The organism is Asticcacaulis sp. P2_C5, from assembly GCF_056404555.1.
In genome coordinates this window covers 1-57,671 of the sequence record NZ_JBFUDU010000014.1, presented here as the reverse complement: position 1 = coordinate 57,671, position 57,671 = coordinate 1, and the positions used below count along the sequence as shown (strand labels likewise).

The 57,671-nt window shown below is 59.8% G+C and carries 52 protein-coding genes and 1 tRNA gene (1 of these 53 running past the window's edge); 18 read left to right on the top strand and 35 right to left on the bottom strand.

Annotated elements, in window-relative coordinates:
- From uppS to rplM, 13 genes are all read right to left on the bottom strand, one after another.
- Positions 1-585: the 5' portion of a polyprenyl diphosphate synthase gene (gene uppS, locus AC1DXO_RS21680; RefSeq protein WP_476980278.1), read on the bottom strand. Its footprint begins 189 nt before the window's first position; the window shows 585 of its 774 coding nt (coding positions 1-585); it begins with the start codon at positions 583-585; its stop codon lies off the left edge, out of view.
- 42 nt (positions 586-627) lie between these two features.
- Entirely contained in the window at positions 628-1,185 is a 558-nt protein-coding gene (gene frr / locus AC1DXO_RS21675) for a ribosome recycling factor (RefSeq protein WP_476980277.1), read from the bottom strand.
- Between the two features lie 23 nt (positions 1,186-1,208).
- Complete coding sequence (gene pyrH, locus AC1DXO_RS21670; protein ID WP_476980276.1) at positions 1,209-1,931, bottom strand: UMP kinase; 723 nt, start codon at positions 1,929-1,931, stop codon at positions 1,209-1,211.
- Positions 1,932-2,076: 145 nt separating this feature from the next.
- The gene (tsf, locus tag AC1DXO_RS21665; RefSeq protein ID WP_476980275.1) at positions 2,077-2,979 is read right to left on the bottom strand and encodes a translation elongation factor Ts; all 903 of its coding nucleotides are present in this window, start codon (positions 2,977-2,979) and stop codon (positions 2,077-2,079) included.
- A gap of 144 nt (positions 2,980-3,123) precedes the next feature.
- The gene (gene rpsB / locus AC1DXO_RS21660) at positions 3,124-3,906 is read right to left on the bottom strand and encodes a 30S ribosomal protein S2 (RefSeq protein ID WP_476980274.1); all 783 of its coding nucleotides are present in this window, start codon (positions 3,904-3,906) and stop codon (positions 3,124-3,126) included.
- A gap of 578 nt (positions 3,907-4,484) precedes the next feature.
- Positions 4,485-7,919 carry a DNA polymerase III subunit alpha gene (gene dnaE, locus AC1DXO_RS21655; protein WP_476980273.1) on the bottom strand — a complete coding sequence of 1,145 codons (3,435 nt, stop codon included), beginning with the start codon at positions 7,917-7,919 and terminating at the stop codon, positions 4,485-4,487.
- A gap of 391 nt (positions 7,920-8,310) precedes the next feature.
- Positions 8,311-9,012: an ABC transporter ATP-binding protein gene (locus AC1DXO_RS21650; protein ID WP_476980272.1), complete on the bottom strand. Its 702-nt coding sequence runs from the start codon at positions 9,010-9,012 to the stop codon at positions 8,311-8,313.
- Between the two features lie 10 nt (positions 9,013-9,022).
- Positions 9,023-10,306: a lipoprotein-releasing ABC transporter permease subunit gene (locus tag AC1DXO_RS21645; RefSeq protein ID WP_476980271.1), complete on the bottom strand. Its 1,284-nt coding sequence runs from the start codon at positions 10,304-10,306 to the stop codon at positions 9,023-9,025.
- Between the two features lie 132 nt (positions 10,307-10,438).
- The gene (locus AC1DXO_RS21640; protein ID WP_476980270.1) at positions 10,439-10,696 is read right to left on the bottom strand and encodes a DUF1467 family protein; all 258 of its coding nucleotides are present in this window, start codon (positions 10,694-10,696) and stop codon (positions 10,439-10,441) included.
- Positions 10,693-10,929, bottom strand: coding sequence for a hypothetical protein (locus tag AC1DXO_RS21635; protein ID WP_476980269.1), 237 nt, complete (start codon positions 10,927-10,929; stop codon positions 10,693-10,695). Before AC1DXO_RS21635 ends, AC1DXO_RS21640 begins: the two co-directional genes overlap by 4 nt.
- A 22-nt stretch (positions 10,930-10,951) precedes the next feature.
- Positions 10,952-11,890, bottom strand: coding sequence for an N-acetyl-gamma-glutamyl-phosphate reductase (gene argC, locus AC1DXO_RS21630; RefSeq protein WP_476980268.1), 939 nt, complete (start codon positions 11,888-11,890; stop codon positions 10,952-10,954).
- A gap of 108 nt (positions 11,891-11,998) precedes the next feature.
- Positions 11,999-12,490, bottom strand: a complete 492-nt coding sequence (gene rpsI, locus AC1DXO_RS21625; protein WP_476980267.1) for a 30S ribosomal protein S9 — start codon at positions 12,488-12,490, stop codon at positions 11,999-12,001.
- Between the two features lie 2 nt (positions 12,491-12,492).
- Positions 12,493-12,966: a 50S ribosomal protein L13 gene (gene rplM / locus AC1DXO_RS21620; RefSeq protein ID WP_476980266.1), complete on the bottom strand. Its 474-nt coding sequence runs from the start codon at positions 12,964-12,966 to the stop codon at positions 12,493-12,495.
- 255 nt (positions 12,967-13,221) lie between these two features.
- Between rplM and AC1DXO_RS21615 the strand changes: the two genes are divergently transcribed.
- Positions 13,222-14,640, top strand: coding sequence for an alkaline phosphatase PhoX (locus tag AC1DXO_RS21615; protein WP_476980265.1), 1,419 nt, complete (start codon positions 13,222-13,224; stop codon positions 14,638-14,640).
- On the opposite strand, the gene AC1DXO_RS21610 is transcribed toward AC1DXO_RS21615, so the two are convergent.
- Positions 14,637-15,689, bottom strand: a complete 1,053-nt coding sequence (locus AC1DXO_RS21610) for a COX15/CtaA family protein (RefSeq protein ID WP_476980264.1) — start codon at positions 15,687-15,689, stop codon at positions 14,637-14,639. The two genes, AC1DXO_RS21615 and AC1DXO_RS21610, sit on opposite strands and share 4 nt — an antisense overlap.
- A 185-nt stretch (positions 15,690-15,874) precedes the next feature.
- Between AC1DXO_RS21610 and AC1DXO_RS21605 the strand changes: the two genes are divergently transcribed.
- The 3 genes from AC1DXO_RS21605 to AC1DXO_RS21595 are packed head-to-tail and all read left to right on the top strand — an operon-like array spanning position 15,875 to position 16,993.
- Positions 15,875-16,132, top strand: a complete 258-nt coding sequence (locus tag AC1DXO_RS21605; protein WP_476980263.1) for a transglycosylase — start codon at positions 15,875-15,877, stop codon at positions 16,130-16,132.
- A 1-nt stretch (position 16,133) separates the two neighbouring features.
- On the top strand, positions 16,134-16,397 hold the full coding sequence (locus AC1DXO_RS21600) for a DUF2842 domain-containing protein (protein WP_476980262.1): 264 nt from the start codon (positions 16,134-16,136) through the stop codon (positions 16,395-16,397).
- Positions 16,394-16,993 (top strand): TMEM175 family protein, encoded by a 600-nt coding sequence (locus AC1DXO_RS21595; protein ID WP_476980261.1) that lies wholly within the window; start codon positions 16,394-16,396, stop codon positions 16,991-16,993. The genes AC1DXO_RS21600 and AC1DXO_RS21595 overlap by 4 nt, the downstream gene beginning before the upstream one ends.
- 28 nt (positions 16,994-17,021) lie before the next feature.
- Here the strand turns inward: AC1DXO_RS21595 and AC1DXO_RS21590 are convergent, their stop codons facing one another.
- The 3 genes from AC1DXO_RS21590 to AC1DXO_RS21580 form a co-directional block, all read right to left on the bottom strand.
- On the bottom strand, positions 17,022-17,201 hold the full coding sequence (locus tag AC1DXO_RS21590) for a hypothetical protein (protein ID WP_476980260.1): 180 nt from the start codon (positions 17,199-17,201) through the stop codon (positions 17,022-17,024).
- Positions 17,202-17,297: 96 nt separating this feature from the next.
- Positions 17,298-18,086 carry a glycine-rich domain-containing protein gene (locus tag AC1DXO_RS21585; RefSeq protein ID WP_476980259.1) on the bottom strand — a complete coding sequence of 263 codons (789 nt, stop codon included), beginning with the start codon at positions 18,084-18,086 and terminating at the stop codon, positions 17,298-17,300.
- Between the two features lie 75 nt (positions 18,087-18,161).
- The gene (locus tag AC1DXO_RS21580; RefSeq protein WP_476980258.1) at positions 18,162-18,761 is read right to left on the bottom strand and encodes a hypothetical protein; all 600 of its coding nucleotides are present in this window, start codon (positions 18,759-18,761) and stop codon (positions 18,162-18,164) included.
- A gap of 206 nt (positions 18,762-18,967) precedes the next feature.
- On the opposite strand from AC1DXO_RS21580, the gene AC1DXO_RS21575 reads away from it, so the two are divergent.
- Positions 18,968-19,876, top strand: a complete 909-nt coding sequence (locus AC1DXO_RS21575; protein WP_476980257.1) for a hypothetical protein — start codon at positions 18,968-18,970, stop codon at positions 19,874-19,876.
- A 236-nt stretch (positions 19,877-20,112) separates the two neighbouring features.
- On the opposite strand, the gene AC1DXO_RS21570 is transcribed toward AC1DXO_RS21575, so the two are convergent.
- From AC1DXO_RS21570 to AC1DXO_RS21540, 7 genes are all read right to left on the bottom strand, one after another.
- Positions 20,113-20,189, bottom strand: a tRNA-Pro gene (locus AC1DXO_RS21570).
- Between the two features lie 79 nt (positions 20,190-20,268).
- Positions 20,269-20,799: a MerR family transcriptional regulator gene (locus AC1DXO_RS21565; protein WP_476980256.1), complete on the bottom strand. Its 531-nt coding sequence runs from the start codon at positions 20,797-20,799 to the stop codon at positions 20,269-20,271.
- A 13-nt stretch (positions 20,800-20,812) separates the two neighbouring features.
- Entirely contained in the window at positions 20,813-21,172 is a 360-nt protein-coding gene (locus tag AC1DXO_RS21560; RefSeq protein ID WP_476980255.1) for an integration host factor subunit alpha, read from the bottom strand.
- 123 nt (positions 21,173-21,295) lie between these two features.
- Positions 21,296-22,276 carry a beta-ketoacyl-ACP synthase III gene (locus AC1DXO_RS21555; protein ID WP_476980254.1) on the bottom strand — a complete coding sequence of 327 codons (981 nt, stop codon included), beginning with the start codon at positions 22,274-22,276 and terminating at the stop codon, positions 21,296-21,298.
- Between the two features lie 18 nt (positions 22,277-22,294).
- The gene (plsX, locus tag AC1DXO_RS21550; protein ID WP_476980253.1) at positions 22,295-23,452 is read right to left on the bottom strand and encodes a phosphate acyltransferase PlsX; all 1,158 of its coding nucleotides are present in this window, start codon (positions 23,450-23,452) and stop codon (positions 22,295-22,297) included.
- Between the two features lie 130 nt (positions 23,453-23,582).
- The gene (locus tag AC1DXO_RS21545) at positions 23,583-24,140 is read right to left on the bottom strand and encodes a YceD family protein (RefSeq protein WP_476980252.1); all 558 of its coding nucleotides are present in this window, start codon (positions 24,138-24,140) and stop codon (positions 23,583-23,585) included.
- A gap of 14 nt (positions 24,141-24,154) precedes the next feature.
- Positions 24,155-24,736: a ubiquinol-cytochrome C chaperone family protein gene (locus tag AC1DXO_RS21540; protein WP_476980251.1), complete on the bottom strand. Its 582-nt coding sequence runs from the start codon at positions 24,734-24,736 to the stop codon at positions 24,155-24,157.
- 148 nt (positions 24,737-24,884) lie between these two features.
- Between AC1DXO_RS21540 and AC1DXO_RS21535 the strand changes: the two genes are divergently transcribed.
- Positions 24,885-25,373 carry an outer membrane protein assembly factor BamE gene (locus AC1DXO_RS21535; protein ID WP_476980250.1) on the top strand — a complete coding sequence of 163 codons (489 nt, stop codon included), beginning with the start codon at positions 24,885-24,887 and terminating at the stop codon, positions 25,371-25,373.
- Between the two features lie 481 nt (positions 25,374-25,854).
- Here AC1DXO_RS21535 and AC1DXO_RS21530 read toward each other — a convergent pair whose 3' ends face one another.
- Positions 25,855-28,005 (bottom strand): sodium-translocating pyrophosphatase, encoded by a 2,151-nt coding sequence (locus AC1DXO_RS21530; RefSeq protein ID WP_476980249.1) that lies wholly within the window; start codon positions 28,003-28,005, stop codon positions 25,855-25,857.
- A 459-nt stretch (positions 28,006-28,464) separates the two neighbouring features.
- Positions 28,465-28,881, bottom strand: a complete 417-nt coding sequence (ndk, locus tag AC1DXO_RS21525) for a nucleoside-diphosphate kinase (RefSeq protein ID WP_476980248.1) — start codon at positions 28,879-28,881, stop codon at positions 28,465-28,467.
- 103 nt (positions 28,882-28,984) lie between these two features.
- Between ndk and AC1DXO_RS21520 the strand changes: the two genes are divergently transcribed.
- Entirely contained in the window at positions 28,985-30,889 is a 1,905-nt protein-coding gene (locus tag AC1DXO_RS21520; protein WP_476980247.1) for an ABC-F family ATP-binding cassette domain-containing protein, read from the top strand.
- Positions 30,890-31,044: 155 nt separating this feature from the next.
- Here the strand turns inward: AC1DXO_RS21520 and AC1DXO_RS21515 are convergent, their stop codons facing one another.
- The gene (locus AC1DXO_RS21515) at positions 31,045-31,659 is read right to left on the bottom strand and encodes a hypothetical protein (protein ID WP_476980246.1); all 615 of its coding nucleotides are present in this window, start codon (positions 31,657-31,659) and stop codon (positions 31,045-31,047) included.
- 203 nt (positions 31,660-31,862) lie between these two features.
- Between AC1DXO_RS21515 and AC1DXO_RS21510 the strand changes: the two genes are divergently transcribed.
- Entirely contained in the window at positions 31,863-32,291 is a 429-nt protein-coding gene (locus AC1DXO_RS21510) for a DUF805 domain-containing protein (RefSeq protein ID WP_476980245.1), read from the top strand.
- Between the two features lie 378 nt (positions 32,292-32,669).
- Positions 32,670-34,232, top strand: coding sequence for an alpha/beta hydrolase-fold protein (locus AC1DXO_RS21505; protein WP_476980244.1), 1,563 nt, complete (start codon positions 32,670-32,672; stop codon positions 34,230-34,232).
- 9 nt (positions 34,233-34,241) lie between these two features.
- Here AC1DXO_RS21505 and AC1DXO_RS21500 read toward each other — a convergent pair whose 3' ends face one another.
- Together AC1DXO_RS21500 and AC1DXO_RS21495 are read right to left on the bottom strand one after the other, a co-directional pair.
- Positions 34,242-34,622, bottom strand: coding sequence for a Rid family hydrolase (locus tag AC1DXO_RS21500; protein WP_476980243.1), 381 nt, complete (start codon positions 34,620-34,622; stop codon positions 34,242-34,244).
- A gap of 76 nt (positions 34,623-34,698) precedes the next feature.
- Complete coding sequence (locus tag AC1DXO_RS21495; RefSeq protein WP_476980242.1) at positions 34,699-35,601, bottom strand: SMP-30/gluconolactonase/LRE family protein; 903 nt, start codon at positions 35,599-35,601, stop codon at positions 34,699-34,701.
- 226 nt (positions 35,602-35,827) lie between these two features.
- On the opposite strand from AC1DXO_RS21495, the gene AC1DXO_RS21490 reads away from it, so the two are divergent.
- Complete coding sequence (locus AC1DXO_RS21490) at positions 35,828-37,822, top strand: SPFH domain-containing protein (protein WP_476980241.1); 1,995 nt, start codon at positions 35,828-35,830, stop codon at positions 37,820-37,822.
- Between the two features lie 257 nt (positions 37,823-38,079).
- On the opposite strand, the gene AC1DXO_RS21485 is transcribed toward AC1DXO_RS21490, so the two are convergent.
- The 5 genes from AC1DXO_RS21485 to AC1DXO_RS21465 form a co-directional block, all read right to left on the bottom strand.
- Positions 38,080-38,796 (bottom strand): sensor histidine kinase, encoded by a 717-nt coding sequence (locus AC1DXO_RS21485; protein WP_476980240.1) that lies wholly within the window; start codon positions 38,794-38,796, stop codon positions 38,080-38,082.
- 57 nt (positions 38,797-38,853) lie between these two features.
- Positions 38,854-39,312 (bottom strand): response regulator, encoded by a 459-nt coding sequence (locus AC1DXO_RS21480; RefSeq protein ID WP_476980239.1) that lies wholly within the window; start codon positions 39,310-39,312, stop codon positions 38,854-38,856.
- 98 nt (positions 39,313-39,410) lie between these two features.
- A complete protein-coding gene (locus AC1DXO_RS21475) occupies positions 39,411-39,800 on the bottom strand; it encodes an I78 family peptidase inhibitor (RefSeq protein ID WP_476980238.1) in 390 nt (129 codons plus the stop codon).
- Positions 39,797-40,246 carry a DNA polymerase III subunit chi gene (locus AC1DXO_RS21470; RefSeq protein ID WP_476980237.1) on the bottom strand — a complete coding sequence of 150 codons (450 nt, stop codon included), beginning with the start codon at positions 40,244-40,246 and terminating at the stop codon, positions 39,797-39,799. The genes AC1DXO_RS21475 and AC1DXO_RS21470 overlap by 4 nt, the downstream gene beginning before the upstream one ends.
- A gap of 154 nt (positions 40,247-40,400) precedes the next feature.
- Positions 40,401-41,864: a leucyl aminopeptidase gene (locus AC1DXO_RS21465; protein WP_476980236.1), complete on the bottom strand. Its 1,464-nt coding sequence runs from the start codon at positions 41,862-41,864 to the stop codon at positions 40,401-40,403.
- A gap of 222 nt (positions 41,865-42,086) precedes the next feature.
- Between AC1DXO_RS21465 and AC1DXO_RS21460 the strand changes: the two genes are divergently transcribed.
- The 8 genes from AC1DXO_RS21460 to AC1DXO_RS21425 all read left to right on the top strand — a co-directional run bounded on the left by AC1DXO_RS21460 (position 42,087) and on the right by AC1DXO_RS21425 (position 57,163).
- On the top strand, positions 42,087-43,271 hold the full coding sequence (locus AC1DXO_RS21460) for an LptF/LptG family permease (RefSeq protein WP_476980235.1): 1,185 nt from the start codon (positions 42,087-42,089) through the stop codon (positions 43,269-43,271).
- Entirely contained in the window at positions 43,268-44,410 is a 1,143-nt protein-coding gene (locus tag AC1DXO_RS21455; RefSeq protein ID WP_476980234.1) for an LptF/LptG family permease, read from the top strand. Before AC1DXO_RS21460 ends, AC1DXO_RS21455 begins: the two co-directional genes overlap by 4 nt.
- A gap of 111 nt (positions 44,411-44,521) precedes the next feature.
- Complete coding sequence (locus AC1DXO_RS21450; protein WP_476980233.1) at positions 44,522-47,125, top strand: LPS-assembly protein LptD; 2,604 nt, start codon at positions 44,522-44,524, stop codon at positions 47,123-47,125.
- A gap of 39 nt (positions 47,126-47,164) precedes the next feature.
- Positions 47,165-48,538, top strand: coding sequence for a peptidylprolyl isomerase (locus tag AC1DXO_RS21445; RefSeq protein ID WP_476980232.1), 1,374 nt, complete (start codon positions 47,165-47,167; stop codon positions 48,536-48,538).
- 4 nt (positions 48,539-48,542) lie between these two features.
- On the top strand, positions 48,543-49,550 hold the full coding sequence (gene pdxA / locus AC1DXO_RS21440) for a 4-hydroxythreonine-4-phosphate dehydrogenase PdxA (RefSeq protein WP_476980231.1): 1,008 nt from the start codon (positions 48,543-48,545) through the stop codon (positions 49,548-49,550).
- On the top strand, positions 49,547-50,374 hold the full coding sequence (gene rsmA, locus AC1DXO_RS21435; RefSeq protein WP_476980230.1) for a 16S rRNA (adenine(1518)-N(6)/adenine(1519)-N(6))-dimethyltransferase RsmA: 828 nt from the start codon (positions 49,547-49,549) through the stop codon (positions 50,372-50,374). Before pdxA ends, rsmA begins: the two co-directional genes overlap by 4 nt.
- A 124-nt stretch (positions 50,375-50,498) precedes the next feature.
- Entirely contained in the window at positions 50,499-53,807 is a 3,309-nt protein-coding gene (locus tag AC1DXO_RS21430; protein ID WP_476980229.1) for a S8 family serine peptidase, read from the top strand.
- An 11-nt stretch (positions 53,808-53,818) separates the two neighbouring features.
- Positions 53,819-57,163, top strand: a complete 3,345-nt coding sequence (locus AC1DXO_RS21425; RefSeq protein WP_476980228.1) for a S8 family serine peptidase — start codon at positions 53,819-53,821, stop codon at positions 57,161-57,163.
- Between the two features lie 273 nt (positions 57,164-57,436).
- On the opposite strand, the gene AC1DXO_RS21420 is transcribed toward AC1DXO_RS21425, so the two are convergent.
- Positions 57,437-57,671 (bottom strand): transposase (locus tag AC1DXO_RS21420; protein WP_476977627.1); only part of this gene is annotated, 235 nt, incomplete at its 5' end.

Here is a 57,671-nt window from a genome sequence, read left to right as displayed (position 1 = left end):
GATCAGCAGATCCAGAGGCGGCAGGCCGTGGGTCGACAACCTTTCGCCGAAGCTGTCGGCCGTAATATCGGAGGGGGCGATTTCACCCGATCTCGCCTGTTCGGCCAGGGTGCGCGCAGCTTCGACAATATCCGCCTGGGCGCCGTAGTTGAGCGCCACCTGCAGGAAAAAGCGCGAATTATCCTTTGTCCGGGCGTGGGCGTCCGCCACCATGCCGACAATATCGGCCGGCAGTCCCGCTTCCTGGCCGATAATTCTGACGCATACCCCTTCCCGGCGCAGGCGCTCCAGATCGGACTTGATGAAGGCACGTAGCAGCCCCATCAGGTCACTGACCTCTGCCTCAGGCCGGCGCCAGTTTTCCGTCGAAAAGGCGAACACCGTCATATGGGTGACGCCGAGATCGACGGCCGCGGTAATGGTGCGCTTCAGCGCATTGACACCGGCGCGATGCCCCATGGTCCGGATCTGGCCGCGTTCCTTGGCCCAGCGCCCATTGCCATCCATGATGATGGCGACGTGCAACGGTTCCGTGCCGGGCACGGGTCGCTGCGAGTCGCGGTCATCCTTGGAGCCCAGGGGCATAGCTCAACTTTCCGGCGCACGGCCGCACGTAACAGAACAGGCTCAGACCTGCAGAATCTCGGCTTCCTTGGCCTTCAACACTTCGTCGATACGCTTGATGGCGGCGTCGGTAAAGCCCTGCACCTCGGTACCGCCTTTCTTCTCTTCGTCCTCGCTGATTTCGGACGCCTTTTCGGCCTTTTTCAGGTCGTCCATCGCCTCACGGCGCACATTACGAACCGCAACGCGCTGAGTCTCGGCATATTTGCCGGCAATCTTGACCAGATCCTTGCGGCGTTCTTCGGTCAGGGGCGGAATCGGTATGCGAAGTGTCTGGCCGTCGGTAATCGGGTTGAGTCCCAGGCCGGAATTGCGGATGGCCTTCTCGACGGAGATGGTCAGGCCACGGTCCCACACGCTGACGCTGATCATCCGTGGCTCCGGTACACTGACGGCCGCGCAGGCATTCAACGGCATGGTCGAACCGTAGGCATCGACAACGATCTGATCGAGCAGCGAGGCCGACGCCCGGCCGGTTCGCAAGCCTGAAAAATCGTCCTTGAGCGCCAGGACTGCCTTGTCCATGCGTTCCTTGTAGCGGTTGAGGTCGGGCTTTGCCATTTCGGTTCCCTTTTCTGTCGTTGTCAGGTGATGACGGTGTAGGTGCCGCGGCCATGAATGACTTCATCAAGGGCGCCCGGCGTGCGGATAGAGAAGACGACGATCGGAATGGCATTTTCGCGCATCAGCGAAACGGCCGATGCATCCATTACCTTCAGATCGCGCGACAAGACTTCGAGATAGCTGAGGTTTTCATAGCGCTCGGCCGTAGGATCCTTCTTGGGGTCGGCCGTGTAGACGCCGTCCACGGACGTGCCCTTGAACAGGGCATCGCAGTTCATTTCGGCGGCGCGCAGAGCGGCGGCCGTGTCGGTCGTAAAATAGGGCGCCCCGGTGCCGGCGGCAAAAATCACCACGCGGCCCTTTTCGAGGTGGCGAATGGCGCGGCGGCGGACGAAGGGCTCGCATACGGCGTTCATCTGGATCGCCGATTGAACACGCGTATCGATACCGTTTTTTTCAAGGGCATTCTGCATGGCCAGGGCGTTCATGACGGTCGCCAGCATGCCCATATAGTCGGCCGACGAGCGTTCCATGCCCACGGCCGCCTTCGACAGTCCACGGAAGATATTGCCGCCGCCAATGACCAGGCACAGTTCGACGCCGAGACGGGCGACGGCGGCAACTTCTTCGGCCACGGCCTGCACGGTTTTCATATCGATTCCGAAGCCCTGATCTCCCATCAGAACTTCGCCCGAGATCTTCAGCAGGATGCGTTTGTATTTGAGGTCCGCTACTGCGGTCATAATGCACTCCAGTGGTGAAGCCGAGGCCGGTGAATCAGTGGGGCCGAGCTTGGTCGGGCCGGGTTTACCGCTTTGAGCCCCTAAAGAAAAGGGCGCCGGCATATCAAATGCCCGCGCCCCGCTCTTTTCGTATCTACAGAAATTATTATACGGCGCCGGTCATCGAAGCGACTTCAGCGGCGAAATCTTCCTGCTTCTTCTCAACGCCTTCACCCAGCGCCAGACGGGTAAAGCCGGTGATGGTGACAGGGGTACCCAGTTGCTTGGCGGTGTCGGCGATCAGTTGTTCGATCGTCTGATCCGGGTTCATGACGAAGGCCTGCTTGGTCAGCACGACTTCTTCAAAGAACTTGCGGATACGGCCTTCGACCATCTTTTCGACGACCTGAGCCGGTTTGCCCGAAGCCAGGGCCTGCTCGGTGAAGATCGCCTTTTCGCGCTCGACGGCCGCCGGATCGAGATCGTCGGTCGACAGCGACAGGGGCTGGGTCGCAGCGACATGCATGGCGATCTTGCGGCCGACATCCTTCAGAACTTCCGGATCACCGGCCGATTCCAAGGCGACCAGAACGGCGATGCGGCCGAGATCGGGCGCAATGGCGTTGTGGATGTAGGAAGCCACGGCGCCTTGCGACACGGTGTGCTTGGCGAAACGGCGGACCATCATGTTTTCGCCGATCGTGGCGATCAGGTTGGTGATCTCATCCTTTACGGCATCGGCTACGTCTTCGACCGAACCGGCCGTCAGACCCGCCTTGCCGGCATTGCGAGCCAGGCTTTGAAAGAGTTCGTTGCGCGAAACGAAGTCGGTTTCGGAATTGACTTCGACGGCAACCGCCGAGTTGCCATCGCTGGCCACGACGACCAGACCTTCGGCAGCGACGCGGTCAGCCTTCTTGGCGGCCTTGGACAGGCCCTTGGTACGCAGCCAGTCGATCGACGCGTCGATATCGCCGGCGTTTTCCTGCAAGGCCTTCTTGCAGTCCATCATGCCCGCGCCCGACTTTTCGCGCAGATCCTTAACGAGTGCAGCTGTGATTTCGGTCATGAAATCCTCCAGAATCAGAAATTTAAACACCACGGCCGTGTTAGCCGCGAGAGATGTCAATTTAGCAACAGCTTAAGGCCGGTTTGACCTTAAGCTGTCGCGGTAACTATGAGCCGAAGCATCTTCGGCCCCATATGGGAAGCCTCAGGCCTCAGCGGTAGTGTCCGCCACGGGCTCCTGGACCAGAGCCGGCTCGACCGGCGCAATGGCCGCGCCGAGATCGACGCCCGAAGCCACCTGACCGGCAGCCAGACCGTCCAGAACGGCATCGGCGATCAGGTCGCAATACAGTTGCAGGGCGCGCGCCGCGTCGTCATTGCCCGGAACCGGATAGGTGATGCCGTCCGGATCGGAGTTCGAATCGAGGATGCCGATCACCGGGATGTTCAGCTTGCGGGCTTCCTGGATGGCGATCGCTTCCTTGTTGGTGTCGATCACGAACATCAGGTCGGGGATACCGCCCATGTCCTTGATGCCGCCCAGGCTGAGCTCGAGCTTTTCACGTTCGCGCGTCAGGGTCAGCAGTTCCTTCTTGGAACGGCCGGCCGGATTGTTGTCCAGAACGTTTTCAAGTTCACGCAGACGCTGGATCGAACCCGAAATGGTGCGCCAGTTGGTCAGGGTGCCGCCGAGCCAGCGGTGATTGACATAGTACTGGGCCGAACGCTTGGCGGCGACGGCGACCGGGCCCTGGGCCTGACGCTTGGTGCCGACAAACAGGACGCGACCGCCCGAAGCCGCCACTTCGCGCACCTTCAGGAGCGCCTGGTGGAACAAAGGCAGGGTCTGCGACAGGTCGATAATGTGGATGTTCGAGCGCGAGCCGAACAGGTAGCGTTCCATCTTCGGGTTCCAGCGGTGTGTCTGGTGGCCGAAGTGGGCGCCGGCTTCGAGCAGCAGGCGCATGGAGATTTCTGGCATAGCCATATATGTAAGTCCTTCTTCCGATAATCCTCCGCAGACAAAAAAGCGATGATGGACACATGCCCATCCTGGCCTCGGAACGCTTTCGCCGAATGACGATGGCGCGCGCCTGCGTGTGAGATGGCGTGCACCTATTCACAATTTCAAAAAAAATCAAGCCTTACAGCAAAGAAATTACGGGTTTGCGTTGGGAGGTGCGGCCGAAAGCAGCGAAGGACTCCCGACACCTCGCAACTATTGCGTATGGTTCGAGCGCTCTTAAATCCGCCTCTCCCCGTCACTTACGGGGAGAGGCCGGCGCGAAGCGCCGGGTGAGGGGCAAATTCCACTGTAGACGCCGCCGCTCGGTCAGCTGCCGGCCGATATCGTGGATATCAGAAAACTCTGACAAAATTTCATCTGCAGCGAACAAACGTTCGAATTTGGGCGTCCTAAAACATCCTATCGAGCGTAGAATTGCCCCTCAGGCTCGCCGCCCCGCGCCGATCGCTTTTGCTTCGCTCAGCTCTCGTCCTCTCCCCGTAAAGCGACGGGGAGAGGTGGAATTCGAGTATTTTAACCCTTCCCCCGCCCTCTCACAATCAAACGTCCTCGAAATACAACACGCCCGGCATGGTTCTGAGTGTCCCGCGCAACTGCGCATCAAGATTATAGCGTTGCGGCAGCTTGATCTCGATCTCGCCCTGCCCGGCCAGATCGCTGAGCAGGCTGACCTCGCCACCGTTCGGCGACTTGGCCTGTTCCAGATAGGTCCGCAGTTGGCCGAGGTCGATCACCTGCGCCGACACATGGACCTTCAATCCCAGATCATCTGTCTTCAGGCTGGTTGCCATGGGGCCGGCCTCGTCGCCGAAAAAGCGCACCTCGCCCTCACGCCCCTTGCAGCGCACCTTCAGCAGCAGCGATGCCCCGGGCTCCAGATGATCGCGATTCTTGCGCAGCGATTCGGGCGGGAACAGCACTTCATATTCACCGCTGGGGTCGGACAAGGTGACAAAGGCGAACTTTTCGCCGGACCCCGCCGCGGCCCGCTCCTGCTTGCGGCGCACGATACCAGCCATGCGGAAAGCATCATGCCCTTCCTGAGCCAGGATCAGCGCTTCGGCATACAGCGTGACCTTGCGGCGTTTGAACACGTCGAGCATATCCTGAAGCGGGTGCCCCGACAGGTAGAAACCAATGGCCGCCAATTCGTCATCCAGTTGCGCCGGTCCCGACGAAGGCTGCACCTTGGGCAGACGTGGCCGCGACGATTCCGACGAGCCGAACAGGCTGACCTGGGACGCCGCGCGATCGGCGGCGACGCTCTGGGCATAGGCGATGAGGATATCGGCCGCGGCAACGATCTGGGCGCGGTTGGGATGGATCGAATCGAAGGCTCCGGCCTTGGCCAGGTTCTCCAGGGCCCGCCGGTTGACCGCCTTGGGGTCTATGCGTTCCAGGAAGTCGAACAGGTCGGTGAACTTGCCCCCCTCCTCGCGCGTCGCCACCACACTCAGCATGGCTTCGAAACCGACGTTTCGGATGGCGCCCAGCGCATACAGCACCTCACCCTCCTCGACGTCGAAATCGGCCATGGAACGGTTGATGTCCGGCTGCCGGATAACGACGTTGAAGCGCCGCGCATCCTGATAGAAGACCGCAAGCTTGTCGGTATTGACGATATCGAGGCTCATCGATGCGGCGAAGAACTCGACCGGGTGATTGGCCTTGAGATAGCCTGTCTGGTACGAAATGAAAGCATAGGCCGCGGCGTGCGACTTGTTGAAACCGTAGCCGGCGAACTTGTTGACCAGTTCGAAGATTTCGTCGGCCTGTTTTTCAGGCACGTTCTTTTCCTTGGCGCCGGAAATGAACCGCGCCTTTTGCAAGTCCATCTCCTCCTTCTTCTTCTTACCCATGGCGCGGCGCAGCAGGTCGGCTTCACCCAGGCTGTAGCCCGACAGAACCTGGGCGATCTGCATCACCTGTTCCTGGTAGATGATGACGCCGTAGGTTTCCTTCAGCACCGGCTCCAATGACGGGTGCAGCATATCGATTTCCAACCGACCGAATTTACGGTCGACATAGGTATCGATATTATCCATCGGCCCCGGACGATACAGGGAGATCAGGGCGGTGATTTCCTCCAGCGATCCACAGCGCATCTTGCGCAGGGTGTCGCGCATGCCCTGGCTTTCAAGCTGGAACACACCGATCGACTGGCCGGAGCCCAAAAGTTCATAGGTCGGCGCGTCATCGAGCGGAAGGGTCGTGTAATTAATGTCTATGCCACGCTTTTTCAGGTAGCGCATGGCGCGGTCCAGCACAGTCAGCGTCTTCAGGCCCAGGAAGTCGAACTTCACCAGGCCGGCGCTTTCCACCCATTTCATATTGAACTGGGTGGCAGGAATGTCCGAACGCGGATCGCGATACAGCGGCACCAGTTCGGTCAGCGGCCGGTCACCGATCACGATACCGGCGGCGTGGGTCGAAGCGTTGCGGTAGAGACCTTCCAGACGCAAAGCCGTGTCGAGCAGGTTGCGGACGGTATCTTCCTCGTCGCGCGCCTGTTTCAGGCGGGGTTCGATCTCGATGGCCTGGGCCAGGGTGGTCGGAGCGGCCGGGTTGTTGGGCACCATCTTGGCGAGACGATCGACCTGGCCCAGCGGCAACTGCATCACACGTCCGACGTCGCGCAACACGGCGCGTGCCTGCAGGGTACCGAAGGTGATGATCTGGGCCACGCGATCGCGCCCATATTTGTTCTGGACGTAGGTAATGACCTCTTCGCGGCGTTCCTGGCAGAAGTCGACGTCGAAGTCGGGCATGGAGACGCGTTCCGGATTAAGGAAGCGCTCGAAGAGCAGGCCGAAACGCAGCGGGTCCAGGTCGGTAATGGTCAGCACCCAGGCAACCAGAGACCCGGCCCCCGATCCCCGTCCCGGCCCCACCGGGATACCGTGGGATTTGGCCCATTTGATAAAGTCCGAAACGATCAGGAAGTAGCCGGGAAATCCCATCTTCTGGATAACCCCGATCTCACGATCGAGACGCGCCCAGTAATCTTCTTCCGGAAAGGCAAGCTTGACCTGTTTCAGGCGCATCTTCAGGCCTTCGCGCGCCTGCCACGCCAGTTCCTCGTCTTCGTTCCGTCCGGCGCCGGTGTCGAACCGCGGCAGGATGGGATCGCGCTTGGCAACCAGGAAGGCGCAGCGGCGGGCGATTTCCAGCGTATTGTCACAGGCTTCCGGCAGATCGGCAAACAGGGCGCGCATATCGGCCGCCGGCTTGAACCAGTGGTCTGGTGTCACCTTGCGGCGATCTTCCTGGCCCATGAAGGCACTGTCGGAGATGCACAGCAGCGCCTCGTGCGCCTTGTACAGATCACGCGTGGCGAAATAGACGTCATTGGTCGCCACCAGGGCAACATCGTTGCCGTAGGCATATTCGACCAGGCCGGCTTCGGTATTGCCGCCCTTGCTGCTCCGGTTCAGGCCTTCGTGACGTTGCAGCTCAATATAGAACCGATCGCCAAAGATCGACTGCATGGCGTCCAGGGCGGCACGGGCTTCGTCGGGCTTGCCCTGGCGGAACAGGACATCGACAGGGCCGTCATACCCGCCGGACAGCAGCAGCAGGCCTTCATTGTGTTCCGTCACCTGCTCCCACGTGACGTGCGGCTCAGTCATCGCATCTGCATCGACATAAGCGATGGAGGATAGTTTAGTCAGATTCAGCCATCCCTGCTCGTTCTGAACCAACAGCACGAGGGTTGGCAAGCGGGCCCATTTTTCCGGTAGTGTACCGCCGATCCCCTTGACCGGCATGGCGCAGCCGACAATCGGCTGAACGCCTGAGTCCTTGCAGGCTTGGGAAAACTCCAGCCCTCCGAACAGATTGCAACGATCGGTAATGGCTACGGCCGGCATGGCACATTTATGCGCCAGCTTACCCATATCGTAGGCCTTGATGGCCCCTTCAAGCAGCGAATAGGCCGAGCGGACCCTCAGATGTACAAACTGATCTTCGCTCATCGGCCCACGCTCCAAGCGCATCCCGAAAAGTGGAAGGCACTTTTCGGACTAAGATGCGCGTCACCACATCAAGTCATGTCGCGGCGAATCTTACGACGCCAGCGACATCAAATGACACATGACGACGACGAAACCCGCAACGGCGGTAAATGACAACAGGTTATGAAAGGCTCCGACCATTTGTCCACATCCTCAACAGCGTTAATTCATGGTTTGTTCTATATTCCCGTTTTGTTCCACAGGCAAGCACCTTGTGGAGAACAATGAGAACAAAATGACAACAGATTGAATCGGCTGCATAATTATTCCAGACCACGATTTCTATATCGCGGTCTGGCAAGGGCGACTGCCCGCCCGAGCTGATGCGAGGAGCCATGCGGCGCTTGAGCTCTTAGATTGCAGCAGGAACAGCTTGTTCTACGAGTTTACCATCTTCCAAACGTACAACCCGGTCCATATGACGCGCCAGTTCGAAATTGTGCGTGGCGATCAGGGCGCCCACGCCTTCAGCCTTCACTATCGCTTTCAGTGCCTCGAACACCTGTTTGGACGTGCCTGGATCTAGATTTCCCGTCGGCTCATCAGCCAGCAGCAAACGCGGACGGTTGGCCAGAGCTCGCGCTACCGCAACCCGCTGTTGTTCGCCGCCCGACAGTTGTGCCGGCAGGTGGTCCAGGCGTTCGGCCAAACCCAGCGCCGTCAACAGTTCACGCGCACGCGCCTCGGCTTCCTTAACCGGTCGATTGAGTATCCGCTGAGGTACGGCGACATTGCCAAGCGCAGTATATTCCGGCAGCAAATGGTGAAACTGATAGACAAAGCCAATCTTGCGTAAGCGCGCCTGGGTTCGCGCCGCATCATTGGCCCCGGAAAACTCATTGTTATCGATCTGTAACCGGCTATTGGGCGCAGCTTCCAGCAGTCCCACGGCGTGCAGCAGCGACGACTTGCCGGAACCGGACGGTCCGATAAGCCCGACCAGTTCACCGGGGAAGATGTCAAGATCAACGCCTTTCAACACCGCCAGCTTGCGGCCATCCCCGACATCGTAATCGCGATGAAGACCCTGCAGGCTCAGAACGGGATTACTCATAGAGTCCAAACTACTCATAGCGTAAAGCCTCCACGGGTTCGAGCTTGGACGCCCACAGGGCCGGGAACAGGGTGGAAATGCACGATGCCAGCAACGATCCGATGACGACGAAAGCGACCTCGCCGGCCTCGATCTTTGCGGGCACGTGATCGAGATAATAGACGTCCGGATTGAAAATCTGCATATGGAACAGCCACTCGAGGAACCACTGGATCTGCTGGATGAAGGTGCAGAACAACACGCCAAAAAGCAAACCGGTCATCGTGCCGGCAACGCCGATCATGACACCGCTGGCGAAGAAGATGCGGGAGATGGCGGCGCGGTCGGCCCCCATGGTACGCAGGATCGCGACATCACGTGTCTTGTTCTTGACCAGCATGACCACGCCGGAAATGATGTTCATGGTGGCGATGATGACGATAAAGAACAGGATAAAGCGCATAGCTGTCCGTTCGACCTTGAGCGCCCCCCAGGTGGCGGCATTCTGCTCCGTCCAGTCCTCGAAGATGGCGCCCTGGCCCGCTGCAGCAACGATCGGCTTGCGGAAGCCGGCTATATTATAGGGTTTATCGACCTTGATCTCGACCGTGTCCCATTCGTCCTCGCGATCGAAGAACAGTTGGGCCTGCTGGAGCGGCATGTAGATAAACGCCTGGTCGATCTGGCTGACGCCACTATGGAAGACGCCGGCCACAGTATATTCCTTGCGCCGCGGCGTGGCGCCAAAGGCCGTAGATCCGCCTGGCGAGGTCAAGGTGACCGTATCGCCGCCGAGCACACCTATCTGGCCAGCCAGACCGTCACCGACCAGGACATAGTCGCCGCCATAGTCGCCGGTGCCGAACAGTGCGATCGAACCGCCGTCCTTGATCGTACCAGCGATAATGGGCGTGTTTTTCAGATCCTCGGGCACGACACCGCGCATCAGCGCCATGCCGCTTCGACCGCTGGCGGTCTGGATAAGGCCTGGTGAATCGAGAAAAGGCGTAACCTCGGTCACGCCGGGTACAGCCTTGATCCGTTTGATCATGTCATCGCGATGGCCGAAATCATTGATTGCCTGGCCATAGACATAGCCGTGACCGCCGAAGGCCAGGATGCGCGACATCAGTTCATCGCGAAAACCGTTCATGATCGACAGGACGCTGATCAACGCCGTCACGGCCAGCGCGATGCCGACAAATGAGATAATGGCAATGACCGCGATGCCGCCGTCTTTTCGCCGCGTGCGCAGATAGCGCAGCGACAGGTCGATTTCCCAGCCTTTGAAGCTGAACAGCGACAGCAGGTTCATGCGATGGCGAATCCAATGGTTGTGTCAGGAGCCATGCACCCATAAGCAGGTTCGTAACGGGTGCCAACAGGTTTGCATCTGGCGTAACAATACGGCCAATTTCCGGCCTCTCGCGTGTCGAAGCGGTCAGCCTCATAGCTGCGGTAGCGGAAAATGCACGAACTGGGTGACAATCAGCACAATCAGCCACACGACGGCCGCGACGATGCTGTTAAGTTTGACCTTGCGGCCCAGATTGTGGACGACGGGCGCGCCGGGATCATTGCCCTTCTCGCTGGCCACGCCCGCTTCATGATGGCTGACATTGCCACCCAGCGGCAGGACGACGAAAAAGGTCACCCACCATATCATCAGGTAGATGGCGATCCAGGTCAATATCTTGGTAATCATGTGTCTGAACCGGGTCCGGTCTTGTTGTTGCGACGGCGGCGGGCGGCGGTCACGGCAATCAGTACAGCGGTGCCGATGGCGATCCACACCGCCACAGGCATGCCGCTATTGCGCTTTTTGTCCGGTTGGCTTTCGACGGCGGCGACAGATGCCGGCGCGGCGACAACCGGCTGGCCGGAACAGACGATCGCCAGCCCTAAAGACGCCGCCGACAACACCTTCGATCTACGCATACCGTCCGCCCCTCAGGCCTGCTCAGGTAAGCCCCAAGCTTTCCGCAACACCTAATACCAGATTGAGGTTTTGTACAGCGGCACCCGATGCGCCCTTGCCCAGGTTGTCGAGCACGGCCACAAGACGCGCCTGCTGGCCCATCTCGTCGCCGAAAACATGGATCAACAGTTGATTTGTGCCATTCAGCATTTCAGGCTGAATATGTTTCAGGGCCTGGGATTCAGCCAGAGGCGCAACATTGACGAAGCGCTCTCCGTCATAGGCGGCCGTCAATACATCATGCAGCCGCGCCAGGTCCGGTTCGTCCGGCAGCGCCCACAGTTGAAGCGGCAGTTCCACGATCATGCCCTGGGCGTAACGTCCGACGGCCGGTGTGAACAGAGGCGGCGATTCCAGCCCGCCGAACACCGTCATTTCCGGCAGATGCTTGTGATTGAGATCGGTCTTGTAAATCCGGTAGTTGTCGGTCGTGCCGCCCTGCTCGAACTCGGCAATCATCGATTTTCCGCCGCCCGAATAGCCCGAGACGGCATGGCAGCTCGAAGGCCAGAACGGCGGGACGATGCCGGCATCGGTCAGAGGCCGCATCAGAGCGATAAAGCCTGTCGCATAGCAGCCGGGATTGCTGATCCGCTTCGACGCGCGAATGGCATCGCGCTGTCCGTCCGCCATCTCGGCAAAGCCATAGGCCCAGTCTTCGTGGACCCGGTGGGCCGTCGACGCATCGACAACCGCAACTTCCGGGTTGCTGATCAGCGCCACGGCCTCACGCGCCGCCTCATCGGGCAGGCACAGTATGACGGCATCGACGCTGTTCAAGGCTTCACGGCGCGCGTTCAGATCCTTGCGCTTGTCGTCGCTCAGACGAACCAGCTCGATATCGCTGCGGCCGGCCAGCCGCTCGCGAATCTGCAAACCGGTCGTGCCGGCCTCGCCATCGATAAATACCTTTTTCGCCATAACGCGAACTCCTGAACAGGACGCCAAAAATAATGCCTGGAAACAGGCAAGAAAAAAGCGCTTCGGTTGCCCGAAGCGCTTCTCTGCATGAGTTTTGAACCCGTGCGATTAACGCTTCGAGAACTGGAAGCTCTTACGTGCCTTGGCACGGCCGTACTTCTTGCGTTCGACGACGCGCGAGTCGCGGGTCAGGAAGCCAGCCGCCTTCAAAGCCGGACGCAGGCCCGGTTCGAAATAGGTCAGGGCCTTGGACAGGCCGTGACGGATGGCGCCGGCTTGGCCGGACAGGCCCGAACCCTGGACCGAAACCATGACGTCGAACTGCGTGGCGCGGTCGGTCAGGTTCAGCGGCTGGGCAATCATCATGCGCAGCACGGGGCGGGCGAAATAGACTTCCTGCTCGCGGTCATTGATGATCCACTTGCCGGAACCCGGCTTGATCCAGACGCGGGCGATAGCGTTCTTGCGCTTGCCGGTGGCATAGGCGCGGCCGTACTTGTCGAGTTGCTGCACGCGTTCGACGGGGGCAGCGACCGGGTTCGACGACAGCGAAGCCAGCGCGTCAAAGCCTTGGACAGCTTGTTCTTGAACTTCGGCCATTATTAAGAGCTCCGGACGTTCTTGCGGCTCAGCGACTTGAAGTCGACGACTTCAGGGTTTTGAGCTTCATGGGGATGGGTATTGCCGGCATAGATGCGCAGCTGGGTCATTTGCTTGCGAGCGAGCGGGCTTTCCTTGGGCAGCATGCGCTCGACGGCCTTGGTCAGGACGCGCTCGGGATACTTGCCCGACAGCAGTTGGCCCATGGTGCGTTGCTTGACGCCGCCCGGGTGACCGGTGTGCCAGTAGAAGATTTCGTTCAGCTTCTTGCCGGTGAAATGCACCTTTTCGGCGTTGATGACGATGATATTGTCACCGGAATCGACGTTCGGGGTGTAGGTCGGCAGATGCTTGCCGCGAAGACGCATGGCGATGAAAGCGGCCAGACGACCGACAACGGCGTCCTCGGCGTCGATCACGATCCACTTCTTCTCGACATCGGCGGGCTTGAGCGCCGCGGTGGTCGAAGTTAACATGTGAAGATCCTTGAAGGCTAAACCCTGCGCGACCGTTGCGCAGTGGTTGAAAGTGGCGTGCATGTACAGGAGCGCATCCGGCCTGTCAACGCATTATTTTTTACCAAATGCCTCAAAGTCTGTTGTTTTTATTTAAAATTTTCGACTTGGTAATAAATTACCGCACACTTTCCGTCACAAACAATTCGCTTTCCAAGCCGTCACCTCTGAGGCATTTTCCGGCTCTTTGCGTATCACATCCCAGGAGCGCCGCCCGTGTCCCTTTCCCGCCGCAGCCTGCTCAGTGGCGCCGTCGCGACCTCGGTGGCCTTTGCCGGACTGGCGAACAGGGCACAGGCCGACGCCCGCCAAACACCGGCCAGTGATCCCGGTTATCTCAGCGAGGTCGATGCCTATGGCCCGCTCGTCGAAGATCCGGCGGGTCTGGTCAATCTGCCGCGGGGGTTCAGCTACAGGCTGATTTCGCAGGCCGGCGAGATGATGGACGACGGTTTTCACGTTCCGGGCTCCCACGACGGCATGGTGGCCTTTCCCCATGTCAGCGACCCGGACAAGGTCGTCCTGGTCCGCAATCACGAGATCGGCTACACGCACCGCGACTCCGGCCCGCTCGGTCCGAATGCAACAGAGTTTGACCGGCTGGACCCGTCGCGCGTCTATGACTATGCACCGGACGGCTTCCCGCTCAGCGGCGGCACGACGACCCTGATCTACAATACCCGCACTCAGCGGCTCGAAAACCACCATCTCTCGCTCACTGGTACAGCAACCAACTGCGCCGGTGGTCCGACACCGTGGAATTCGTGGCTGAGCTGTGAGGAAAACACGGTCAGGGCCGGTAACGGCGTCAACAAGGACCACGGTTACGTCTTCGAAGTTCCCTCGGCTTACAAAGGTCTGGTAGCCCCTCTCCCAATCAAGGCCATGGGGCGTTTCAAGCACGAAGCCGCCTGCGTCGATCCGCGTACCGGCGTCGTCTATATGACCGAAGACATGAGCGACGGTGTCTTCTATCGCTATCTGCCCAATGACAAACGCTATCTCGGCCGCGGCGGACGGCTGCAGGCCCTGAAAATCCTCGACGCGCCGCAGGCTATAACCAGCAACCAGGCGGATGCGCTTTGGCGACAGGGCGACAGTTTCAAGGTCGCCTGGATCGACCTGACCGACGTTGAAAGCCCCGACGACAGCCTGCGCACCCAGGCATGGCTCGCCGGCGCCGCACGCTTTTCACGCGCCGAAGGCATTCATTTCGGCAATAACGAGCTGTTTTTCGCCTGCACCTCCGGCGGCGCCAGGCAATTCGGCCAATTGATGCGCTATGTCCCAAGCCCCTTCGAAGGGATGCCCGACGAAGCCAAGGCGCCGGGGGTGCTGCAACTGTTTATCGAGTCGTCGGACCTGCGCGTCCTCGACTATGCCGACAACCTGACGGTTGCGCCGTGGGGCCATCTATATGTCTGCGAAGACCGCTATTCGAAGGTCTTGATCAACCATCTGCGCATCGTGATGCCGTCCGGCAAGGTCGCAACCTTCGCAGCCAACCGGGCGCCTGGCAATTCCGAATGGGCCGGTGTTACCTTTTCGCCCGACGGCTCGACGCTGTTTGCCAATCTCCAGGCGAATGGCATGACGGTCGCGGTTACAGGACCATGGTCGGATTTTAAGGCCTAAAACCCCTTGCTGCGGAAGACGCGATCGGCCCGGGCGATACGCCACATCAGCACCGTGGTCATAATGACCAAGCACACAGCCAGAAGCTGGTGGGACAGCGCCAGATAAATATTGACGACGGTAATCAGGGTGGCGACGCCCAGCCCCGCCTGCAGCCAGACGCCGACGGCAATCATTGTCGCCAGACTTTTGATAGCGTCGTCATTGGCCTGCCGCGCCAGAACGACGGCGAGAGCGGTGGCGTAGATCAGGACAAGATAGGCGTTCAGGCGGTGAACAAACTGCACCAGCCCCTGATCGTGCAAGAAGCTATAACCAACGCCCTTGGCCCAATTGACGACGGGCGCAAACTGGCCGTTCATCAACGGAAAATCGTTATAGACCAGCCCGGCGCGATTACCGGCCACCAGGGCACCCAGCAAGCACTGAAAGACGACCAGACCCAGCAGACCGCCGCCAGCCAACCGCCACGGCAGAGGTGCGCCACGCCAGCGCATCTGCCCCTCGCCCGCCTCGGCGCCCGTCCAAACGGTACCGACCAGCAACAATAGCGCCATGGACAGGTGGAACATCAGCATTTCGGGCGCGACGGAAATACGCGTCGACAGACCGCTGCGCACCATCAGCCAACCGACCAGTCCCTGGAATATGACCAGCCCGAGCAAGACTCCACATCGCCAGATGAGGCGCGCCGGTATCTCGGACAAAAGCAGGAAGGCGACAAACCCGACAAGATACACCAAACCCAACAGCCGGCCGAGCAGACGATGCGCCCATTCCCACCAATAGATGCCCTTGAACTGATCGACCGTCATATGGGGGTTGATCTGCTTGAATTGGGGGATCTTCTGGTACTTGGAAAATTCGGCACCCCATTCCTGCTCGGTACCAGGCGGTATGACACCGTGAATGGGTTCCCATTCGGTAATCGACAGGCCCGACTGGGTCAAACGCGTCGCGCCGCCGACACAGACCATCAGCACAATCATGAAGGCGGCCACATACAACCACGTCGCCACCATGGGTGACCTTAAGGGAAGCCGTGTCATGCGCCGAAATACTCCAGATCCTGCCGTACTTTATATGCCTGGCCGGCACGCAAATCCTTGCCGGGATCGTCGATAGACGGTAACAAGGTCGAGTCCGGACGGGCCGATTTGCCCATACCGGCCGTATGATTTCAAGCCGGGCGCAAAAAGAAACCTGTGCTGAACAGTAAGGTGAGACGACGACCATGACCGCGGAAAACTACATCCTGGCGACCTTGGCGGGCTTCCTTGTCGGCTGGATTGCCAATTTCATGAGCAAAAGCCGCTTCAGCTTCCCGATCAATCTGTTCGTCGGCATATTCGGCGCCGTCCTGTTGAATTTTTTCGTCCAGTCTTCGGAAATGCTCGATGACGGCTTCTTTTCCATCCTTATGGTCTCAATGGTCGGCAGTACCGTCCTGCTCGGGCTGTTCCATCTGACGCGGCTGACGGAAAAGCGCTGAGATGACCGACGACCAGCAAAAGCCCCTGTTGCCGAAACTATCTCTGCCTGCACTGTCCTTGCCGCAACGCCGGGTTATCGCCTGCGCCGGAATCATTGTCTTCCTGTTCTTTTATGTATTCCTCGTGGCGTCTCTGGGCAGCCTGATTCACGGCAGCAAGATTGTCGCGCTAATCTTTTACGCCCTGGCCGGAACCCTATGGGGCGTGCCGCTGATCCCTCTGATCTCGTGGTCGGAAAACTATAAGGGCAAAAAGAAAAAATGAGCGAAGCCGCACCACCACGTGTGATGAGCAAGGGGCGGCTCGAAGCCTTCAGCGATGGCGTGATCGCCATCATCATCACCATCATGGTGCTGGAAATCCACCGTCCGGAAAGCTTCGAACTGGACGCGCTTCTCGAAGTGGCGCATGTCTTCGGACTTTACGCCCTCAGCTTTATCTATGTCGGCATATACTGGAACAACCACCATCACCTGATGCACGCCGTTCATCGCGTCAATGGCGGCGTATTGTGGGCCAATCTGCATCTTCTGTTCTGGCTGTCGCTGGTGCCATTCACCACGGGATGGATGGGCGAGAGCCATTTCTCCAAATACCCAACTGCACTCTACGGCCTGTCCCTGATCATGCCCGCCTTCGCCTGGCTGATCCTGCAACGCGCCCTGGTCAATGCCAATGGCCGGGATGGCGAACTGGCCAAGGCGTTGGGGGTCGATCTCAAAGGCATGCTCTCACCGGTCATCTATCTCACCGGCATCGTCCTTACTCTGTGCTGGAACAGCCTAGCGGGCCTCGCCTGTTATGTCCTGGTGGCACTGATCTGGCTGGTGCCGGATCGCCGCATAGAACGCGGTTCTTAACTCAGGCGGTTCTTAACTCAGGCGGTTCTTAACTCAGATTGTCATCCTCACGGCTGTCGCTGGCCGGCGCAATAACGACCGGACGCTTGACGACCAGGGTATCGCGCTGACGGTGGCCACGCGACCAAGTCATGGCCCAGACCACCAGGGCGACGACCGCCAACATGGCAACGACGGGAAACCAGATCACTTGCAACATGTCCTGCATGCTTGCCTCCTAAGATAATGCCCGGACGGTACAGGGCCGGGGGTTAAGTCTCAGCACCTTTCCAGAGCCGAGAAAGTCAAGATGGCGTTGCTCGCTTCAGCTGCCGCAGCCACCACCACATCCGCCACCGCCGCCGCAGCCCGAGCTTCCACAGCCCGAACCGCCGTCACCGCTGCTCCCCCCGCCGCAGCCACTGCCGCAACTCGATCCATCGCCCTTCCGGCGCGGCCCCTTCCTCGCTTCCGCGGCCCCGGACACGGCGGCGCTCACAACCATGACCACGATAATCCCGGCGAGGATCAAGATTACCTTTTCGGAAAAGACGTGGCGTACCTTTTCGGAAAGGACGTGAACCAGTTCGCGGCCTTTGCAGGCAGCCAGGATGAGGGGCAGACCCGCGACCAGGCATAAAAAAACCTGCCGTTTCGGCAGGTGGATCATATCGGACTTGGAGGTTTGCGGCTGAAAGCGTCGCGTCGGACTGGGCCAGATCCGTTCTGGCGGCGGGGCGCCGAATTCGCGCTCATAAAGCGCCAGCGTTCCCGAATAGGCGTCGAAGAACTTTGCGTCCTCGCGCGGACCGCCCTGCGTCGGATTGTGGTGCAGTTTGCGTCCGAGAACGCCGCTGCAAAAGCGGTCCCAGTAGTCACGGGTATAGATGAGGTGCAGGTGCCATACCAGGTCGACATCTTCCGAGGGCGTCAGCACCGTTCCGGATATACATGTCAGATAGACGAACCGCTTATATTCGGCCACGACGTCCAGAGCGTAGGCGTGGGACCATTTATTGTCCCGGGCCAGCCGGCGGCTGAAGGGCAACACCGCGTCGGCGGCGTCGATATCGTAGGCATTTATGGCCTGCCATAAGGCCGTATCAGCTTGCATATAATCTCCTGCGTGGGTGGATCCCACACTCAGGATAATACGACACTTACATGACACTTCTGTGACGGCGCTTCTTCAGTCCGTACTGGTATTCTCGGCGTACAGAAACGCGACCTTACCGGCTTCCAGCCGCACGGTGACGGACTGGCGGGACAAGTCACCGCCGCCGTTGAAAACCAGCCAAACGCCGCTCTCTCGGACCGGCGCGCCAAAGCGCTGTATCAGTTCATTCCGGCTGGTGCCGAGTTGCACAACACCGTCGATGCGCAGAGGTTGGTACCGTGCGGGCAAGGCAGGGCAAAGTCTGGATTTTGGATCGCCGGCTTCCAGACGCTTGACCGTGATGGAGTCAATGCTGCCGTCACCCATTTCGTCGGTGGCGGCCATCCATACCCTTTGTTGGCTCTGCGGCAAATCATAACAGACATACTGGAATTCGCCGGCCATAATTTGAAGGCTGCCCCCACCCAACTGCTTCATGACCGGATCAAACGCCGTGTGACCCAGCTTAAAGCTCGACGCGCCGAATCCGAAAGTCTGCGCCAGTGGCACCTTAGCCTCATGTCCTTTGGCGAACGGCTCCACCATCGGTGACGGCGGAGCTACAGGCAGATCGCCGGCCAATGCTATGCCTGCCGTCATCCATCCGAAAACAACGATCAGAATCGCGCGCATAGGTCCCTCTCCCTCTCCCGAGCCAGAAACATAGCATAGGCATGTGCCCAAAGCTCGCCTTTATAACGAAAAGCGTGCGGCATGGGTCACACCCTGAAATCACCTGCGTTACAAATCCCGTCATGGAGTTGTGCCAGGTCAAAATCCATGCATTTATGAGAGTTAACAAACATTAACGCCAAAACACTAACTCAGGGGTCTGTTATATGTCTATACGCTCATTTCCGGCTTTGCTTCTTGCCCTCACCTGTCTGACGCCCGTAACCGCCATGGCGCAATCCATGCCCGGCCACAGCGTCGATACCTCCGTGATAGCGCGCTATCTCGAAGCCAACCCCGCGCCGGCCGTCAGCAATGCGCCTGTCACCCCTGACTCCCTGCCATCCGGTGTTGCCCTGGCTGTCGCCAATGTCCACGACGCCAACTCCGTGGCCACGGACGTGGTCGCAACGGTCGGCACCTGCGATGCCTATTTCGCCAAGTCGCAGTTCCTGACGACCAGCCTGCAGCCAACCTTCGAAGCCATGTCGAAACAGGACATAGCCCGGGCCGCCTCCACGCTGCCCCTGCTCGAAGCCTTGTTGGCCGAAATCCCGGCGACCGAGATCAAGGCCGAGGTCTGCGACGGCAATCACGTCAATGCCTACACCGCCTACCAGTATTTCGCGTTGAACGCGGCGCGCGCCGGTGGCGCTGACATCGGCTTCCCTCCGGCCCTGCCCATCGTCAAGCAACCCGATCTGTCGCAGGCGGCCCTTCCGTTTGCCGTCGGCTGGATCAAGTTCGAACAAAAGGACTTTGCGGGCGCCATGACGGCCTACAAAAAGGGGCTCGCCATGTATCCGCACGACCACGCCCTCGAAAATGAGGTCCTGGCGACGCTGATGCAGCAGGCGGATGGCCAGGGCATGGTTGACTATTCCGACCATTTGATCGCCAGCACTTTCGACTATTCCGACGAAGACCGCGCCAAGATCTTCGCCGCGCGGGCGACAGGCTCCCTGATGCTGGGTAACCTGAAGGACTGCGACGCGGCGCTCTCCGTCTCACTGCGCTATCACTATGACGCCAACATCGCCGCCCTGGAAGCCAAGGTGCGGGCCGCCATCAAGTAGCTGCCAAACCGTTTCCTTTTGTGAAGTTGCAAAATAAAAAGCCGGGCCTGAAGTAGGCTCGGCTGTTTTATTTTGCATGGTCGGAGCGACAGGATTGGCTGCGCTCCGCTTCGCCGCATCTCACCGTTTGCTACGGCAAACGGCTCGGTGTCGAACCTTGACGGTTCGAAGCTTGCCAAGCTGACCACGGAAAACAAAACACCCGGACGAATACGTCCGGGTGTTTCGTTTTTCTATGGTCGGAGCGACAGGATTCGAACCTGCGACCCCTTGACCCCCAGTCAAGTGCGCTACCAGGCTGCGCCACGCTCCGTCAAAACTTCATGATACGGCATGAAGAGACGCGGCTTATAGAGACGAAAATCTTGAGCCGCAATCCCCCCAAAGCCGATTTATGATGAGAATTTTCCACCCGTCTGCCCGCGTCCGCCCGGACGGCCAATATGGCGTCCCAAAGCGGCCTGCGCCTCTTCCAGAGCCCGCGCAACGGCGAGGAACCGCTCGCGTGTCTCCTGCGACAGCATTTTCACCTGCAAAGCTTCGAGATCACCGTGAAAATCAAAGGCCGGCACAGCGGCGGCTTCCCCCACTGACTCCGTCGGCATCTGTTCCGGCGGCACAATCCCCTGTTCGGTCAGATAGGCGCCGGTGGTTTCGCTGCCCGGCGACAGTATGGCCTTTTGGCCCTCGTCCTTGAACAGTTTCTGGACGCCACGAATGGTATAGCCGCGATCATACAGCAGCGTCTTCACGCCCTTCAGCAGATCAATATCCTGGGGGCGATAAAAACGGCGGCCGCCCGCGCGCTTGGTCGGCCGGATGAACGGGAACTTGGTTTCCCAGAAACGCAACACATGTTGCTGCACGCCGATCTGGTCAGCGGTTTCGGAAATCGTTCGTAAAGCCAGGGGGCCCTTGTTCACCGGCGTATCCCGCTTAGTTCTCGGCTCCGGCGTCGACGCGCGCCTTCATGATCTGCGAGGCGCGAAACGATATGACCTTACGCGGATCGATGGCGGCAGGCTTGCCGGTCTTGGGGTTGCGCCCGACCCGGGCATTCTTTTCACGGACCTGGAAGACGCCGAAGCCCGACAGCTTGACGATTTCGCCACGTTCCAGGGCATCGACCACGAGGTCGAGCGTTCGTTCGACAATGGCCGCGCATTCCTGCCGCGGCAGGCCCAGCTCATTGTGGACATCTTCGAAGAGTTCAGCACGCGTCAAGGTTTGCGATTTCATGCTCAGGGCCCCGGGAGTTTGCTGTTCGCCGCATCGATCCGGCCTGGACTCACCCATCAGGCCATCACAGGTTCGACAATGCCGCATTTTCCCGTTGCCGTCAAAGGCTTATGGCGATCTGATGACAAAAAACATGAGTCAGGAGAATCGGCGCTTTTTAAGCCCCAAAGACGCGTGCAGTCAGACTCGAATTGCCGCCGCGCCCCAGGTCAGGCCGCCGCCCAAAGCCTCGATCAGGACCAGGTCACCCCGCTTGACGCGTCCATCCACCGTCGCCGTATACCAGGCCAGGGGAATCGACGCCGCCGAGGTATTGGCGTGCAGCGCCACAGTCGAAATCACCTTGGCTACGTCAAGCCCCAGCTTTTCCGCGACACCGTTCAGGATACGCTGATTGGCCTGATGCGGAATGAACCAGTCGATATCGGCAATGGTCAGGTTCGATTTTTCGACGGCCTTTTCAACCGCCTCGGATATCTTGTGCACGGCATGCCTGAAGACCTGGTTGCCCTGCATGCGGATCTTGCCGATACGGTTCTCGTCTTCGAACACGCCGCCATCGACATACAACAGATCGACCTTGGTGCCATCACAGCGCAGGTCGAAACCCAGTATGCCACGATCTTCGTTGTTGCCGACACCTTCCACGGGTTCCAGCACAATCGCGCCGGCGCCGTCACCGAACAGGATACAGGTACCGCGGTCCGTATAGTCGAGTAGCTGGCTCATGGCTTCGGCGCCGATCACCAGAACGCACTTGCTCAGGCCGCGCGCCACGAAACCGTCCGCGACGCTAAGCGCATAAACGAAGCCCGAGCACACGGCCTGGACGTCAAAAGCAGCACAGGGCGGCGCCCCAAGCTTTTGCTGGACGATCGATGCGGTCGACGGAAAGGGCATGTCAGGCGTTGTCGTCGCCACAATGACCATGTCGACGTCATCGGGCGTCTTGCCGGCCGCCGCCAGGGCAACCCGCGCTGCCTCCACGGCAAGATCGGACGTCCGGGTGCCCGGGCTCACCCGGTGCCTCTGGCGAATCCCGGTGCGTTCGACGATCCAGGCGTCGGACGTATCCACCATTTTGGTGAAGTCTTCATTGGTGACGATCTGTTCGGGGAGGAAACCACCCACCCCCGTGACCGCCGATCTCAACACACGCATGCGCTCTGAACTACCTTATCAACCGCCGGCCGTGCCGGTGGGGGCCAAGCCCTGTACTTGCATTTCTTGTATATCGGCCTTCGCCCCGGCTCCAGCAAGGGCCGTGCCGCCGGCAACGGTTTGCGAGAACAACGCCAGGGCTTGTGCGATATCGCGTTCGTAATTGGAAGCCGCCAGCGATACGCCCACCCGAATGGCATTAGCGAAGGACCGCGCATCGGCGCTGCCGTGGCTCTTGATGACAATGCCCTTGAGGCCCAGCAAGGGGCCGCCATTCCCGGCGCCAGGATCGATCCGCCGCGCCATGGCCTTCAGGGCCGAACCGGCCAAGGCAGCACCCAGCATGGCGAGGGGCGACGATTTGAAAGCTTCCTTCATCAGATCCTTGATGAAGCGCGCCGTGCCTTCGGCGGTTTTCAGCGCCACATTGCCCGTAAAGCCGTCGGTTACCACGACGTCGACCGTGCCCTTGCACAGGTCGGTGCCTTCGACAAAGCCCTTATAGTTCAGGCCCAGCGTATTGTCCTTGAGGAGTTGATGCGCCTCACGCACATCGTCATGCCCTTTGACGTCCTCGGAGCCGATATTCAGCAGCCCGATGGTGGGGCGCTCCACACCGCGCAGGGCGCGATGAAAGGCCGCGCCCATCAGGGCAAATTCGATCAGTTGATGCGCGTCGGAGGTCACATTGGCGCCGACATCGAGCACGGTACCGAAGCCGTTTTTGTTCGGCCAGGAACAGCCGATCGCCGGACGTTCCAGGTCGTCGGTCATCATCTTGAGGATCATTTTCCCAAGCGCCATCAGGGCTCCGGTATTGCCGGACGATATGATGGCGCGGGCATCTCCGGATTTCACGGCGTGAATGGCGTTGGCCAGGCTGGTATTGCGGCGTCGGATCGCCTGAGCCGGCTTCTCGTCCATGGTCACGAACTGGTCGGTATGAACAACCGCGCATCGCGCTTTCAGTGCAGGCTGACGCGCCAGCTCGGCCTCGATCAGGGCACCGTCACCATGAAGCTGGAAAAACAGCTCGCTGCGTTCGGCCAGAGCGATGGCGGCACCGGCCACCGTAACGGCTGGGCCATGGTCGCCACCCATGGCGTCGATCGCAATGACCAGGGCTCCGGGAGGGAAGCTGAAGGGCGCTTTCGTGGTGTGTGATTCTGTCGTCACGGACTGGGGGCACCCGTCTTTCAAGCTGTTGTACGCATAACCAGACACGCCGTGGCGCGAGCCAAAGCGAGCGGCGGACGATAGCGCGAGTTTGTAACTATGCAAGCTTTATTGCGCCGCCACATCGGGGCTACTCGTCTCGCTTCAGTTTTGCCAGTACGGCAAAAGGCGAAGGCTCTGTTTCCACCTCGGGTTCCTCGAACACGACGCCGGGTTTACGGGCAAACGGATCATAGGCTTCACCCAGCGCTTCGATGATATATTGGCCAAGATCGATGCGCCCCGCCGTAATAACGTCCGGCTCGTCCAGATCGTCCAGGGACAATTCGCTCTCGCCAATCGCGGCGACTTCGTCCGTCACCTTGGCGCGCTCGATACAGTCGATGTCGAATTCACCATGAATGGGGTGGCTGAACGGTTCAACACTGACGCCGCATTCCTGTGTCACATGACCGTCAATTGTCAGGCGAACATGAACCATGGGCTTGTAACCCTTGGCTGGCCGGGTTTCGATGTGGGCCGTCAGGGCATCGAGCGAAATCATGCCGAACCCTCTGGCTATTATGTCGCGCCGAGCCGCATCGGCGACCAGGTCGAGCGTCAGGCCGCTATAGGCTGCATCGAAGCGGACCTTGTGCTCCCAGAGGCCCTCATCTTTTTGGGCGCTGTCTTTGTCTTGTTCGGTCATACTTCTTTACTCTGTCAGGCTTCTGCTACAAGTGATACCGGCTCGGGCCAGGTCAGACGGCCCACGAGCAGGTCTTCGACACGCAAGGCCTGGCGGGCCGTTTCGACATAGTCCGCCAGGGCACGGACCCGCGGCGTTACGACGGCTTCGGATTCGTCCTCGTGGCCCACGGCATACAAGGTGCGGGCAATATATTCGGCCGAGTCGGCGCCGGCCGGTGCCTGCCACAGGTCGTCCCAGCGCCGCAGTCGCGTATAGACGACGGTGCCAATCGTCTTCATCTTTTTGGGCACGGTCAGATCGCCGGTTCCCTGTTCACGCAAGGTCGTATCGAGCGCCAGGAGGAAGGCGTCGAAAAGCGCCTGGGCAATCTCCGACGCCTGTTCGGTCTTTACGGATTTCAGCCTTGTCACAACCAGGATGACATGCAGGGTCAACAGTTCGAACCGCGCGCCGATGGCGTCCTCTATGCCATAGTCGATATAGAACCGTGGCAGGCGCGCCTGGGTGACGCAGGCCGCATACAGCGCGTCGCCCACAACCTTGCCTGGCCGGGGTTTGAACAGGTTTTTCAGTGAGTCGAGAAGGCTCGCCATGGAGAGGGTCTCACCGGCTTCCGACGCGGCAGCGCGGTCACGGTTCGGGTTAAAATTTCGCTGGTCTCGGCCTTCATTCAGCCTTAAGCTTGCCCTAAGCCTTATTTTCTTATAGGTCAAATGCGTTTCGCCCATCTACAGGATATCCATGCGCCTGCCCTCTTTCAAGACCGTAGCCATGCTGAGCACTGTTGCCGTGCTGGCCAGTGCCTGCGCGCCGACCGTGACGCACCATGGTTATCTCGCTTATGATGCCAAACCCTCGACCGACATCAAGGTCGGCGACACCCAGGCGACCGTGCTGGACAAGCTTGGGGCGCCATCCCAGACAGCGGTCTACAGCCCGACGGAATGGTACTATATCGACCAGACCTCGACAAAAATGACCTACAAGATGCCCACCGTCGTTGCCCGCGGCGTGACGGTGATCAATTTCGACACGACCGGCCAGACCGTCACCAAGGTCGAGACGCTCAGCCTGGCCGACGGCCGGCTGCTGACCCCCAATCCGAACAAGACGCCGACTCGCGGCCGTTCGCTGACCGCCCTGGAACAGATCCTGGGTACGGTCGGCCATCAGCGCCTCAGCAATGACGAAAACGCCGCCCCGGGCAGCAGCCGCCGCCGCCGCGAATAGTTTCACCTTTCTATCGATACGAAAAAAGGCCTCCGGATCGGGGGCTTTTTTTGCGACTTTCGATGTGCGGCGGACCCCTTGGCAAGGTTTGAAACACGAATGAACACGAATAGGCACGAATAAGACGCTTGCTAACGCTGCGCGGGAGCACCTGACCATCCGGCACACTACCGTCGTTTTTCAGTGTTTCGACCGGTCAAAGAATGCGCTGCGCGCGATAGCGCACGCTATCCTCGAGCGTGAGGGCAAGACTGGAGGCCGACGGCCAGGAACAGTCGCGTTTGCCAGCCCGCGTAGCGTTAGCAAGCGTCTTATTCGTGCCCATTCGTGTTTCAAAACTTTTTTCAAGACTGGCGGTTACTCGCGCGAGATGCCTCACTTAGGTGTGACGATTTTATGCTGCTAATTGGCCTCTGACTCAGAAAAAAAGCCCCCGCCGGTGTGAACCGACGGGGGCTTTCCTGTTAATTGTAGCCAGGATTTAGCTGTGGCCCGCCAAAACGGCCAGCATGAGCAGAGCGACGATGTTGGTGATCTTGATCATCGGATTGACAGCCGGACCGGCCGTGTCCTTGTACGGATCGCCGACCGTGTCGCCGGTCACCGAAGCCTTATGGGCCTCGGAGCCCTTCATGTGCTTGACGCCGTCCTTGTCGGTAAAACCGTCTTCGAACGACTTCTTGGCATTGTCCCAGGCGCCGCCGCCCGAGGTCATCGAGATGGCGACGAAGATGCCGGTCACGATAACGCCCAGCAACATGGCGCCCAGCGATTCAAAGGCCGCAGCCGTTCCGCCGAGGAAGTAGACCGCGGCGAACAGGACGACCGGTGACAGGACCGGCAGAAGCGACGGAACGATCATTTCGCGAATCGCCGCCTTGGTCAGCATGTCGACAGCGCGGGCATAGTCCGGCTTGGACGTGCCGGCCATGATACCTTTGTCTTCGCGGAACTGACGGCGGACCTCTTCGACGACGGCTTGCGCCGCCTTGCCGACAGCGGTCATGCCCATGCCGCCGAACAGGTACGGCAGCAGGCCGCCGATCAGCAGACCGACCACGACCCAGGGTGACGACAGCGAGAAGGTCAGGTCGCCCATACCGACGAAGATGCCCGACGTCGCGTCAGCGGCGTAGTGCTTCAGGTCGGACGTGTAGGCCGCGAACAGCACCAGGGCGCCGAGACCGGCGGAGCCGATGGCGTAGCCCTTGGTGACGGCCTTGGTCGTGTTGCCGACGGCGTCGAGCGCGTCGGTGGTATGACGGACTTCCTTGTCCAGTCCGGCCATTTCGGCAATGCCGCCGGCATTGTCGGTAACAGGACCGAAGGCATCGAGGGCGACAATCATCCCGGCGAGGGCCAGCATGGTTGCGGTAGCGATGGCGATACCGAACAGGCCGGCCTGCAGGTAGCAGGCGACGATACCGGCCACGATGATCAGGGCCGGAATGGCGGTCGATTCCATTGAGACAGCCAGACCCTGGATGACGTTGGTGCCGTGACCGGTGACCGAAGCCTGGGCAATCGAGACGACCGGGCGCTTGCCCGTGCCGGTATAGTATTCCGTCACGACAATGAAGCCGGCCGTGACCAGCAGACCGATGATGCCGCAGATGAACAGGCTCATGCCGGTAAACGGATGCGGAGCACCGGTATAGGTGATGGTCGTGTCGAAACCGACGAAGTAGTAGAAGACGGCGGCGACCGCGACGACCGACAGGACGCCGGTGACGATCAGGCCCTTATACAGCGCGCCCATGATATCCTGGGACTTGCCCAGGGTGACGAAGAAGGTGCCGATGATCGAGGTGAAGATACAGGCGCCGCCGATAGCCAGCGGCAGCATCATCATCTTGTTCAGCAGTTCGGCATTGTCGCCGAAGAAGATGGTGGCCAAAACCATGGTGGCGACCGTGGTCACCGCGTAGGTTTCAAACAGGTCGGCCGCCATGCCGGCGCAGTCGCCGACATTGTCGCCCACGTTGTCGGCGATGGTCGCCGGGTTGCGGGGGTCGTCTTCCGGAATGCCGGCTTCGACCTTGCCCACCATATCGCCGCCGACGTCAGCACCCTTGGTGAAGATGCCGCCGCCGAGACGCGCGAAGATCGAGATTAGCGACGCGCCGAAGCCGAGCGAGACCAGGGCGTTGACGACGTCACGATTGGTCGACGCCATGCCCAGGACATCGGTCAGGACATAGTAGTAGCCTGCCACGCCCAGCAGGGCGCCGCCGGCGACATACATGCCGGTAACCGCGCCGGCGCTAAAGGCCATGTTGAGGCCCTTGGCCAGGCTTTCCGACGCTGCCTGGGCGGTGCGCACATTGGCGCGAACCGAAACCAGCATGCCGGCATAACCGGCCGCACCCGACAGGATAGCGCCGATAGCAAAGCCGATCGCGGAATAGACGCCGAGGAAGATATAGGCCAGGACGAGGATGACGACGCCGACCATGGCGATCGTCGTATATTGGCGCTTCAGATAGGCGGCAGCGCCTTCCTGGATAGCGGCGGCAATTTCGCGCATGCGCTCATTGCCGGCATTGGCCTTCATGAGGGTCATGGTCTGTACGATGCCGTACAACAGCCCCACTATGCCGGCTACGATAGCCAGCACCAAAGCATAATTCATAATGTACCCCTGTGTCTTTATGAGGGGGTCGGGCCATGCCCGCCCCTGGGTTTTTTTCAGGACCAAAAAAGCATGCGAAATCGGAAAAGAAATCAGGACCTTGCTTTTTGATTGGCGCGGAGAGTGCCAAAAGTCACCCGTAGTTTCAAGGCAAGAAAGCGCCCGTTGTCATTATAGTTACAAGCGCATCCGGCATGATGAATATTACCGCAGCGCACACAATGACTATGCGTCATAAATACAAGATGTTATAACAATTTCAGCTGACCTAATGCCGCAACCGCTAAGGCCAACAGTCTCTTAAAATTTAGAGGTTTCGAGGGAATTTGGCCCAAATTTGACAATGTGTAACTCCCAATGGCGCACATAGAAAAGCCCTCGCTGTATTGGAAGCGAGGGCTTTTCTATCGAATAGGAAGAACCAGGGCGCGAGATAAGGTCTGCACCCGGCCTTGTTCGTTAGCCGACGATCTGGTCTTCGGTGAAGAACTGCGCGATTTCGATCGCAGCGTTCTCGTCCGAGTCCGAACCGTGGACCGAATTTTCGCCGATCGACAGGGCGAACAGCTTGCGGATCGTGCCCTCATCGGCATTGGCCGGGTTGGTGGCGCCCATGACTTCGCGGTACTTCGGCACGGCGTTGTCGGCTTCCAGGACCTGGACGACGACCGGCTCGGCGGTCATCTGGCCAACCAGTTCGCCGAAGAACGGACGTTCCTTGTGGACGCCGTAGAATTCTTCAGCCTGGGCCTGGCTCAGCTTGACGCGGCGTTGCGCGACGATGCGCAGGCCGGCGGCTTCGATGACGGCGTTGATGGCGCCGGTCAGGTTGCGGCGGGTAGCGTCAGGCTTGATGATCGAGAAGGTGCGGGACATAGACAATCCGTTTTATGTTGCGTTTGCGTTGTGGGGCTTATAACGAGGGCGATCCGTTTCGCCAACCCTTAAATTCCCAATCTTTTAAGACAGTATCTTTGCTATGTTGCAGATTACCAATCTGACCTTTGATGCCTACGGCCGCCGCTTTTTTGACGGCGCCAATCTCACCCTCACCCCCGGCACCAAGGCCGGTCTGGTGGGGCTTAACGGCGTCGGCAAATCGACTCTGTTCAAGCTGATCCTGGGCGAATACCAGGCCGGCGGTGGCGAAATCACCACGCCGAAGAACTGGCGCGTCGCCTCGGTCGACCAAGAAATCGCCGCATCTCCGCAGCATCTGATCGACGCCGTCCTGGCCATCGACACGCGCCGCGCCGGGCTGTTGGCCGAGCTTGAAACCGCCGATCCGATCCATCAGGCCGAGATCCATCACGACCTCTATGCCATCGGCGCCGACCGTGCCCCATCCCGCGCCGCGGAAATTCTGTCGGGTCTCGGCTTCTCGACCGCCGACCTGACACGCCCGATCTCCGATTTTTCAGGCGGCTGGCGGATGCGGGCGGCGCTGGCGGGCGCCCTGCTCGCCGAGCCCGACCTGCTGCTGCTCGACGAACCGACCAACTATCTCGATCTTGAAGGCGCCCTGTGGCTCGAAGCCAGGCTGCAGCGCTACCCCAACGCCGCCTTGATGATTTCGCACGATCGCGACCTGCTCAACCAATCGGTCGACGCCATCGTCCACGTCGTCGGCCAGGGGCTGGACTACTATACCGGCGGCTACGATAATTTCGAACGCATGCGCGCCGAAAAGGCGCGCCTGAACGCTGCTAACCGCGTCAAGCAGGAAGCCGAACGCGCTCACCTGCAGAGCTTCGTCGACCGCTTCCGCGCCAAGGCGTCGAAAGCGGCCCAAGCCCAGTCGCGGATGAAACGGCTGGAGAAGCTGCCGCCGATCGCCGACAATATCCAGGACCGGGTAGCCCCCTTTATCCTCCCCTCGCCCGAAAAGCAGTTGGCGCCGCCGATCGTGCGACTGGACGACGCCAGCGTCGGTTATGGCGACAAGGTGATCTTGCGGCACATCAATGTCCGCCTCGATCCCGATGACCGTATCGGCGTTCTGGGCGTCAATGGCGCCGGTAAATCGACCTTTGCCAAGATGCTGGCCGGAGTCCTGACCGAAAGCCACGGGACGCAGTGGCGCGACCGGCGGATGACCGTGGGCTGGTTCCATCAGCATCAGATCGAGGCTTTGGACCCGGAGGACACGCCGCTGGAGATGATGCGTCGGGCGCGGCCCGACGACACGGAATCAAAGCGGCGGGCGCGCCTGGGTTCGTTCGGCATGACGGTGGCCAAGGTTGAAACCAAGTGCAAGGACCTGTCGGGTGGAGAACGGGCGCGCTTGTTGCTCAACATGGTCGCCATGGAACGGCCGCATCTGCTGATCCTCGACGAACCCACGAACCATCTGGATATCGACAGCCGGCGGGCCCTGCTGGACGCGCTGAACGATTACGAAGGCGCCGTGCTGATCATCACCCACGACCGTTCGCTGATCGAACTGGTGGCGGACAAGCTGTGGCTGGTCAATGATGGAACGGTAAAGCCCTATTCCGGCAGCCTGGAAGATTACGCCAAGCTGGTTATCGAGCGGACCAAGACGGCGACGCGCGAGGAAGCGGCAGCGGCCGACGGCGAGAAGAAGTCGTCGAACGTCAATTCCAAGGAAGCGCGTAAGGCGGCTGCGGCCGCGCGCAACGCCATTGCCCCGTTGAAGAAGAAGGCCGACGATCTGGAACGCAAGATCGAGGCGACGAGCAACCAGATCAAGCTGTTGGATTTAAAGCTCAGCGATCCCGGCCTCTACGCCCGGGACCAGGCCAAGGCTATAAGCCTTGGCAAGGACAAGGCCAAGCTGGAAGAAACCATGGTGGCGTTGGAAGCCGAGTGGATGGACGCGGCGGAAGCGTATGAGACGGCGAAGGTGGAAGCCGGCGTCTAATGGGGTGTGGGGCCTGCGGCCCCGCAAGTCTTCCGTTCCGCCAAACCGCCCCGCCCTCTTCAGGCGTGGGCGGCTTTGGCGGAAATGAAGGGCTTGGAATGCAAGACACTCAGCGCGTTTGATCTCATATGGGTAGCACGCAACCCGTAGATTGCCTAACGCATCTCGCTGAGATCACAGCCGAAAAACCCAACGACTTGTGGGGTTGGCGTCGGCCACATTTCGACGAGGATAGGCGTATTCGCGGCTTCCACGGGAACCGCCAATAGGAAATGATGGTCAGACAGCTCAACCTGCCCTTCAACAGCTGACTTGTCGGCGCCTGCTTTATATATCTTGTAAGTTATCTTTCCCGCCGACAGAAATCGGCAATCGAGGACGCGTGTCCGCGTCGTATGAGGCGTGAAGGCCAGATTTATATGGCCCTCGTTATGCAGGCCCCAGAAGTTTATGCCAGCCTCACCACCATCCCGGGTGCCGAGCACAAAAGACGGCTTCCAGATATTCAACGCGGCCTGATCGGTGTCAGCATAGGGATGGTTGGGACTCAGGGAGATGGCTGGACCAAGCCGCGGACTCCTCGCCAAATGCCACTGCGCCTGCATGGCCAGAGCGCGCTCCGCAGGTGTGTAACGCGCAACAAACGTCGCGTCAGGGATTTCGCTGCGCATGGCGGAACTGATTTCGAGGGGCGTTGAGTGGGCCGTGCCGCCATTCCACAGGAGTGCTGCCAGTCCCAGACACCATAGCCGTTTGCCGACAGGTTTCATGATTGTGGTCCAGTTTAAGGCTCTATCACCGGTGAGCCGCGAGATGATGGTATCAGTTCAGGATACATCTGAACCATTGCCTTTTGAACAAGGACGCTTCGCTGCCTGGACAACAACAGGCTTGTAAATCAGGCCACATTTGGCAAGGTAGCCTCAGGCATCCGCGGATTCGACTGCGGGCCGGCTAGTCAGGGAACTGTTTCATGGATTTCGTACCAGCTATAAAAAGCGGCTTCAAAAATAGTTTTAAGTATGAAGGTCGGGCATCGCGCTCGGAATTCTGGTGGTTTTATCTCTTTAGTATCCTGGCCCTGATCGGTCTGTTTGTCCTTGGCGCCATTGTAATCGGGGTGACGAGCAACGGCTCATCGCAAGGCGGCTCTTCGGTTGCTGGCGGCATATTCGGTATGCTGTTTATCTTGTACTTCATCGCTACATTTTTCCCGACACTCTCCCTGATTGTTCGTCGCCTGCACGACTCGGACAAGAGCGGCTGGTTTATCCTGCTGGCCTTCGTCCCGTTCGGCGGCATCGTGCTTCTGGTATTTTATTGCCTGGCGGGCACAATTGGGCCGAACAGGTACGGTGAAGACCCGCTGCGTCGTCCGGCCAGTGTCGCGAACATGTTCTGATAAGGTCTGCTACTATCAGGAAGGCGGAAGGGACTCGAGCAACCGGTCCGTTCCGCCTTCGATTGCAAGCGGGGCAACCAGTAGCGGCTGGGCGACAACCAGATGTCGAAACCAGAAGCCAATGACACAGGCTCGCCGGAGGTCCGGGCATTACTCCGGAGGGCTGGCAGTCGCCGACCAGCGCGGTTTCAACCATTTCGTCGCACGACGGGCCCATATCAGGCTGGTTTAGAAGATCGGCTAAGGCGGCGGGCCCGGAATCAGCCGGCAGGGCACTCCCTTAACAAAATTTAACATCGCCATATGCATCCGTGGGGCCTGCGATAAGGCTCTATCCTTAGACACGGCTCTTCACATGGCCGCAACCGGAGTGGCCAAATGACTGCGAAGCGATCGATTCTGTTGTCTTCGTGGGCGGCGGCTGCGGGCCTGGCTATCGCACTTTGCCTGACGACCTCCGTACGGGCGCAGGACGCCGTCGCATTGGACAAGGTGATAAATCAAACCCTCCATTCGACGGTCTTGAACGAAGACAGGGTTGTGCAGATTTACCTGCCTGCCGGTTACAAGCCGACCGAAAAATACGACGTTGTTTACGTCCTTGACGGCGAGATGCTTGTTCGCTTTTTCCCGCCGGTGCGCGCCTTCGATGAGGAAAATGACCTTATTCCGCCGGTCATTATCGTCGGCATCAACAATGTTTATTGGTACGACAAGGGCTTAAATTCGCGCGATCGCGACCTGCTGCCGGCAAAGGTGAGTGGGTCCCCCTTGTCCGGCGGCGCCGACGCCTTCGCGACCTTTCTGTCGACCGAGCTCATCCCGTACATCAACAGGACTTACGCGTCGACGGGTAGCGCGACGCTGTTCGGTCATTCCTACGGCGGCATGTTTACGATGTATGCCTTTCTGACCCACCCGGAAATGTTCGACCACTATATAGCCTCCGATCCCGCCCTGTGGTGGAACGACGGTTACGTCAACCGCATTGCGTCCACCAAGCTCAAAACCTTTCCCCATAACAGGAAGACGCTGTTCATAGGTGGCCGAGCGGGCGGCATGTATGAAGCTTTCGGCATCCGTCAGATGGTGTCGGACCTGCAGGCCGAAGCTCCTGAGTCCCTGCGCTGGAAACAGATGGCCTATGACGACGAGGACCACGGCACCGTGCGCCTGAAAAATATCTATGACGGCCTGAAATTCAGCTATTTCGGCCACAGCGGTTCGATGATCGACGTCTTTCCGCGCAACGGTATCCTGCTGAAGGGTAAGCCGGTCGCCATCCTGAACTACAGCACTTATCTCAAAGAAACGCCCGGCATCCGCTATACGACCGATGGTTCCGACCCGACGCCGAAATCGCCACGGTATGAGTACGGCGTCAAGGTCTCTGCGCCGGCTCGGCTGACGGTAAAGCAGTTTTCGAACTGGGGCCCGGATAAGACCGTCACCGGCAGTTTCACCGTCGGCAAGGCTTTTGCGACAATGACCTTACCGAGCGGTTACGCAGCCGGTGGGCTGCGTTATGATCTGTACTCAACCTCGGAATTTGCCGGCGTGCCTCAGGCGTCCGGTCGCTCCGGCGGCGGGGTCGATGTCAATGGGCTGGGCGGACATGACGCCTTCGCCGTTCGTTTTGACGGTGCTTTCAGCGCTACTTCGGAAGGTTACTATACCTTCTTCGTCGACTGTGACGCCGCAGCGCGGCTGGTCATTGACGGAACGACGCTTATCGACGCTGATATGGCGCGCGACAAGATGTGCAGCACGTCCTTTGTTGTCCCCCTGAAAGCCGGTTTCCATGCTCTGCGGCTCGACTATGTCCACAGGACGGGCGATCCCTATCTCAGCCTGACTTATCTGCCACCTGCGAAAAGCGACCCGCTGGCACATTTGCCGATTGCCATTCCGGATGAGCAACTGTTCAGCATGGCGCCATAATCGGCGAATTTACATCGCCGCAACCATGGCCACCGAAATGAGCATGCCCGGCACGCGGATGGGCAGCTTGGCGCCCTGACGCGCCGGTGGATCGACTGGGAACCACTTGATCCATTCCGCGTTCAGGGCGGCGAAATCGACATCATCGGCCAGAATGACGGTCGCGCTAACCGCCTTGTCCAGCGACGTGCCCGCGGCCGTCAGGATTTCTGAAATATTGCGCAGGCATTGCGCGGCCTGTTCCCCAATAGTCGTACCGACGATCTGGCCCGTCGCGGGATCGACCGGGAATGTCCCTGAAACGAAGACGAGACCGCCGGCCACGACGGCCTGGCTGTGAGTCGCCGGGGTTTTGGGCGCGCGGTCGGTGAAGATCGTCGTCTTCGACATGTTGGGTAACTCCATGTAATGGGTAAGCGCTCGTCGAACGCTGTTGCCGTCGGTTTGAAGGCAATAATTTACCGGTCTAAAAGGTCTTCACGCCGTTCACCGCGAGCATAACCGAATAGACGCTGGTGGTCGCCGTGATGAAGAGGCGGTTGCGCTTGGGGCCACCGAAACAGACATTGGAGACAGGCTCGCCGATGGTAATTTCCCCCAGCAAGGTACCATCCGGCTCATAACATTGCACGCAGTCGGTCGCGCTGGTCCATACCCGGCCTTCGGTGTCGATGCGCAGGCCGTCATGGTTGCCACCATCGGCAAAGACCTCTCCTCCAGACAAGCCGCCTGCAGAATCAATATTGAATACGCGGATATGGCGCGGACCATCGGGGACGTGGGTACGTCCACTGTCGACGACATAGAGGCGGGATTCGTCGGGTGAAAAGGCCAGGCCGTTCGGCCGGATAAAGTCATCGAGCACACGTGTGACATTGCCCAGCGGGTCGACGCGATAGACGTGGCTGCCGTCCTGCTCGGCCGGCGCCTTATGGCCTTCGTAGTCGGTATCGATGCCGTAGGTCGGATCGGTGAACCACACTGCGCCGTCCGAGGTGACGACAACGTCATTGGGGCTGTTGTAGCGCTTGCCATCGTAGTGCGCGGTCATGACCGTGATCGTACCGTCGTGCTCGGTCCGGGTGACACGCCGGCCGCCATGCTCGCAGGTGATCAGGCGGCCTTGGCGATCAACGGTATTGCCATTGGAATAGTTGGCAGGACTGCGGAAAACACTGACCTGGCCATTCGTTTCGTCCCAGCGCAGCATGCGGTCGTTGGGTATGTCGCTCCAGATCAGGCAACGGTGTGCCGGGAAATACGCCGGCCCTTCGGCCCAGCGGCACCCGTCGTACAGGCGCTCGATACGGGCGCTGGTGCGGATGCAGTCCCTGAAGCGGTCGAGAATAATCTTGTAGCCTGGTGTCATTGGCCGTCTCCTCGTTCCTTGGATGGCAAACGGCGGTGACGATGTCAAACCCCATCCAGGCGAAATATCACATCTTCTTGAAACCACTTTATCTTGCACCGCAACAGGATTATATCAACGCTGTCAGAAGCTGCGGATCTGCGTAAACAGGCCCGCCTAAGCTTTTGAAAACATGCATGATGCAAACAACGGTTATGGCCGTATGCACATGTTCTCGGGGGCTTACATGACCTTAGATTATCTGCCGTTGGCAGCGTCCGGTTTGGGCGTGCTGGCGCTTGTCCTGTTGCTGGCTGTGTCCGGCATGATCCGCTATGTCGGCAACAACCACGCCGCCATTGTCGAAAAACTGTGGAGCGGACGCGGCTCCATCACCGGCGGCCTGATCGCGCTGAAGGGCGAGGCCGGTTTCCAGCCGACCGTCCTGCGCGGCGGCTTCCATTTCTTCGTTCCGTTTCAATACAAGCTGCATGTCCAGCCGCTGGTTACCATTCCTCAGGGCCAGGTCGGCTATGTCTTCGCCCGTGACGGCACAGCGTTAAAACCCATCCAGACCCTGGCCACGAACATCAATGCGTCGGATTTCGAAGACGCGCGCGGCTTCCTGCAGGCTGGCGGTCAAAAGGGCCCGCAACGCAAGATCCTGCGCGAAGGCACCTATGCCATCAACCTGGCGCAGTTCGTTATCCTTACCTCGGACCGCATCTATGGCGTCAAGCTGGAAGCGTCCGACGCAGGCCTGTTCGAAGAAATGAGCAAGGTCATCCTGCAGCGTTCAGGCTTTGATGCCGTCGTGATCAAGGATGGCGAGGACTCCATTGGGGTCGTGACCGTCCATGACGGCCCTTCCCTGCCCGCCGACCAGATTATCGCGCCTACCGTCGGCAAGGATCAGTCGGATACGAAGACGTTTCACAACAACTTCCAGGACCCGGAAGCGTTTCTGGCGGCCGGCGGCCTGAGAGGCCGTCAGTTGCAGGTCCTGGTCGAAGGCAGCTATTTCATCAATCGTTTATTCGCCACCGTCGAGAAGGTACCGAAAACCATTATCGAGGTTGGTCATGTTGGCGTCGTTGTGTCCTATACCGGTGAGATCGGCGTCGACACATCCGGCGCCGAATACCGCCACGGCGAACTGGTGGCACGCGGCACCCGTGGCGTGTGGAGTGAACCTTTGCTGCCCGGCAAATACGCCTTCAACCCTTATGCCGGTAAAATCCTGATGGTGCCGACGACCAACTTCATCCTGAAGTGGGACCAGTCGAATGTCGGGCCGCACAAGTTCGATGAAAACCTGTCGGAAGTGTCGCTGATCACCAAGGACGCCTTCGAGCCCATCCTGCCGCTATCGGTCGTCGTCCATATTGATTATCGCAAGGCGCCGTTGGTCGTGCAGAGGTTCGGCGATATCAAGAAATTGGTCGAACAGACCCTCGATCCCATGGTCTCGGCCTATTTCAAGAATATCGCCCAGACGCGAACCCTGATCCAGCTGCTGCAGCAACGCAGTGAAATCCAGATGGCGTCGGCGGTCGAGATGAAGGACAAGTTCGCCACCTATTCTCTGGAACTGCAGGAGGTGCTGATCGGGACACCGCGCGCCGCCGCCGGCAACGACCAGATCGAGCAGATCCTGAATCAGTTGCGACAACGCCAGCTGGCCGACGAAAAGGTCGGGACCTATGAGCGCCAGGTTATAGCCGCCCAGAAGGAACGGGGATTGCGTGAAGCCGAGGCTGAGGCCAAACAGCAAACGGCCATCACCGAGTCGGCCCTGTCGATCCAGGTGCAGGAAAACGCCGGCCGCGCTAACCTGGCCCGCTCACAGCAGGAAGCCAATCAGACGCGTACCCTGGCCCAGGCCGAGGCCGACCGGACGCAATTGCTGGGCGAAGGCGAAGCCAAGAAGATCATTGCCCTGGCCAGCGCCGAAGCCGAACGGGTGACCAAGGTCGGCCTGGCCCAGGCTGAGGCGATTGCCAAACAGGCCGAAGCGTCGGGCGGTGCCCAGTATCAGCTGGCACGCCAGATCGCCGACCGCTTTGCCGAGGCGCTGGAAAAGTCTGGCGTCGATATCGTCCCGAAGATCTCGTTAGGCGGTCAGGGTTCGGATAGCGGCGGCAATGGCCCGATCCAGGCGCTGATGGCGCTGATCCTGGCCGACAAGACCGGCCTTGGCGGAGTGTTTGCCAAGCCGGTTGAGACGGAAAAGGCTGAGTAAGAAAACGCGACGCCTCCGGACTTTGTTCAGAGGCGTCAATTTTGCGGCTTCGAACGAGTCTTTGATCCACAGATTACACAGATTACACAGATTATAATCAGTTACCGGCCGAGCCCTGCCGCAATCTCAAATACTTATGCGCGCCATGCGCGCGATTTTATGAGATGTTGCACAAACCTATACGGTCTAGGTTAGAAAAAATCTGTGTAATCTGTGGATAAAACCCTTCTACCGCTCAAGATACACTGATGCAGAGTCTAGCTCTTGCTCAAACTGAAACAGACAGCCGTCCCACCCAGCGGAGATGGTTCCAGCCAGATCTGGCCGCCCTGCTGCAACACGATCTTGCGCGCCAGGGTCAGGCCCATGCCCACGCCGGGATAGGCGTCGTCCGTATGCAGCTTGCGCAAGGGCCGGAAGACGTCGTCATAGAACATCGGATCGATCCCGATACCATTGTCCTCAACGGCAAAATCCCAGCGGTTGGGACATTCCGTAACCGAGACGCGGATATCCGGCGCAATACCGTATTTGCGGAACTTGATGGCGTTGTCGAGAACCGACAGAAACAGGGTGTACATGCGCGCCGGATCGGCCATGACGGTCGGCATGGGGGGATAGACCAATTGGCCGCCGGTGGCGTCGAGCTTGGCCTGCAACTCCATGTGGCACCGCGCCAGGATAATTTCGAGATCGACCTTTTCCGGAGCGCGCGCCACGGTATTGAGCCGCGAATAGGCCAGCAGTCCCTGAATCATGTCATTCAGTTTCTGGCCGCTTTCGATGATCAGTTCGAGATGCAGTCGATCCTCTTCGCTGGGCGCCGTGTTGACCCGCTCGGTCAACAGTTGCGAAAAGCCGACGACCGACCTGACAGGGCCTGCCAGATCGTGGGACACGATATAGGCGAAATCCTTGAACTCCTCGGCGATGTCAATCTGGACCGGCGCCTGTATTTCTCGGCATCCTTGCATCGACCTGTCTCCGTCTTCCATGTCGCCCTCCGATTCTGTTTTGCTCACTGGAGGTACCTACGCCTCGCCCTCGGCCAGGGTGGCCAGGACGAAAAAGAACTGTTCCATCAAGGCAATCGCCTCGCGGTACTTGGCAATATCGATCGGCTTGAGCACATAGGCAGACGCGTGCAGCCGGTAGCTATTCATGACATTCTGGCCGTCGCCGGAGTTGGACATGACGATCACCGGAATGTGCCGTGTCCGCTCCTCGCGCTTGATCGCCGCCAGAACATCAAGACCGCTCATCTGGGGCAACTGCAGGTCAAGAAGAACCAGATCCGGCAACCGCTTGCCGGCGTGTTCCCCGCTACCCTGCAAAATTGCCAATGCGATTTCACCGGTCTGGGCGACGGTCAGGTTGGTGGCGAAACTGGCCTCACGCAACGCATGGCGCGCCAGCAGGGCATCGCCACGATTATCATCGATCAACAGAATTTCCGCTGGTCGGCCGGTGTCGATAAGACGTTTCGTCATCTCTGACCCTTTTGTCTGTAATCCCGGAATTGCCCGGAATCGCAGCGACTTGTAGTTGAGGGCAGCCTAGTCCCGGATCAACGTCCGGTAAACTACGGTCACCCACATTTTACCGATTGTATCAAACCGCTGTCCGTATCGAATACGATGGTCTGGCGGTCCGCCGCATAGTCCATGGTGATGACGCAGGTCGAACAGACCACGCGCCGCTTGCCCGGATTGAGCGGCACCGGAATGTCCGTGCGCGGTTTGCCGACGAGATACTGCAATTGTGCGGCGCCACACTGGTCGTTGGTGGTCGGCCTGGCCTGTGAAGCACCGGGCGCAGGCTGCGCGGGCTGGACAGACGGGTTGGAAGGCACAGGTGTCTGATAAACCGGCGGCCGTGGCGTCGGGATGGGCTGGTCGTCATCAGGCGTCGATGAACAGGCGCTGAGGCCTGCCAGGAGGCCTATGGCGACAAAGGCTGTAACCGATCTTGTCTTCACTGCACCTTCTCCCAGCGCCCGCGCTCATTCTGCTTCCAGTAGGCCAGGTCACCGCCTTGCGCTTTCAGGCGTTTCCATTGTGTCCGGGCCCAGCCGAGATGATCCTGGTCGCCACCGTCAAAAACAACTAGACAGCGCTCCAGGCCGCTAATATCGGGTAAATCAACAGGGCTAACCGACAGATAAACCTGACATTTGTTACCCATATTGCCGGACGCGCCCAGCAGAATGGGTTGATGTCCGTCCAGATCGTCCCCTTCGCGGCCATGGGCCAGAAAGGAATCGGCCCGGTAGGACCACAGATGGTCATTCAACGCTGAAATCTTGTCATCGTCATGGCCGTGGACATAGGCCCGCCAGCCTTTCTGCACGATCTTTTCCAGCAGGTCCGGCAGGGCCTGTTCGACGGAGGTGGTTTCGAGATGGTAGAACCAGATTTCGGGCATGATGTACGCAAGAGTGAAGTTATCCGCAGATTACACAGATTGCGCAGATGTCTTAAAGGCGCTTCGCGCCGAAAGCCCTCTCCTTCCGTTCATATAATCGTGAAGTTAAGGAACTGAAAAATCTGCGTAATCTGCGCAATCTGCGGATAATATCCTACGCTTCGTAAAACTTCGCGACCAGGGCGTCGAGCGTGCGCACGCCGAAACCCGTGGCGCCTTCGGGGACGGTCGGTATGCGTTGTTCGTTGGTCCAGGCGGTCGGTGCGATATCCATATGGGCCCACGGAACGCCATTGACGAAGCGTTGCAGGAACAGGGCCGCCGTGATCGAACCCGCCGGACGGCCGCCGATGTTGCGGATGTCGGCGATCTTCGAATCGATCTGCTTTTCATACTGCGCCGGCAGTGGCATGCGCCACGTATTTTCCGACACCGATTTCGAAGCCTCGCCGATACGTTCGGCCAATTCATCGTTGTTGCTGAAAACGCCGGCGTAATCCATGCCGAGCGCGATGATCATGGCGCCGGTCAGGGTGGCCAAGTCTATCATGAACTGTGGCTTGAAACGATCCTGGCAGTACCAGAGGGCGTCCGCCAGAACGAGACGGCCTTCGGCGTCGGTATTGATAACCTCGATCGTCGTGCCGGACATCGCCCTGACAACGTCGCCCGGGCGCTGGGCATTGCCGTCCGGCATGTTTTCGACCAGGCCGATAATGCCTATGGCATTGACCTTCGCCTTGCGGCCTGCCAGGGCCATCATGGTGCCGACAACGGCTGCCGATCCGCCCATGTCCCACTTCATGTCTTCCATGCCCTCGGCGGGCTTGATCGAAATGCCGCCGGTATCGAAGGTCACGCCCTTGCCGACAAAGGCCACCGGGGCGGCCTTGACGTCGGCGGCGCCGGTCCATTGCATGACGACCAGCTTCGATTCGCGCGACGACCCCAGGCCAACACCCAGCAGCGAATGCATGCCGAGCTTCTCCATCTCGGCAATACCCAGAACCTCGACCTTCAGGCCCAGGCCTTCCAGGCCCTTCACGCGATCGGCATAGGATTGGGGATAGAGGACATTGGCCGGTTCCGAAACCAGGTCGCGGGCGAACAGTATGCCGTCGCGCAGGGCCGCCAGAGGTGCAAACGCTGCTTCGGCCGAGGCGACATCGTCGCAAACCACGGTGATGGACTTAAGCGTCGGCGCCTTTTCCTGCTTGGCCGGGCCGAAATATTTGTCGAAGCGGTAGGACGCCAGATGCAGGGCCAGTGTGGCGTGGGCGACGAGGTCCGCGTCATAGCCCGTCACGTCCAGACTGAGCGACTCAAACCCTGCGGCCTTGACCGCGTGGTAGAGACTGGCGGCGACCGTTTCCATGGCAGCCGCGTCCAGCTTGGCCAGATCACCCGCGCCGACAACGGCTACAAGGCCGTCCGCGGTCGCCACCAACTGCGCCTTGCCGCGTGCCGCCTTGTAGCCTGTGGCCGCAAGCGCCGCGGCCACCGCTTCGCGACGCGCCGAATCAAGCGCGGCAAAGCCCGGACTTTGGGCATCGTTTTCACCCAGTATATAGGCGAGCGCGGATTGGGCCGCGGGGGCGGCGCTGAGCTGAATGGCCATGAATAACTCCGAGAGATGCGGCATATTTTGCAACGCTCTTAAACCTTTTCGGACGCCAGACTGAAGCCATTTTTTGGAAAAACCAAATCCTTTTGGAGGAAAAACCAAACCTTCGTTGGGAAAATATTGTGCGCTGCCCGCGAAGTGCCGAATACAACCTTGTAATTAACGCCGTAAGCGGTCAAAAGGAAATCACCCAAGGCCGAGGTGAATCTGGACTGCATGCGGACGCTGGATCGTTATATTTTTCGTCAGTTGATCGTGCCGATCGCCGGTGCGGTTGCCGCGCTTACGGCCATCGCCCTGATCAGCCAGTCGCTGACGCAGTTCGATCTGGTCGTCGAGCGCGGGCAAAGTGCGTGGACCTTTATCAAGGTGACGCTGCTGTCCATGCCGTTGCTGACCGGCCTGATCTTCCCCATCGGCCTGTTCGTCGGTTCGCTGGTCGCGCTGACGCGCCTGCAGGGCGAGCATGAATTCACCGCGGCGTTTGCCAGCGGCGTACCGCTGATGCAGGCCGCCTCGCCTATTATCCGCATCTCCGTCTATCTGACCCTGATCAGCCTGGCATCGAACCTGTATCTACAGCCCATGGCAGCGCGCGAGATGCGCAGCGAGCTGTTTCATATCAAGAATGACCTGATCTCGACCATGGTCAAGGAAGGCGATTTCTCGACCTCGCCGTCGGGCCTGACCATCTACGTCCAGCGTGTCGACCAGAACGGCTTGCTGCGCCAGATCTATATCCGCGCACCGTCACTGGTCGGCGGCCAGGATCGCACCTATGCCGCCAAGGAAGGTAAGATCCATACGGTGGACGGCGCTTCGATCCTGATCATGCGTAACGGCTCGACCCAGCAGATTTCGGCCAGCGGCGTGCTGGATCACACGACCTTCGATGAATACAGCATGGATATTTCGCCCTTCTTTTCCAGCGAGGACTATATGCAGTTGAAGGAAGGCGACCGCTATATGCACGAGTTGTTCTTCCCCAACCGCGCTCTTCCCGGGTCGGGCGGAAATTACGAGCGGATGAACGGCCTCAAGCTGATCGCCGAAGCCCATGCGCGCCTGGCAGGGCCGCTGTACAATATCGCCTTTGCCCTGCTCGCCATCGTCGCCATATTGGGCGGCCGGTTCAGCCGCAACGGCTATGTGGCCCGTATTGCCGTGGCCGCCGGCGCGGCTTTGATGATCCGCATGCTGGGCGTTGTCATGCAGTCCGTGGCCAATGAGGCCGTCATACTCAACATCCTGCAATATCTGTTGCCGATGATACCGATAATTGTTTGCCTCAACATGATCCGCAAACGCGACCGCAGCACGGTCTTCGAGATTTCCGGCCGGCGCGCCATGCGCAGTTCGATGAGCGACTTCGGTTCACCCCGCGCCCGGAGGCAGGCATGAACCGCGCTGGCATCCTGCATAACCTGAACTATCTGAACCCCTGGCGGCGCAGCCGGCTGGAAAGCTATATCCTGCAAACCTGTATCACCACGTTCGCGGCCGCTTTGCTGATCGTGGTCGCCCTGATCCTGCTGATCAACTATGTCGAGATTTCGCGCCAGGTCGGTGCACGCGCAGATTTGTCGGGTATTCAAATCCTCCTGCTGCTGATCCAGCGTTCGCCCAGCGCCGTCCTGATCTTGTTGCCGTTCGCATTTCTGTTCGGTTCGCTATTTGCCTTCGTCAATCTGAACCGGCGCAGTGAACTGATCGCCATGCGGGCTGCCGGTGTTTCGGCCTGGCGTTTTGTGTTGCCGGCAACGCTTCTGGCCTTTGCCTTCGGCGTCGCCACCATCATGGTGCTCAATCCCCTGGCGTCGCATCTGCAGGACAATTATGAGAAAACCGTGCAGAACCTGGGCGACCAGAACAAGGTGGATACGTCGAAGGTTGTCTACCTGCGTCAGGGCAAGGGTGGTCAACAGGTGGTGATCCGCGCCGACCGTCAGGACAACATGCGCATCGGGCATTTGTTCAACGTCACCTTCTGGGTCTACGATATCGACAAGAAGGACGTTCCGCAGTTTCGCGAGCGCGATGACGCCAAAGAAGCCGTGTTGGGGCCCGGCGGCTGGATGTTGACCGACGCCCACGTCTATACGCTCGACAAGCCAGAACAGTTTTACAACACGCTCAATCTCGACTCGAACCTGGATCCGCAAAAGGCATTCAAGAAATATGCCTCGACCCAGTCCGTACCCTTCTGGCGTCTGCCGGGCCTGATCCGGCAAAACCATATCTCGGGTTTTTCAACCACCACCTATGAGCTGAAGCTGCACCAGCTGTTGTCAACGCCCCTGATGTTTGCCGCCATGACGGCGCTCGGGGCGGTCTTCTCGCTGCGCCTGTTGCGCCTGGGCGGCATGACGGGCTTGGTTGTTTCGGGCATTAGCCTTGGTTTTGTCATTTTCTTCGTCAATCAGTTGTTCGCATCGATGGGCAAGGCCGATGTCATCCCGGCCAGCCTGGCGGGATGGTCGCCTGCGGTCCTCGCCATGCTGGCGGCCATGACATTGCTGGTCTATACCGAAGATGGTTAGGACGATGATCTGTGCGCGGGGGCCGCTAAAAAGGGAATATCTGAAGCGGAGATTATCCTTTTCCGCTGAAATTTTGTGGTATCACAAGAGTCGGGATTCTAACTGTAGGCCATGATGAAGCATTACTCTCTCAAGCTGGGTGTGGGACTGATGTCCCTCATGGCCATCGGCGGCAGTGGTGCAGCTCAGGCCCAGGCGTCGGCTGCCGCGGGCAGCGCCGAAGGCATGACGGGCACGCAACTGTCCTTCGAACTGGCTATGGCGCAGTTTGCCGCCAACCAGGCCGCCGCAAGCCAGGCAGCTTCCACGCCTGCCCCCAAACGCGCCAGCACGACCTTGGGCAGCGATGTGGTCGGGCCGGACGGCCTAGTCGACGGCGGCGCCTATATCGAAGCCGACCAGATCGAGCACACCAAGGACGACCTGATCATCGCCTATGGCAGCGTCGAGATGCGCCACAAAGGCAAGATCATCCGCGCCGACACGGTGAGCTACAACGCCAATAGCGGCGTCACAGTGGCCAGCGGCCACACCCAAACGATCAATGAGGACGGCAGCGTCCAGTTCGCCGATTACATTTCCTACGACGACAATATGCAGTCGGGCGTCAGCGACAATCTGGCGTCGCTTGGCAAGGACAATTCCAAGGTCTTTGCCCGCCGTGTCGAGGCCCTCAATCCCGACACCAACCGGCTGACCGACGTCATCTACACCCCCTGCCAGCTCTGCGTGAAGAAGGGCGAGACCCAGGAGCCGTCCTGGTCGATCCAGGCCAGCGAGATCACGCAGCGCAAAGACAAGAAGATGGTGTACTACAAGAACGCCATGTTCCGCTTGAACGGCGTTCCGGTCTTCTACGCGCCCTATATGTGGACGCCGGACCCGGAACTGGAACGCGCATCGGGTTTCCTCCAGCCCAAGGTCGGCTTCACGCGCAAGCGCGGCTTTTCGTACGAACAACCCTATGTCTGGTCGATTTCGCCCTATCAGCAAATCATCATCAGCCCGCAGTTCAATGCCAGCGTCAATCCGCTGCTGAACCTGGAATATGACCGCCATTTCTACTCCGGTCTGCTGCACGCCCGCTTCGGCTTCACCAACGAAAGCTTTTTCGACAACGACGCCAAGCGCTACGGGCCTTCGGATACGCGCGAATACGTCCTGGCCGACGGCAGCTTCAAGATCAATGAAGACTGGCGCTGGAGCTTCACGGCCCAGCACGTCAAGGACGATGTCGAGGAAAGCCGTATCAATCCCGGCACCGGCAAGCCCTATGGCAGCTATGCCAACTTCTTCGAACGCTACAATATCGAAGACACCTTCCGTGAAGCGAACCAGATTGGCGAGCTGACGGTGGATTCACGCCAGTTGATCAACCAGGTCAATGTGACGCGCCAGACCTCGAACAGCTATTTCGCCATCAACATGGCCAGCTTCCAGAACCTGTTGATCGCCGGCTATGCCGACCCGATCGACACGGCAACCGGCAAGCAGTTGACGGAGGTCGAGCCGTTTGCCGCCGATTCCGGCGTCTATCCGGTCATCGCACCGATGGTCGAGGCCTACTGGTCGCCGAGGTCGCGCATCCTGGGCGGAACCATGACCGTGTCATTCAATGCCATGGCGTTGCAGCACAAACGTTTTCCGACCTTTGCCGAACCGCCCGTCGCCGCCGACGGCAATTCCGGCTTCGACAGCGTACGCGCCAGCGCCGGCGCCAGCTATTACGGCGACATGACCACCAAGGGCGGCATCAAATGGGGACCGTTTGTCGACGTCCGCCACGACTATTACAAGCTGACCGACCTGACGACAGCCGGGCTCGAAGGCAGTTTCTCACGCGATCTGGGCACCGCCGGTCTCAATATCAGCTACCCGCTGGTAAAGAAGTACAACCATTTTACCGCCATCGTCGAGCCGATCGCCCAATTGGCGGTGTCGCCACGCAAGCAAAAGAACCCGCTGCAGCCCAACGAGGACAGCCTGTCGGTCGAGTTCGACGACACCACCCTGTTCGCCGTCAACAAGTCGCCGGGTTTTGACATCTACGAGGCCGGCAGCCGGCTTAATCTGGGCCTGCGGACCCAGTTGACCTTCAATTCCGGACTGAAGGTCGAAGGCTTGGTTGGACGCGTTTTGCGTGACAAACCGGAGACACAGTTCCTGAAAACGGTGACGAGCGGCGGTGTCGACTACACCTACGACCCGTCGGGTCTGGGGCGTCAGAACTCCGACTGGATCGTCAATGCCAATTTCGATACAGCCAAGGGTTTCTACGGCTACACCCGTCTGCGCCTCGACAGCGAGACCATGCATATCAGCCAGGGCGAGTTCGGCCTCAGCGCCAACCGTCCGAATACGGTTGCAACCATTCGCTATATTTTCAATGACGTGCTGCTGTCACCCCAGGTAGAAAACGGAAAGCTCAAGGTTTTCGGCGATAACTATCGCAATGCCCAGGTCTATGCCCGTCACTTCTTCACGCAGAACTGGGGCGTGTCCGCCCGGCTGGATCGTGACCTGGTCAAGGACAGCTGGCGCCGGTCGACGGTCAGCGTCATCTATCGCAACGATTGCATCTGGTACGAGTTGGTATATCAGCGTAACGACTCGAACCTTTACCGGTTGAACGGCAAGCCGTCATCGGCGATACTGTTCCGCCTTAACCTTGCCACATTGGGGTCATCTGGTGCAGAGTTTACAGATGTCCGCTAATCGCCGCACGCGCGCCCATTAAGAATGCATATGCACACCATGTCCTCCACCCTTCGCTCCTTCATGCCCAGGGCGCTCCTTTCTACGGCCGCTGCCGCAGCCCTGATGTGCGCTTGCGCCGTCATGGCGCCCCAGGCCATGGCTCAGGACTTTACCCAGACCCCCGACACCGGTTCGGCGGCCATGGCGTCGGCGCCGGCAATCGACCAGTCGACCGAGGCGCCCCAACTGCCTCAGTTGGGCGAAGGCATGCTGGTGTCGGTCAATAACGACATGATCACCTCCTACGACCTGAAACAGCGTATGCTGCTTTTGATCGTCACCTCAGGTGTGCAGGTGACCCAGGACAATTATCAAGCCTTCCAGCAGCAGGCGATCAACAGCCTGGTCGATGAGCGTCTGCAGAACCAGGAACTTGAGCACTGGAAGGTCAAGGTGTCCGATGCCGAGGTCGACGAGGAAGTCGCCCGCATGGCGCAGCAGAGCAATCTGACAGCCGACCAGTTACTGGGCGAGCTGAAAAAGGCAGGCATCGAGCCGGCAACCCTGCGCGCCCAGATCCGTGCCGAAACCGGCTGGAGCCAGTTGGTTGGCGGCCGCTACCACGCCAATGCCAATGTCGGCAAGGCGCAGGTCGAAGCGACCATGGACAAGGTGATCGCCGACGGTCAGAAGCCACAGTATCTGGTGGCTGAAATCTTCCTGGATGCGGCGACTGCCGGCAGCATGGCCAATGCCCAGAAGGGCGCCCAGCAGCTCTATACGCAGATCGCCCAGGGCGTCGCGCCCTTCCAGGCGGTTGCCCGTCAGTTTTCCAATTCAGCGTCGGCGGCCCAGGGCGGTGATGCCGGCTGGCTGGTGTCCGGCAACATAGACCCGGCGATCGAAGCCGCGCTCCAACGCGTCAAGGCTGGCGAAATGACCGCGCCGATCACAACCAAGGACGGCGTTTACATCTATCTGGTTCGCCAGAAAAGCGATGGCAATGCCGATATGGTCATGCATCTGAAACAGGCAGCCATTACCCTGCCCGCCAATGCATCGGCAGCCGATGTCAGTAATGCCCAGACATCTCTGCTCAACTTCCGCTCCAGGAACCCCACCTGTGAAGCGCTCGACGAAGTGAAGGCCTCATCGTCCATACGTGTGACCGATTTGGGCGAGACCGAATTGTCGACCTTGCTTCCGACCTATGCCGATGCGCTGCGCCCGCTGAAGGACGATCAGTCCAGTCCTGCCCTGCGCAACAGCCAAAGCATGACGGTCGTCTATGTCTGCGAACGGCGTCTGGCCGGTGAAAACGCCCTGACGCGTGAACAGATCGAGAGCCAACTGGTCAATCAGCGCCTGTCGATGCTAGGTAAGCGCTATCTGCGCGAACTGCGCTCGGTTGCGACCATCGAGAACCATTAGAGACGTGCCGGGTCTGGTGATCAGCCTGGGTGATCCCTGCGGGATCGGCCCGGAACTGGTGATCCGTGCCTGGCAGGCTCTCAGAGGTGACCCTGCCCTCGCTTTTTGCGTTATTGGCGATGCCCAGGTCCTGCGCGATCTGGGGGCGGATGTCGCTGTCGTTAGCGACGCGTCGCAGGCCACCGCCATCTTTGCCACCGCACTGCCTGTACTCGACGCGCCGTTGACGGCCCGTCCTGTCGCCGGCGAGCCCGATTCCATACACGCACCCCACATCATCAGCTGGATACGTACCGGGGTCGAACTTTGCCGTGCAGGTGCGGCACGGGGCCTGGTGACGGCGCCAATCGCCAAGTCCGTGCTGTATGGCGCGGGGTTTGCCTTTCCCGGTCACACCGAATATCTGGCGGACCTGTGCCGCGACGCCAACGGGTTTGTGCCGCGCCCGGTGATGATGCTGACCGCCCGCGACCTGCGCGTCGTGCTGGCGACTATTCATATCCCTCTGCGCGATGTTCCCGCCAGCCTGTCGATCGATGGCCTGGCCGAAATCGCCCATATCACTCATACGGCGCTAAAGCAGGATTTCGCAGTGGCGCAACCCCGGCTGGTCATGGCCGGTCTTAACCCGCACGCAGGCGAGGATGGCAGCATCGGCCGCGAAGAAATCGACACCTTGAGTCCAGCCATTACCCGCTTGCAAAATGAAAGCGTAAGCATCCAAGGCCCTATCCCGGCCGACAGCCTGTTCCACGACGACGCCAGGGTGACCTATGACGCGGCCCTGTGCATGTATCACGACCAGGGACTGATCCCGCTCAAGACGCTCGACTTCTGGGGCGGGGTGAATATTACCCTGGGCTTGCCGATTGTACGCACCTCACCTGACCATGGCACCGGCTTCGATATCGCAGGACGTGGCATGGCGCGCCCGGACAGCCTGATCGCCGCCATACGCACGGCCGACCAGCTCAGCCGTAACCGTCAGGCCTACCAAGCGGCCGCCGCATGAGCGACCTGCCCACCCTGCGTGAAAGCCTCGAGCAGCATGGCCTGATGGCCAAAAAATCGTTCGGACAGCACTTCCTGCTCGACCTCAACATCACGCGCAAGATTGTCCGGCTAGGTGGCCCATTTAGTGGCGACACCGTGATTGAGGTCGGCCCGGGCCCCGGCGGGCTGACCCGCGCCCTGCTCGAGTCAGAAGCCGCCAGGGTTATCGCCATCGAAATGGACGCGAGATTTCTGGATTTGCTGAATGAGCTGCAGCTGCCGTACGGCGAGCGGTTTGAAGTGATACAGGGTGACGCACTCAAGGCCGACGAAGCCGCCTTGCTGGCGCAACGACATCTGCCGACGGGGGCGCATATCGTGTCCAACCTGCCCTATAATGTCGGCACGCCCCTGCTGATCAAATGGCTGACCGGACCGTGGATGCCACTGTCCATGACGCTGATGTTTCAGCTCGAGGTCGCCCTGCGTGTGGTGGCGCCGGTCGGTGACGACGATTATGGCCGGCTCAGCGTCATTGCCCAGATCGTCTGCGACTGTGAGAAGCTGATGGACCTGCCCGCTCGCGCTTTTACGCCGCCGCCACGGGTCGACAGCGCCGTGGTGAAACTTCGTCCGAAAGCCGATCGCCCCGACGCTGCGACCATCCGGACTCTCGAAAAAGTGACCCAGGCAGCATTTGGCCAGCGCCGCAAGATGCTGCGTTCGTCGTTGAAGTCGCTCGGCGGCGAAACCTTGCTGGACAAGGCGGGTATTGAACCGACCCTGCGCGCGGAACAGGTGGGTCCGGACGGTTTCCTGCGCCTTGCGCGTATTCTGACATAGCACCACCCCTGAATTGGGCTGGACAAAGCCTGCCAAGCGGTGGACATTCGCCCCGCCGGGGGCGGTAGCGTGCGCGTAACCATATCTATTTTATACAAAAAATGAGATAGCCGGGAGGCCCGCCGTGTCCAGTAGAACGTCCAATTCCGGTGACGATCCACTGCTGTATCTGCAGTGGTACATAGACCATAGCGCCAATCCGGATGCCGATGTCGACCTCAATGTCCGCCCCGTTTGGGACGGGGGTGGCGGCCGCGGCTACACCGGCGCCGGCGTCCATGTCGGCATATTCGACAGCCGTGTCGATCGCAATCACCCCGATCTCGAAAGCAATTACGACGCCAGCCTGGAACTCGACACGTTGTACTACCAGTCGACCGGAAGCGGTCACGGTACCTCCGTCGCCGGCATTATAGCCGCGGCGCGCAATGGCGTCGGCATGACCGGCATCGCCTACGGCGCCCATATCACCTCCATGCCGGTGCTTTATTCGAACTCGGTGTCCATGCCTGACCTGGGCCGAGCCCTGGCACATGCCCGCGATTTCGATGTTATCAATATGAGTTTCGGCGGCAACGTTCCCTTCGATATCTCCTATTTGCGCAGCTATTTCACGACCTTCAGCCTACTGTACAAGGATGCTGCCGACAATGGCCGGGCCGGATTGGGCACCGTCCTGGTCCAGGCCGCCGGCAATAACCGCATGTTGTTCCTCGACGCCAATCTCAGCAGTTTCCAGGCCCAGCGCTACAACCTGGTCGTCGCTGCCGTCGATTCCCACGGCATGGTGTCGGACTACTCGTCCGAAGGCGCCAATGTCCTGGTCAGCGCTCCGTCCAGCGGCGGCTATTACGGGCCGGGCGTCGCCACGACCGACCAGGTAGGCACCGACGGCTACAACACCGGTATCAATCCCGACTGGGATCCGGTGCCGCTGGAATATACGACGCGCTTTGGCGGCACCTCCGGCGCGGCGCCGATGATCACCGGCACTGTCGCCCTGATGCTGGAAGCCAATCCGGATCTGGGATGGCGCGACGTCCGCGATATCCTGGCGATCACGGCGCGCCATACCGGCTCGGCGATCGATGTCGAGCAGACCTACCTGGAAAAGCACTTTCCGTGGACGATCAACAACGCCGGCAATATCAACGGCGCTGGGCTGCACTTCGACAACAATTACGGTTTCGGCCTGGCCGACGCCCTGGCCGCCGTCAGGCTGGCCGAAAGCTGGACCAAGACCCGAACTTCCGACAACGAGGTGTCACGCCAGGCCAGCGTCAGCGGCGACAGGACCATAGTGGAGCAATATACCGGCCCGTCTCTGGATCTCGACTTTACTATTGAAGCCGGTGTCGTGGCGCAGAACGTCACCCTGTATCTCGACATGACCCACGGCCTCACGCGGAAGCTGACAATCGTGCTGGTCTCGCCATCGGGGACGCAAAGCCTGCTGTTCTCGCGTTATGGCGAACCCCGCGACATCTACGGCACGGGCGGCACAAGATGGACGCCTTGGACCTTCAACACCAACCAGTTCACCGGCGAAAACGCGACCGGCACCTGGCATCTGCTGATCAGCGAATATGTCAGCGATTTCCCGAGTGGCGGCGTGTTTCATTCCGCCACCCTCACCGTCCATGGCGACCCAGTCAGCGACGATACCGACTACATCTACACAAACGAATTCGGCATCCTGTCGGGCATGACGTTCAGCCACACGATCGACGACGTTGTGGGCACGGACACCCTGAACCTGTCGGCGGTGACCTCAGCCTCGGTGATCGACCTGCGCCCCGGCCGCGTCAGCAGGATCAACGGCCAGGCCGTCACTGTCACGGCCGGGACCGTGCTGGAAAACGCCTGGGGCGGCGATGGCGGTGACCGCATCAGCGGCAATACCGTGGCCAACCGACTGGAAGGCATGCGTGGCGACGACCAAATCAACAGCCGCGAAGGCGACGACACGGTCAATGGCGGGGCCGGCAACGATATTCTCAACGGCGGCGCAGGCAATGACCGCATCGACGGCGGCGACGGGATCGACAAGCTCTCCTATATCGACGCCATGGGCGGCGTTGTGATCAATCTCAACCTGGCGCGTCAGGTCACGGCTGGCTCCGGAACAGACTATCTCTACAGCATCGAAAATATCGAGGGCTCCGAGTTTGCCGATCGCCTCGGCGGTACGGGCGGGGCCAACGCCATATGGGGCCGCGGCGGCAACGACTTTGTGCACGGTAATGCCGGCAATGACACGATTCATGGCGGGGATGGCCATGACCGTCTGGAGGGCGATGCCGGTAAAGACCAGCTCAATGGCGACGCCGGCGACGATACCCTGGGGGCGGGCGCGGGCGACGATCTGGTTTTCGGGAACACCGGGGCCGATGCCATGGACGGTGGCGAAGGCAATGACACCGTCAATTACGGTGCCTCGCTGGCAGGCATTACAGTCGATCTGACCGTCTATACAATCGACGGATTGCAGGCCGCCTCGGGCGGCGATGCCGAAGGCGACAAGATTTACGGCTTCGAAAACGTTTTTGGCACCCGGTTTAACGACCTGATTTGGGGTGACAGTGGCGCCAACCGCCTGATCGGCCAGGACGGTGTCGACAATCTGGCTGGCAACGAAGGCCATGACAGCCTGGATGGCGGCGCCGGCAATGACGTGCTGAATGGCGGTGATGGCAATGATACCGTCATCGGCGGCGCCGGTGGCGACCGGATGTTCGGCGGCGAAGGCCTCGACACGCTGAGCTACGCCGCAGCGACTGAAACCGTCGGTGTCAGGTTGATGATCAATCCGGCGACCGGCATGCAAAGTGCTGCCGGCGGAGAGGCACGCGGCGATTTTATCGGCGGCTTTGAAAACGTCATCGGCGGCAACGCCGGCGATGCGCTGCACGGCGATGACGGCGACAACCGTCTGCAGGGCCAGGCCGGCGATGACGTGCTCTACGGCAATGGTGGCCGTGACGGACTGGAAGGCGGCAACGCCAATGACCGGATCTATGGTGGTGACGGTGATGACCGCATTACCGGAGGCGCCGGAGCCGACACGATGAACGGCAATGCGGGCAACGACGTATTTATCTACTCTGCATCGGATGTCGTGACGACCGGTGACGCCGTGGCCATGGCCGACCTTATTCAAGGCTTCCATGTCCGGCTGGACCCGGCGGTCGAGTTGGACCGTATCGATCTGCGTGGAATCGACGCCATTGCCGGCGGTACCGACGACGCCTTCAGCCTTATCGGATCGGCGGCGTTTTCAGCCGCGGGCCAGATCCGGGTGTGGTTTGACGGCGCCAACACCGTGATCGAGGCCAATACCATCGATGACGCCGACGGCTATGTCGAACTTGCAATCATCCTGGCCGGAATGAATGTGGTCAACACGCTGAGCGTGCTCGACTTTGCACTATAGGGAGCACCGCCATGACCAATTCCACTGATGATCCCCTGTTGTACCTGCAATGGTATATCGATCAAGGCGACAATCCCGATGTCGACATCGATCTCAATGTGCGCCCGGTGTGGGACGGCGGCGGCGGTCGCGGCTATACCGGCGCCGGCGTCCATGTCGGTGTTTTCGACAGCCGCATCGACCGTAACCACCCCGACCTGGAAAGCAATTACGACGCCAGCCTGCAACTGGACGACCTCAACTACGGCTATTCGAGCAGCGGTCACGGTACGGCGGTCGCCGGAATCATCGCCGCCGCGCGCAATGGCGTCGGCATGACCGGCATCGCCTATGGCGCCTCCCTGACCTCGATGCCGATCATCTTTTCGAGTTCGGTCTCGCTGACCGACTACGCCAAAGCCATCCAGCACGCGCGCGATTTCGACGTCATCAATATGAGCTTCGGCGGCGTCATCCCGTTCGATGTCTACGATGTGCGCCAGTGGTTCAGTGTGTACGGCCAGTATTATCGTGACGCCGCCGAAAACGGCCGAGGCGGCCTGGGCACGGTCCTGGTGCAGGCGGCCGGCAATAACCGCGATGCCTGGCTGGACGCCAATATGAGCAACTTCCAGAGCCAGCGCTACAACCTGGTCGTCTCGGCGGTTGATTCCCACGGCATGGTCGCCGACTATTCCTCCGAAGGCGCCAATGTCCTGGTCTGTGCCCCGTCGAATGGCCCATTTTACGGGCCGTGGGTCGCCACGACCGACCGGCTGGGGATCGATGGCTACAATGATGGCTACAACAATGTCTGGGACCCGGTCCCCCTGGAATATACGACACGCTTCGGCGGGACATCGGCAGCGGCGCCGATGATCACCGGTATCGTCGCCCTGATGCTGGAGGCCAATCCGGAATTGGGCTGGCGCGACATACGCGATATCCTGGCCATAACGGCGCGCCATGTCGGAAACGCCATCGGCGCGGAAACCGGCTATCTCGAAAAGAAGCTGCCGTGGAACGTCAATCACGACAGCTATATCAACGGCGCGGGCCTGCATTTCAGCAACAATTACGGCTTCGGCCTGGCCGATGCCCTGGCGGCCGTGCGCCTGGCGGAAACCTGGACGCATACGCGCACCTCGGCCAACGAGGTGTCACGCCAGGCCAGCGTCAGCGGCGACCAACCTATTCCGGAAGACGGGTCGTGGCTAGAGTTCACCTTCGATATCTCGGCCGGCGTCACGGCACAAAACATTACGCTCTTTCTCGACCTGACCCACGGCATGGCGCGCAACCTGGAGGTCCACTTGATCTCTCCGTCCGGCACGGACAGTATCATCTACCTGCACCAGGGATCGCCGAGCAACATTTACGGTGGCGGTGGCACGCAGTGGTCACCGTGGACCTTCAACAGCAACCATTTCATGGGTGAGGACGCAACCGGCACCTGGCGGCTGAAAGTCATCGACAATCAGGGCAGCTATTATGACAACGGCGTGTTCCACTCCGCCACCCTGTCGGTCTATGGCGACGCCCCCACCGACGACAACGACTTCATCTACACCAATGAATTCGGCGCCCTGGCCGGGATGACCTTCGGCTACACCCTCACGGATACAAACGGCAACGACACGCTCAATACGTCGGCCGTGACCCTGGGTTCCGTCCTCGACCTGCGCGCCGGCAAGACCAGCACCATCAATGGTCAGACCGTCACCATAACGGCGGGAACGATGATCGAAAACGCGTGGGGCGGCGACGGCGCGGATCGGATCACCGGCAATGCGGTGGCCAATGATCTGGAAGGCCAGCGCGGCAATGACCAGCTCAGCGGCCGCGAGGGTGACGATACACTGAACGGCGGCTCCGGCAACGACGTACTCAACGGCGGCGCCGGCAGTGACCGGATCGATGGCGGTGACGGCACGGATCGTGTTACCTATGCCGATGCTGCGGCCGGCGTCGTGATAGCCCTGGCGATCGCCCGCCAGGACACCGGCGGTTCCGGGATCGACATGCTGTACAGCATCGAAAACCTTGAGGGCTCCAACTTCAACGACCGGCTCGGCGGGACGGACGCCGGCAATGTCTTGTGGGGCCGCAGCGGCGACGACCTGATCCATGGCTATGCCGGTAAGGACACGATCGCGGGCGGCGACGGCAATGACCGGCTGGAAGGCGACGCCGGTGATGACCAGATGACCGCCGACGGTGGCAACGACACGCTCAATGGCGGCGCCGGCAAGGATGTCATCAATGGCCAGGACGGCGATGACGTCGTCAATGGTGGCGAGGGCGACGACACGGTGCTGAGCAGCGCCGGGGCCGACACCCTGGACGGCGATGTGGGGACCGACACTGTGTCCTATGCGGCCTCTTTCGCCGGTGTCACGATCGACCTCAATGTCTATTACTACATGGACACCCAGAAGGCCTCCGGCGGCGATGCGCAGGGCGACTTGCTCTACAACTTCGAGAACGTCACGGGGAGCCAGTTTGCCGATCTCCTGACCGGTGACACAGTGAACAACCGTCTCAGCGCGGGTGACGGCGCAGATGCCCTGATTGGCAATGACGGCAATGACACCCTGGATGGCGGCGCCGGCAACGATGGCATCAACGGTGGTGCAGGCGACGATTTCATCACCGGCGGCGCCGGCTTCGACCACATGTACGGCGGCGACGGCATCGACATGCTGAGCTACGCGGGATCGACCGAGGGTGTGGGCGTGCGCTTGATGATCACGCCTGCGACCGGCTTGCAAAGTGCCGCCGGTGGCGATGCGCGCGGCGACGTGATCAGCGGCTTTGAAAACGTCAGCGGCGGCAGCGCCGGGGATTCGCTTAACGGCGACGACGCCGATAACCGTTTGCTAGGCCAGGCGGGCGCCGACGTGCTCTACGGCTATGGTGGACGCGACTGGCTGGAAGGCGGCGCCGACAATGACCGGATGTACGGCGGCGACGGCGACGACCGTCTGGTCGGGGGCACGGGCAGCGACACGTTGAACGGCGGTATAGGCAATGACACCTTCACCTATTCTGCGTCGGATGTCGTTGCGACGGGCGATGCCAGGGCTGCGGCCGACCAGATTATCGGCTTCCATGTCCGGCTTAATCCGGCGGTTGAACTGGACCGGATCGACCTGCGAGGTGTCGATGCCATCACCGGCGGGGCAGACGATGCCTTTACCTTCGTCGGTTCAGGCGCTTTCACGGCAGCGGGACAGCTCAGGGCGTGGTTCGACGGCACAAACACTGTGATCGAGGCCAATACGGTCAATGACGCCGATGGTCACGTCGAACTGGCGATCATCCTGGCCGGCATGAACGTGGCCGCTACGCTGACGATGTTCGACTTCGCCCTTTGACGTTTACGCCAAGCCGTTTGTGGGCGGCATTCGTAGAAGTGTAATATTTTGAATCTACAGCTGTTTTCAACGCGGAAAGCGCGGAAAAGTCGGAAAGACGCGGAAATAGTAAGTGGGTTGCTCTACTATCGCCCGACGGGCTATCATTTCGGAGAGTTGGTGCAACAAGCGCCAAAAATGCGCTTCGCGCGGACGGATTAGCATCCTGAATTTCGGCGTCTTTCCGACTTTTCCGCGCTTTCCGCGTTGAAAATAGGTATAATACCAACGGCGTTAAACTCTGACCTGTGCATATTCCCTTGTTCCGATTGATCGAATGCGTTCTGGCTGTTCCATGAGAGCCTTCCATGCGTTGCAACAAGCTTCGACAATGGCTTCGTAATTTTCATAGACCCGATTGGCGAGATAGTTCTGTCGTAGATACTGCCAGACATTTTCCTGAGGATTTAGCTCTGGCGAATAGGGTGGCAATTTCATCAGGGTGATATTTTCGGGCACGATAAGTTTG

Coding starts and splice junctions, on each gene's coding strand:
- frr (WP_476980277.1), bottom strand. CDS start 1,185: ATGGCAAAGCCCGACCTCAACCGCTACAAGGAACGCATGGACAAGGCA.
- pyrH (WP_476980276.1), bottom strand. CDS start 1,931: ATGACCGCAGTAGCGGACCTCAAATACAAACGCATCCTGCTGAAGATC.
- tsf (WP_476980275.1), bottom strand. CDS start 2,979: ATGACCGAAATCACAGCTGCACTCGTTAAGGATCTGCGCGAAAAGTCG.
- rpsB (WP_476980274.1), bottom strand. CDS start 3,906: ATGGCTATGCCAGAAATCTCCATGCGCCTGCTGCTCGAAGCCGGCGCC.
- dnaE (WP_476980273.1), bottom strand. CDS start 7,919: ATGAGCGAAGATCAGTTTGTACATCTGAGGGTCCGCTCGGCCTATTCG.
- AC1DXO_RS21650 (WP_476980272.1), bottom strand. CDS start 9,012: ATGAGTAATCCCGTTCTGAGCCTGCAGGGTCTTCATCGCGATTACGAT.
- AC1DXO_RS21645 (WP_476980271.1), bottom strand. CDS start 10,306: ATGAACCTGCTGTCGCTGTTCAGCTTCAAAGGCTGGGAAATCGACCTG.
- AC1DXO_RS21640 (WP_476980270.1), bottom strand. CDS start 10,696: ATGATTACCAAGATATTGACCTGGATCGCCATCTACCTGATGATATGG.
- AC1DXO_RS21635 (WP_476980269.1), bottom strand. CDS start 10,929: ATGCGTAGATCGAAGGTGTTGTCGGCGGCGTCTTTAGGGCTGGCGATC.
- argC (WP_476980268.1), bottom strand. CDS start 11,890: ATGGCGAAAAAGGTATTTATCGATGGCGAGGCCGGCACGACCGGTTTG.
- rpsI (WP_476980267.1), bottom strand. CDS start 12,490: ATGGCCGAAGTTCAAGAACAAGCTGTCCAAGGCTTTGACGCGCTGGCT.
- rplM (WP_476980266.1), bottom strand. CDS start 12,966: ATGTTAACTTCGACCACCGCGGCGCTCAAGCCCGCCGATGTCGAGAAG.
- AC1DXO_RS21610 (WP_476980264.1), bottom strand. CDS start 15,689: ATGACACGGCTTCCCTTAAGGTCACCCATGGTGGCGACGTGGTTGTAT.
- AC1DXO_RS21605 (WP_476980263.1), top strand. CDS start 15,875: ATGACCGCGGAAAACTACATCCTGGCGACCTTGGCGGGCTTCCTTGTC.
- AC1DXO_RS21600 (WP_476980262.1), top strand. CDS start 16,134: ATGACCGACGACCAGCAAAAGCCCCTGTTGCCGAAACTATCTCTGCCT.
- AC1DXO_RS21595 (WP_476980261.1), top strand. CDS start 16,394: ATGAGCGAAGCCGCACCACCACGTGTGATGAGCAAGGGGCGGCTCGAA.
- AC1DXO_RS21590 (WP_476980260.1), bottom strand. CDS start 17,201: ATGCAGGACATGTTGCAAGTGATCTGGTTTCCCGTCGTTGCCATGTTG.
- AC1DXO_RS21585 (WP_476980259.1), bottom strand. CDS start 18,086: ATGCAAGCTGATACGGCCTTATGGCAGGCCATAAATGCCTACGATATC.
- AC1DXO_RS21580 (WP_476980258.1), bottom strand. CDS start 18,761: ATGCGCGCGATTCTGATCGTTGTTTTCGGATGGATGACGGCAGGCATA.
- AC1DXO_RS21575 (WP_476980257.1), top strand. CDS start 18,968: ATGTCTATACGCTCATTTCCGGCTTTGCTTCTTGCCCTCACCTGTCTG.
- AC1DXO_RS21560 (WP_476980255.1), bottom strand. CDS start 21,172: ATGGGTGAGTCCAGGCCGGATCGATGCGGCGAACAGCAAACTCCCGGG.
- AC1DXO_RS21555 (WP_476980254.1), bottom strand. CDS start 22,276: ATGCGTGTGTTGAGATCGGCGGTCACGGGGGTGGGTGGTTTCCTCCCC.
- AC1DXO_RS21545 (WP_476980252.1), bottom strand. CDS start 24,140: ATGACCGAACAAGACAAAGACAGCGCCCAAAAAGATGAGGGCCTCTGG.
- AC1DXO_RS21540 (WP_476980251.1), bottom strand. CDS start 24,736: ATGGCGAGCCTTCTCGACTCACTGAAAAACCTGTTCAAACCCCGGCCA.
- AC1DXO_RS21535 (WP_476980250.1), top strand. CDS start 24,885: ATGCGCCTGCCCTCTTTCAAGACCGTAGCCATGCTGAGCACTGTTGCC.
- AC1DXO_RS21530 (WP_476980249.1), bottom strand. CDS start 28,005: ATGAATTATGCTTTGGTGCTGGCTATCGTAGCCGGCATAGTGGGGCTG.
- ndk (WP_476980248.1), bottom strand. CDS start 28,881: ATGTCCCGCACCTTCTCGATCATCAAGCCTGACGCTACCCGCCGCAAC.
- AC1DXO_RS21520 (WP_476980247.1), top strand. CDS start 28,985: ATGTTGCAGATTACCAATCTGACCTTTGATGCCTACGGCCGCCGCTTT.
- AC1DXO_RS21515 (WP_476980246.1), bottom strand. CDS start 31,659: ATGAAACCTGTCGGCAAACGGCTATGGTGTCTGGGACTGGCAGCACTC.
- AC1DXO_RS21510 (WP_476980245.1), top strand. CDS start 31,863: ATGGATTTCGTACCAGCTATAAAAAGCGGCTTCAAAAATAGTTTTAAG.
- AC1DXO_RS21505 (WP_476980244.1), top strand. CDS start 32,670: ATGACTGCGAAGCGATCGATTCTGTTGTCTTCGTGGGCGGCGGCTGCG.
- AC1DXO_RS21500 (WP_476980243.1), bottom strand. CDS start 34,622: ATGTCGAAGACGACGATCTTCACCGACCGCGCGCCCAAAACCCCGGCG.
- AC1DXO_RS21495 (WP_476980242.1), bottom strand. CDS start 35,601: ATGACACCAGGCTACAAGATTATTCTCGACCGCTTCAGGGACTGCATC.
- AC1DXO_RS21490 (WP_476980241.1), top strand. CDS start 35,828: ATGACCTTAGATTATCTGCCGTTGGCAGCGTCCGGTTTGGGCGTGCTG.
- AC1DXO_RS21485 (WP_476980240.1), bottom strand. CDS start 38,796: ATGCAAGGATGCCGAGAAATACAGGCGCCGGTCCAGATTGACATCGCC.
- AC1DXO_RS21480 (WP_476980239.1), bottom strand. CDS start 39,312: ATGACGAAACGTCTTATCGACACCGGCCGACCAGCGGAAATTCTGTTG.
- AC1DXO_RS21470 (WP_476980237.1), bottom strand. CDS start 40,246: ATGCCCGAAATCTGGTTCTACCATCTCGAAACCACCTCCGTCGAACAG.
- AC1DXO_RS21465 (WP_476980236.1), bottom strand. CDS start 41,864: ATGGCCATTCAGCTCAGCGCCGCCCCCGCGGCCCAATCCGCGCTCGCC.
- AC1DXO_RS21460 (WP_476980235.1), top strand. CDS start 42,087: ATGCGGACGCTGGATCGTTATATTTTTCGTCAGTTGATCGTGCCGATC.
- AC1DXO_RS21455 (WP_476980234.1), top strand. CDS start 43,268: ATGAACCGCGCTGGCATCCTGCATAACCTGAACTATCTGAACCCCTGG.
- AC1DXO_RS21450 (WP_476980233.1), top strand. CDS start 44,522: ATGATGAAGCATTACTCTCTCAAGCTGGGTGTGGGACTGATGTCCCTC.
- AC1DXO_RS21445 (WP_476980232.1), top strand. CDS start 47,165: ATGTCCTCCACCCTTCGCTCCTTCATGCCCAGGGCGCTCCTTTCTACG.
- rsmA (WP_476980230.1), top strand. CDS start 49,547: ATGAGCGACCTGCCCACCCTGCGTGAAAGCCTCGAGCAGCATGGCCTG.
- AC1DXO_RS21425 (WP_476980228.1), top strand. CDS start 53,819: ATGACCAATTCCACTGATGATCCCCTGTTGTACCTGCAATGGTATATC.